54 protein-coding genes and 1 tRNA gene (2 of these 55 running past the window's edge) are annotated in these 56837 nt (G+C 71.7%); 33 read left to right on the top strand and 22 right to left on the bottom strand.

The window, feature by feature from the left end:
• From OG259_RS08455 to OG259_RS08370, 18 genes are all read left to right on the top strand, one after another.
• Nucleotides 1–748, top strand: the 3' portion of a protein-coding gene (locus OG259_RS08455) for an ROK family transcriptional regulator (protein ID WP_266898723.1). It extends 434 nt beyond the left edge of the window; 748 of the gene's 1182 nt are visible here — the last part of the coding sequence; its start codon lies off the left edge, out of view; it ends in the stop codon at nucleotides 746–748.
• A 171-nt stretch (nucleotides 749–919) separates the two neighbouring features.
• Nucleotides 920–2437, top strand: a complete 1518-nt coding sequence (locus OG259_RS08450; protein WP_328941686.1) for a sugar ABC transporter ATP-binding protein — start codon at nucleotides 920–922, stop codon at nucleotides 2435–2437.
• Nucleotides 2434–3435, top strand: coding sequence for an ABC transporter permease (locus tag OG259_RS08445; RefSeq protein ID WP_328941685.1), 1002 nt, complete (start codon nucleotides 2434–2436; stop codon nucleotides 3433–3435). The genes OG259_RS08450 and OG259_RS08445 overlap by 4 nt, the downstream gene beginning before the upstream one ends.
• Before the next feature lie 73 nt (nucleotides 3436–3508).
• Nucleotides 3509–4546: a substrate-binding domain-containing protein gene (locus OG259_RS08440; protein WP_328941684.1), complete on the top strand. Its 1038-nt coding sequence runs from the start codon at nucleotides 3509–3511 to the stop codon at nucleotides 4544–4546.
• Nucleotides 4547–4643: 97 nt separating this feature from the next.
• On the top strand, nucleotides 4644–5912 hold the full coding sequence (locus OG259_RS08435; RefSeq protein ID WP_328941683.1) for a Gfo/Idh/MocA family protein: 1269 nt from the start codon (nucleotides 4644–4646) through the stop codon (nucleotides 5910–5912).
• A 13-nt stretch (nucleotides 5913–5925) separates the two neighbouring features.
• On the top strand, nucleotides 5926–6930 hold the full coding sequence (locus OG259_RS08430) for a sugar phosphate isomerase/epimerase family protein (RefSeq protein ID WP_328941682.1): 1005 nt from the start codon (nucleotides 5926–5928) through the stop codon (nucleotides 6928–6930).
• Nucleotides 6931–7202: 272 nt separating this feature from the next.
• On the top strand, nucleotides 7203–10898 hold the full coding sequence (locus OG259_RS08425) for a ThuA domain-containing protein (protein WP_328941681.1): 3696 nt from the start codon (nucleotides 7203–7205) through the stop codon (nucleotides 10896–10898).
• A gap of 99 nt (nucleotides 10899–10997) precedes the next feature.
• A complete protein-coding gene (locus OG259_RS08420) occupies nucleotides 10998–12164 on the top strand; it encodes an inositol-3-phosphate synthase (protein ID WP_443051933.1) in 1167 nt (388 codons plus the stop codon).
• A complete protein-coding gene (locus OG259_RS08415) occupies nucleotides 12161–13195 on the top strand; it encodes an SCO3242 family prenyltransferase (protein ID WP_328941679.1) in 1035 nt (344 codons plus the stop codon). Before OG259_RS08420 ends, OG259_RS08415 begins: the two co-directional genes overlap by 4 nt.
• A complete protein-coding gene (locus OG259_RS08410) occupies nucleotides 13192–14205 on the top strand; it encodes a sugar phosphate isomerase/epimerase family protein (protein WP_328941678.1) in 1014 nt (337 codons plus the stop codon). The genes OG259_RS08415 and OG259_RS08410 overlap by 4 nt, the downstream gene beginning before the upstream one ends.
• Nucleotides 14199–14765 carry an EboA domain-containing protein gene (locus OG259_RS08405; protein ID WP_328941677.1) on the top strand — a complete coding sequence of 189 codons (567 nt, stop codon included), beginning with the start codon at nucleotides 14199–14201 and terminating at the stop codon, nucleotides 14763–14765. The genes OG259_RS08410 and OG259_RS08405 overlap by 7 nt, the downstream gene beginning before the upstream one ends.
• Complete coding sequence (locus OG259_RS08400) at nucleotides 14765–15613, top strand: TatD family hydrolase (protein ID WP_328941676.1); 849 nt, start codon at nucleotides 14765–14767, stop codon at nucleotides 15611–15613. Before OG259_RS08405 ends, OG259_RS08400 begins: the two co-directional genes overlap by 1 nt.
• Nucleotides 15614–15622: 9 nt before the next feature.
• Nucleotides 15623–16876, top strand: coding sequence for a metabolite traffic protein EboE (eboE, locus tag OG259_RS08395; RefSeq protein WP_328941675.1), 1254 nt, complete (start codon nucleotides 15623–15625; stop codon nucleotides 16874–16876).
• On the top strand, nucleotides 16873–18348 hold the full coding sequence (locus OG259_RS08390) for a nucleotide pyrophosphatase/phosphodiesterase family protein (RefSeq protein ID WP_328941674.1): 1476 nt from the start codon (nucleotides 16873–16875) through the stop codon (nucleotides 18346–18348). The genes eboE and OG259_RS08390 overlap by 4 nt, the downstream gene beginning before the upstream one ends.
• Nucleotides 18345–19406 (top strand): sugar phosphate isomerase/epimerase family protein, encoded by a 1062-nt coding sequence (locus OG259_RS08385; protein ID WP_328941673.1) that lies wholly within the window; start codon nucleotides 18345–18347, stop codon nucleotides 19404–19406. Before OG259_RS08390 ends, OG259_RS08385 begins: the two co-directional genes overlap by 4 nt.
• A 244-nt stretch (nucleotides 19407–19650) precedes the next feature.
• Nucleotides 19651–19738 (top strand) — tRNA-Leu (locus OG259_RS08380).
• Nucleotides 19739–19885: 147 nt separating this feature from the next.
• Complete coding sequence (locus OG259_RS08375) at nucleotides 19886–20254, top strand: zinc ribbon domain-containing protein YjdM (protein ID WP_328941672.1); 369 nt, start codon at nucleotides 19886–19888, stop codon at nucleotides 20252–20254.
• Nucleotides 20255–20437: 183 nt separating this feature from the next.
• Nucleotides 20438–21046, top strand: a complete 609-nt coding sequence (locus tag OG259_RS08370) for a DUF4352 domain-containing protein (protein WP_328941671.1) — start codon at nucleotides 20438–20440, stop codon at nucleotides 21044–21046.
• 6 nt (nucleotides 21047–21052) lie between these two features.
• Here OG259_RS08370 and OG259_RS08365 read toward each other — a convergent pair whose 3' ends face one another.
• The 3 genes from OG259_RS08365 to OG259_RS08355 are packed head-to-tail and all read right to left on the bottom strand — an operon-like array spanning nucleotide 21053 to nucleotide 22758.
• Complete coding sequence (locus OG259_RS08365) at nucleotides 21053–21763, bottom strand: class I SAM-dependent methyltransferase (protein WP_328941670.1); 711 nt, start codon at nucleotides 21761–21763, stop codon at nucleotides 21053–21055.
• A gap of 54 nt (nucleotides 21764–21817) precedes the next feature.
• Nucleotides 21818–22315, bottom strand: coding sequence for a hypothetical protein (locus OG259_RS08360; protein WP_328941669.1), 498 nt, complete (start codon nucleotides 22313–22315; stop codon nucleotides 21818–21820).
• Nucleotides 22316–22320: 5 nt separating this feature from the next.
• Nucleotides 22321–22758: an ATP-binding protein gene (locus OG259_RS08355; RefSeq protein WP_328941668.1), complete on the bottom strand. Its 438-nt coding sequence runs from the start codon at nucleotides 22756–22758 to the stop codon at nucleotides 22321–22323.
• A gap of 265 nt (nucleotides 22759–23023) precedes the next feature.
• Between OG259_RS08355 and OG259_RS08350 the strand changes: the two genes are divergently transcribed.
• From OG259_RS08350 to OG259_RS08340, 3 genes are all read left to right on the top strand, one after another.
• Nucleotides 23024–23899: a helix-turn-helix domain-containing protein gene (locus tag OG259_RS08350; protein WP_328941667.1), complete on the top strand. Its 876-nt coding sequence runs from the start codon at nucleotides 23024–23026 to the stop codon at nucleotides 23897–23899.
• Nucleotides 23900–24136: a DUF397 domain-containing protein gene (locus OG259_RS08345; protein WP_015037566.1), complete on the top strand. Its 237-nt coding sequence runs from the start codon at nucleotides 23900–23902 to the stop codon at nucleotides 24134–24136. It begins immediately after the preceding gene.
• Between the two features lie 74 nt (nucleotides 24137–24210).
• Nucleotides 24211–25029, top strand: coding sequence for an SAM-dependent methyltransferase (locus tag OG259_RS08340; protein WP_266898769.1), 819 nt, complete (start codon nucleotides 24211–24213; stop codon nucleotides 25027–25029).
• A gap of 82 nt (nucleotides 25030–25111) precedes the next feature.
• Here the strand turns inward: OG259_RS08340 and OG259_RS08335 are convergent, their stop codons facing one another.
• Together OG259_RS08335 and OG259_RS08330 are read right to left on the bottom strand one after the other, a co-directional pair.
• Entirely contained in the window at nucleotides 25112–26998 is a 1887-nt protein-coding gene (locus OG259_RS08335) for a M64 family metallopeptidase (RefSeq protein ID WP_328941666.1), read from the bottom strand.
• Nucleotides 26999–27067: 69 nt separating this feature from the next.
• Entirely contained in the window at nucleotides 27068–28411 is a 1344-nt protein-coding gene (locus tag OG259_RS08330; RefSeq protein WP_328941665.1) for a 6-phospho-beta-glucosidase, read from the bottom strand.
• A gap of 114 nt (nucleotides 28412–28525) precedes the next feature.
• Between OG259_RS08330 and OG259_RS08325 the strand changes: the two genes are divergently transcribed.
• Nucleotides 28526–28975 (top strand): YchJ family protein, encoded by a 450-nt coding sequence (locus tag OG259_RS08325; RefSeq protein ID WP_328941664.1) that lies wholly within the window; start codon nucleotides 28526–28528, stop codon nucleotides 28973–28975.
• 151 nt (nucleotides 28976–29126) lie between these two features.
• Here the strand turns inward: OG259_RS08325 and OG259_RS08320 are convergent, their stop codons facing one another.
• The 5 genes from OG259_RS08320 to OG259_RS08300 all read right to left on the bottom strand — a co-directional run bounded on the left by OG259_RS08320 (nucleotide 29127) and on the right by OG259_RS08300 (nucleotide 34458).
• Entirely contained in the window at nucleotides 29127–29810 is a 684-nt protein-coding gene (locus OG259_RS08320; protein WP_328941663.1) for a TetR/AcrR family transcriptional regulator, read from the bottom strand.
• Nucleotides 29811–29812: 2 nt separating this feature from the next.
• On the bottom strand, nucleotides 29813–30448 hold the full coding sequence (locus OG259_RS08315) for a hypothetical protein (protein WP_328941662.1): 636 nt from the start codon (nucleotides 30446–30448) through the stop codon (nucleotides 29813–29815).
• Nucleotides 30449–30585: 137 nt separating this feature from the next.
• Nucleotides 30586–32706 carry an MDR family MFS transporter gene (locus OG259_RS08310; RefSeq protein ID WP_328941661.1) on the bottom strand — a complete coding sequence of 707 codons (2121 nt, stop codon included), beginning with the start codon at nucleotides 32704–32706 and terminating at the stop codon, nucleotides 30586–30588.
• 86 nt (nucleotides 32707–32792) lie between these two features.
• A complete protein-coding gene (locus tag OG259_RS08305) occupies nucleotides 32793–33044 on the bottom strand; it encodes a hypothetical protein (RefSeq protein WP_371635200.1) in 252 nt (83 codons plus the stop codon).
• A gap of 355 nt (nucleotides 33045–33399) precedes the next feature.
• Nucleotides 33400–34458 carry an ATP-dependent DNA ligase gene (locus tag OG259_RS08300; RefSeq protein ID WP_328941660.1) on the bottom strand — a complete coding sequence of 353 codons (1059 nt, stop codon included), beginning with the start codon at nucleotides 34456–34458 and terminating at the stop codon, nucleotides 33400–33402.
• A gap of 52 nt (nucleotides 34459–34510) precedes the next feature.
• Here OG259_RS08300 and ligD point away from each other — a divergent pair, with 52 nt between their 5' ends.
• Nucleotides 34511–35545, top strand: a complete 1035-nt coding sequence (gene ligD / locus OG259_RS08295; protein WP_328941659.1) for a non-homologous end-joining DNA ligase — start codon at nucleotides 34511–34513, stop codon at nucleotides 35543–35545.
• 211 nt (nucleotides 35546–35756) lie between these two features.
• A complete protein-coding gene (locus OG259_RS08290) occupies nucleotides 35757–36641 on the top strand; it encodes an alpha/beta hydrolase (RefSeq protein ID WP_328941658.1) in 885 nt (294 codons plus the stop codon).
• A gap of 20 nt (nucleotides 36642–36661) precedes the next feature.
• Here the strand turns inward: OG259_RS08290 and OG259_RS08285 are convergent, their stop codons facing one another.
• On the bottom strand, nucleotides 36662–37315 hold the full coding sequence (locus tag OG259_RS08285) for a TetR/AcrR family transcriptional regulator (RefSeq protein ID WP_328941657.1): 654 nt from the start codon (nucleotides 37313–37315) through the stop codon (nucleotides 36662–36664).
• A gap of 135 nt (nucleotides 37316–37450) precedes the next feature.
• Entirely contained in the window at nucleotides 37451–38242 is a 792-nt protein-coding gene (locus tag OG259_RS08280; RefSeq protein ID WP_328941656.1) for an IclR family transcriptional regulator, read from the bottom strand.
• A gap of 356 nt (nucleotides 38243–38598) precedes the next feature.
• Between OG259_RS08280 and OG259_RS08275 the strand changes: the two genes are divergently transcribed.
• The gene (locus OG259_RS08275; RefSeq protein WP_328941655.1) at nucleotides 38599–38856 is read left to right on the top strand and encodes a WhiB family transcriptional regulator; all 258 of its coding nucleotides are present in this window, start codon (nucleotides 38599–38601) and stop codon (nucleotides 38854–38856) included.
• A 128-nt stretch (nucleotides 38857–38984) separates the two neighbouring features.
• Here the strand turns inward: OG259_RS08275 and OG259_RS08270 are convergent, their stop codons facing one another.
• The 3 genes from OG259_RS08270 to OG259_RS08260 all read right to left on the bottom strand — a co-directional run bounded on the left by OG259_RS08270 (nucleotide 38985) and on the right by OG259_RS08260 (nucleotide 41391).
• The gene (locus OG259_RS08270) at nucleotides 38985–39959 is read right to left on the bottom strand and encodes an acyl-ACP desaturase (RefSeq protein WP_328941654.1); all 975 of its coding nucleotides are present in this window, start codon (nucleotides 39957–39959) and stop codon (nucleotides 38985–38987) included.
• Nucleotides 39960–40251: 292 nt separating this feature from the next.
• Complete coding sequence (locus OG259_RS08265; RefSeq protein WP_328941653.1) at nucleotides 40252–40524, bottom strand: hypothetical protein; 273 nt, start codon at nucleotides 40522–40524, stop codon at nucleotides 40252–40254.
• Between the two features lie 15 nt (nucleotides 40525–40539).
• Nucleotides 40540–41391, bottom strand: a complete 852-nt coding sequence (locus tag OG259_RS08260; RefSeq protein ID WP_328941652.1) for a helix-turn-helix domain-containing protein — start codon at nucleotides 41389–41391, stop codon at nucleotides 40540–40542.
• A 168-nt stretch (nucleotides 41392–41559) separates the two neighbouring features.
• Between OG259_RS08260 and OG259_RS08255 the strand changes: the two genes are divergently transcribed.
• The gene (locus OG259_RS08255; protein ID WP_328941651.1) at nucleotides 41560–42033 is read left to right on the top strand and encodes an ATP-binding protein; all 474 of its coding nucleotides are present in this window, start codon (nucleotides 41560–41562) and stop codon (nucleotides 42031–42033) included.
• Between the two features lie 87 nt (nucleotides 42034–42120).
• Here OG259_RS08255 and OG259_RS08250 read toward each other — a convergent pair whose 3' ends face one another.
• From OG259_RS08250 to OG259_RS08240, 3 genes are all read right to left on the bottom strand, one after another.
• Complete coding sequence (locus OG259_RS08250) at nucleotides 42121–43764, bottom strand: ABC-F family ATP-binding cassette domain-containing protein (RefSeq protein WP_328941650.1); 1644 nt, start codon at nucleotides 43762–43764, stop codon at nucleotides 42121–42123.
• A gap of 276 nt (nucleotides 43765–44040) precedes the next feature.
• Nucleotides 44041–44457: an SsgA family sporulation/cell division regulator gene (locus OG259_RS08245; protein WP_266898795.1), complete on the bottom strand. Its 417-nt coding sequence runs from the start codon at nucleotides 44455–44457 to the stop codon at nucleotides 44041–44043.
• A gap of 183 nt (nucleotides 44458–44640) precedes the next feature.
• Nucleotides 44641–45105, bottom strand: a complete 465-nt coding sequence (locus OG259_RS08240) for a (4Fe-4S)-binding protein (protein ID WP_328941649.1) — start codon at nucleotides 45103–45105, stop codon at nucleotides 44641–44643.
• Between the two features lie 75 nt (nucleotides 45106–45180).
• Here OG259_RS08240 and OG259_RS08235 point away from each other — a divergent pair, with 75 nt between their 5' ends.
• Nucleotides 45181–46275: a WD40/YVTN/BNR-like repeat-containing protein gene (locus OG259_RS08235; RefSeq protein WP_328941648.1), complete on the top strand. Its 1095-nt coding sequence runs from the start codon at nucleotides 45181–45183 to the stop codon at nucleotides 46273–46275.
• 76 nt (nucleotides 46276–46351) lie between these two features.
• On the opposite strand, the gene OG259_RS08230 is transcribed toward OG259_RS08235, so the two are convergent.
• Entirely contained in the window at nucleotides 46352–46651 is a 300-nt protein-coding gene (locus OG259_RS08230) for a YciI family protein (protein WP_328941647.1), read from the bottom strand.
• Nucleotides 46652–46810: 159 nt separating this feature from the next.
• On the opposite strand from OG259_RS08230, the gene OG259_RS08225 reads away from it, so the two are divergent.
• Nucleotides 46811–47506, top strand: coding sequence for an endonuclease V (locus tag OG259_RS08225; protein WP_328941646.1), 696 nt, complete (start codon nucleotides 46811–46813; stop codon nucleotides 47504–47506).
• 110 nt (nucleotides 47507–47616) lie between these two features.
• On the opposite strand, the gene OG259_RS08220 is transcribed toward OG259_RS08225, so the two are convergent.
• Both OG259_RS08220 and OG259_RS08215 read right to left on the bottom strand, forming a co-directional pair.
• Nucleotides 47617–47943 carry a hypothetical protein gene (locus OG259_RS08220; RefSeq protein ID WP_328941645.1) on the bottom strand — a complete coding sequence of 109 codons (327 nt, stop codon included), beginning with the start codon at nucleotides 47941–47943 and terminating at the stop codon, nucleotides 47617–47619.
• A gap of 311 nt (nucleotides 47944–48254) precedes the next feature.
• Nucleotides 48255–49214, bottom strand: coding sequence for a helix-turn-helix transcriptional regulator (locus OG259_RS08215; protein WP_328941644.1), 960 nt, complete (start codon nucleotides 49212–49214; stop codon nucleotides 48255–48257).
• 396 nt (nucleotides 49215–49610) lie between these two features.
• Here OG259_RS08215 and OG259_RS08210 point away from each other — a divergent pair, with 396 nt between their 5' ends.
• A complete protein-coding gene (locus tag OG259_RS08210) occupies nucleotides 49611–49982 on the top strand; it encodes a VOC family protein (RefSeq protein ID WP_328941643.1) in 372 nt (123 codons plus the stop codon).
• Nucleotides 49983–50072: 90 nt separating this feature from the next.
• On the opposite strand, the gene OG259_RS08205 is transcribed toward OG259_RS08210, so the two are convergent.
• Complete coding sequence (locus OG259_RS08205) at nucleotides 50073–51359, bottom strand: saccharopine dehydrogenase family protein (RefSeq protein WP_328941642.1); 1287 nt, start codon at nucleotides 51357–51359, stop codon at nucleotides 50073–50075.
• 248 nt (nucleotides 51360–51607) lie between these two features.
• Between OG259_RS08205 and OG259_RS08200 the strand changes: the two genes are divergently transcribed.
• The 4 genes from OG259_RS08200 to OG259_RS08185 form a co-directional block, all read left to right on the top strand.
• Entirely contained in the window at nucleotides 51608–52765 is a 1158-nt protein-coding gene (locus OG259_RS08200) for a CaiB/BaiF CoA transferase family protein (RefSeq protein WP_328941641.1), read from the top strand.
• Nucleotides 52766–52796: 31 nt separating this feature from the next.
• A complete protein-coding gene (locus OG259_RS08195) occupies nucleotides 52797–53948 on the top strand; it encodes an acyl-CoA dehydrogenase family protein (protein ID WP_328941640.1) in 1152 nt (383 codons plus the stop codon).
• Between the two features lie 68 nt (nucleotides 53949–54016).
• Entirely contained in the window at nucleotides 54017–55231 is a 1215-nt protein-coding gene (locus tag OG259_RS08190; protein WP_328941639.1) for an acetyl-CoA C-acetyltransferase, read from the top strand.
• Nucleotides 55232–55276: 45 nt separating this feature from the next.
• A protein-coding gene (locus tag OG259_RS08185; RefSeq protein WP_328941638.1) for a 3-hydroxyacyl-CoA dehydrogenase NAD-binding domain-containing protein crosses the window boundary here: on the top strand, nucleotides 55277–56837 show its 5' portion. It continues 614 nt past the right edge of the window; 1561 of the gene's 2175 nt are visible here — the first part of the coding sequence; it begins with the start codon at nucleotides 55277–55279; the stop codon falls past the right edge of the window.

The following is a 56837-nucleotide window of genomic DNA, read 5'->3' as shown; positions in this document are numbered from 1 at the left end:
CGTCCGCTTCCCCGAGGGCGTCCCCGTCGCGCCGCCGATCATGCCCGGCTGGGACGGCTTCCCCGTACGGGAGGCCCTCAGCCAGGAACTCGGCTGCCCCGTCATGGTCGACAACGACGTGAACCTCATGGCCATGGGGGAGCAGCACGCCGGCGTCGCCCGCTCCGTCGGCGACTTCCTCTGCGTCAAGATCGGCACCGGCATCGGCTGCGGCATCGTCGTCGGCGGAGAGGTCTACCGCGGTACGACGGGCAGCGCCGGCGACATCGGACACATCCAGGTCGAACCCGACGGCCGCCCCTGCGCCTGCGGCAACAACGGCTGTCTGGAAGCCCACTTCAGCGGCGCCGCCCTGGCCCGCGACGCCGAGGACGCGGCGCGCGGCGGCAGATCGGAGGAGCTCGCCGCCCGGCTCGCCGCGGCCGGCCACCTCACCGCCGTCGACGTCGCCGCGGCCGCCGCCGCCGGTGACGCCACCTCGCTCGCCCTCATCCGAGAGGGCGGCAACCGGGTCGGGCAGGTCATCGCCGGGCTCGTCAGCTTCTTCAACCCCGGTCTGGTGGTGATCGGAGGCGGTGTCACCGGCCTCGGTCACAACCTCCTCGCCAGTGTCCGCACCCAGGTCTACCGGCAGTCACTGCCCCTGGCCACCGGCAACCTTCCCATCGTCCTCGGGGAACTGGGCCAGACCGCCGGCGTCACCGGCGCGGCCCGCCTCATCAGCGACCACCTCTTCTCCCCGGCGTAACAGGGGTTGGTGGGCACCCGTCCCGCAAGGGCGGAACAGGTGGGTGCAAAACCCACCACCGGCCCGCACCCGCCGCACCACCCCCGCACGCCCCCACGCCCACCCCGCCACAGCGCACGCGCACCCGTACCCGCCGGACGGCCACCCGTACACGCCGAGGGGATCTCCGCCATGCCCGAAGAACACCCGCCCCTGCTCACCATGTCCGGAATCACCAAGTCCTTCCCCGGCGTCCGAGCCCTCGACGGCGTCGACCTGGAGGTCGCGCCCGGCGAGGTCCACTGCCTCCTCGGCCAGAACGGCGCCGGAAAGTCCACCCTCATCAAGGTCCTCGCCGGCGCCCACCAGCCCGACGAGGGCCGGATCACCTGGAACGGCGCACCCGTTCGGCTCCGCTCCCCGAGCGCCGCCGTCCGCCTCGGCATCGCCACCATCTACCAGGAACTCGACCTCGTCGAAGGCCTCTCCGTCGCCGAGAACGTCCACCTCGGCCACGAGCCCACCACCGCCGGATTCGTCCGCAGACGGGCCGCCCGCACGACCACCGCCGCACTCCTGAAGCGACTCGGCCACCCCGAGATCGACCCCGCCCGCCGCGTCGGCGAACTCTCCGCCGCCCAACGGCAGATCGTCTCCATGGCCCGCGCCCTCTCCCACGACGTCCGCCTCATCGTCATGGACGAACCGTCCGCCGCTCTCGACCCAGACGAGGTCGCCAACCTCTTCCGGATCGTCGCCGACCTCACCGCCGACGGCGTCGCCGTCGTCTACATCTCCCACCGCCTCGAAGAGATCCGCCGCATCGGCGACCGCGTCACCGTTCTCAAGGACGGCCGGGCCGTCGCCCGCGGACTGCCCGCCGCGACCACCCCGACCCGCGAGGTCGTCGCCCTCATGACCGGCCGGGACGTCCCGTACGTCTTCCCCGAACGCCCCGCCCGGCCACCGACGGGCCAACCCGTCCTCCAGGTTCAAGGCCTCGCCCGGAAAGGGGAGTTCGAGGAACTCGACCTCGAACTGCGCCCCGGCGAGATCGTCGGGCTCGCCGGGCTCGTCGGCTCCGGCCGCTCCGAGATCCTGGAGACCGTCTACGGGGCGCGGAAACCGACCACCGGCCGGGTGATCGTCGACGGACGGCCCCTGCGCCCCGGCAGCGTCCCCGCCGCCGTCGCCGCCGGCCTCGGCCTCGCCCCCGAGGAACGCAAGGCGCAGGGACTGCTCCTCCTCGAATCCGTCACCCGCAACGTCTCCGTCTCCTCCCTCGCCCGCTTCTCCCGGGCCGGCTGGATCGACCGCGCCACCGAACGCGAGACCGCAGGGACTGCCACCCGCGCCCTCTCCCTGCGCCCCGATCTCCCCGACGCCCCCGTCCGCACCCTCTCCGGCGGCAACCAGCAGAAGGCAGTCCTCGCCCGCTGGCTGCTGCGCGGCTGCCGCGTCCTCCTCCTCGACGAACCCACCCGCGGCGTCGACGTCGGTGCCCGCGCCGAGCTGTACGCCGTCATCCGCGGCCTCGCCGACGACGGCCTCGCCGTCCTCCTCGTCTCCAGCGAGGTGCCCGAGGTCCTCGGCCTCGCCGACCGCGTCCTGGTGCTCCGCGAAGGCCGGGTCGTCCACCAGGCACCCGCCCGCGACCTCGACGAACACCGCGTACTCGACCTCGTGATGGAAGGGAGCCCTGCGGCATGACGCTCACCACCCCGGCCAAGGCGCCGCCCCAGGAGGGACGTTGGCGCACCCTCGGCCTCCGGGCCGACGTACGCAACCTGTCGCTTCTCGGCGTGCTCGCCGTACTCATCGCCGTCGGCGGCCTCACCCGGCCCGCCGAGTTCCTCGCCACCTCCAACCTCCAACTCGTCCTGACGCAGGCGTCCGTGATCGGTGTCGTCACCGTCGGCATGACCTTCGTCATCACCAGCGGAGGCATCGACCTGTCCGTCGGCGCGATCGTCGCCCTCGCCTCCGTCTGGGCCACCACCCTCGCCACCCAGGAGTTCGGCTTCGCCGGCATCCTCTTCACCGCGGTCGCCGTCGGCCTCGGCTGCGGCATCGTGAACGGCGTCCTCGTCGCGTACGGCGGCATGGTCCCGTTCATCGCGACCCTGGCCATGCTGGCCTCGGCCCGCGGTCTCGCCCTGCAGATCACCGACGGGAAGACGCAGATCGTCACCGTCCCCTCCGTCCTCGACCTCGGCGTCCCCGACGCCTACGTCCTGGGCATCCCGCCGCTCGTCCTCGTCTTCGCGGCCGTCACCGTCGCCGGATGGCTGCTGCTCAACCGGACCACCTTCGGGCGACGCACGATCGCCGTCGGCGGCAACCCGGAGGCCGCACGCCTCGCCGGCATCGACGTACGCCGCCAGCGGCTCTTCCTCTATCTGCTCTCCGGACTGTGCTGCGGCATCGCCGCGTTCCTGCTCGTCGTCCTCGCCGGCTCCGGCCAGAACACCAACGGCAATCTGTACGAGCTCGACGCCATCGCCGCCGCCATCATCGGCGGCACCCTCCTCAGCGGCGGCCGGGGCACCATCGTCGGCTCCGTCCTCGGCGTCCTCGTCTTCACGACCATCACCAACATCTTCGCGCTCAACAACCTGCAGAGCGACGTCCAGCAGATCGCCAAGGGCGCGATCATCGTCGCCGCCGTCCTGGTCCAGCGCCGCACCGTCCGCGACGGCGACGGCTGACCGGACACCCCCGTCCGGAACCCGCCTCACCACCACCCCTTCACCACCACCCCCTCGGAAGGGATCCACCGCCATGCCCGAAACCAGCCGCAGACACCTCCTCTTCGGCGGCGCGGCCGTCTCCGCCGGCGCCCTGCTGACCGCCTGCACCAGCAACGAGCCCAAGAACCAGGCACCCGTCGCGAGCGCGGGGCCCGCCGTCGACGACAAGCCCGGCACCCCTGTCACCATCGGCTTCGCCGGCCCGCAGGCCGACCACGGCTGGCTCAACGCCATCAACGACAACGCCGAACGACGCGCCAAGAAGTACTCCGACGTCACCCTGGAGATCACCGAGGGCTCCAACGACACCGCCACCCAGATCGGCCAGGTCCAGACCCTCATCAACAAGAAGGTCGACGTCCTCGTCATCCTCCCCGCCGACGGCAAGGCCCTCACCCAGATCGGCCTCCAGGCCATGAAGGCAGGCATTCCCGTCATCAACCTCGACCGGATCTTCGCCTCCCCGCAGGCCTACCGCTGCTGGATCGGCGGCGACAACTACGGCATGGGCCTCAACGCCGGCAACTACATCGGCGAACAGCTCAAGGACAAGCCCGACGCCACCGTCGTCGAACTCGCCGGCATGGACAGCCTCGAACTCACCAAGCAGCGCACCCAGGGCTTCGACGACGCCCTGAAGAACTACCCCAACATCCGCAAGGTCGCCCGCCAGGCCGCCGACTTCACCGTCGAGTCCGGCCAGGCCAAGATGGCCCAACTCCTACAGGCCCAGCCCAAGTTCGACGCCCTCTGGAACCACGACGACGACCAGGGCGTCGGTGCGCTGCGGGCCGTCGCCCAGGCCGGCCGCAAGGACTTCCTGATGGTCGGCGGCGCGGGCGCCAAGGCCGCCATGGACGCCATCAAGGCCGACACCGGCGTCCTCAAGGCCACCGTCCTCTACCCGCCGACCATGGCCGCCTCCGCGATCGACCTCGCCCGCGCCCTCGGCCAGAAGAAGGGGATCGGCGGCATGTCCGAGCTGGAGATCCCCGCCTCGATCACCCTCTACTCGGCCGTCGTCACCAAGGAGAACGTCGACGAGTACCTGCCCACCGGCTTCAGCTGACCGGCCCGAACCCGGGCGGTCCGACCGGACCGGCCCCCGGCGGCCCGACCGCCCCCGGGGAGCAGCACCTCGCCGCACCATGAAACGGAGGAACCGTATGGAACAGACGGAGAGCGGGGCCGCACCGCCGACGCTCGGCATCGGCATGGTCGGCTACGCGTTCATGGGAGCCGCCCACTCCCAGGGCTGGCGCACCGCCGGCCGCGTCTTCGACCTGCCGCTGCGACCCGTCCTCGCCGCCGTCGCGGGCCGTGACGCAGCCGCCGTCCGGGCCGCCGCCCGACGGCACGGCTGGGCCGCCGCCGAAACCGACTGGCGCGCCCTGATCGCCCGCGACGACGTCCAGCTCGTCGATGTCTGCACCCCCGGCGACAGCCATGCGGAGATCGCCGTCGCCGCCCTGGAGGCCGGCAAACACGTGCTGTGCGAGAAGCCGCTCGCCAACTCGGTCGCCGAGGCCGAGACGATGGCCGCGGCCGCCGAGGCGGCCGCGGCCCGCGGACAGATCGCCATGGTCGGCTTCAACTACCGCCGGGTGCCCGCCCTTTCCTACGCACGGCAGCTCGTCGCGGACGGGCGGCTCGGCACCCTGCGGCACGTCCGCGTCACCTACCTCCAGGACTGGCTCGTCGACCCCGCGTTCCCGCTGACCTGGCGCCTGGAACGCGAACACGCCGGCTCCGGCGCCCTCGGAGACCTGGGCGCGCACGCCGTCGACCTCGCCCAGTACCTCGCGGGGGAGCCGCTCGTCGGAGTGTCGGCGCTCACCGAGACCTTCGTACGGAAGCGTCCCCTGCTCACCGGCACCGGCACCGGCGCCGGCGGACTCGGCGGGGGAGCGGGATCGGAGGCGTACGGACAGGTCACGGTCGACGACGCGGCCGTGTTCACCGGGCGGCTCGCCTCCGGCGCACTCGCCTCCTTCGAGGCCACCCGGATGGCCGCGGGCCGCAAGAACGCGCTCCGACTGGAGATCAACGGGGAGCGCGGCTCGCTCGCCTTCGACCTTGAGCGGCTCAACGAACTGTCCTTCCACGACCACACCGAACCGGCCGTCTCGGCGGGCTTCCGCCGCATCCTCGTGACCGAGCCCGACCACCCGTACCTGGAGGGCTGGTGGCCGCCCGGTCACGCGCTCGGCTACGAGCACACCTTCGCCCACCAGGCCCGCGACCTGGTCCAGGCCGTCGCGAGCGGCATCGCTCCGGCACCCTCCTTCGCCGACGGCCTCCAGGTCCAGCGGGTCCTGGCCGCCGTGGAGGAGAGCGCCCGCGGCAACGCCGTCTACACCCCGGTGGCGACCCCGGTCCCCACCGCCGTCACCGCTCCCGTCCCTTCTCCCTCTCCTTCCCGCGTACCGAGCTAGGAGGCGCCCGACCGTGCCACGACCCTTCACGCTCTTCACCGGCCAGTGGGCCGACCTGCCCCTGGAGGAGGTCTGTCGGCTCGCCCGCGACTTCGGCTACGACGGCCTCGAACTCGCCTGCTGGGGCGACCACTTCGAGGTGGACAAGGCCCTCGCCGACCCGGCGTACGTCAAGGGCAGACGCGAACTGCTCGACGCGTACGGCCTGAAGTGCTGGGCGATCTCCAACCACCTGGTGGGGCAGGCCGTCTGCGACCATCCCATCGACGAGCGCCACCAGGCGATCGTGCCCGCCCGGATCTGGGGCGACGGCGACGCCGAAGGGGTGCGTCAGCGTGCCGCCCGCGAACTCGCGGACACCGCACGGGCCGCGGCGGCACTCGGCGTCGACACCGTCGTCGGCTTCACCGGCTCGTCGATCTGGCATTTGGTGGCGATGTTCCCGCCGGTCCCCGAGCGCATGGTCGAGCGCGGCTTCGAGGACTTCGCCGAACGCTGGAACCCGATCCTCGACGTCTTCGACGCCGAAGGCGTGCGCTTCGCCCACGAGGTGCACCCCAGCGAGATCGCCTACGACTACTGGACCACCCAGCGGGCCCTGGACGCCGTCGACCGTCGTCCCGCCTTCGGGCTCAACTTCGACCCCAGCCACTTCGTGTGGCAGGACCTCGACCCCGTCGGCTTCCTGTGGGACTTCCGCGACCGGATCTACCACGTGGACTGCAAGGAGGCCCGCAAACGGCTCGACGGCCGCAACGGGCGGCTCGGCTCCCATCTGCCCTGGGGCGACCCGCGGCGCGGCTGGGACTTCGTCTCCGCCGGACACGGCGACGTGCCCTGGGAGGACGTCTTCCGGATGCTCCGGTCCATCGGCTACGCCGGGCCCGTCTCGGTGGAGTGGGAGGACGCCGGCATGGACCGGCTGACCGGCGCCCCCGAGGCGCTGTCCTTCCTCAAGCGGTACGACTTCGACCCCCCGGCAGCCTCCTTCGACGCCGCCTTCGGGAGCGCCGACTGAGGTGAACGCGCAGGTCCGCGCCCGGCCGCGGTGACGCCGCCGGGCCGGTCCGCGCTGCCCGCGAGAGCCTTTGTCCTCTCGATGGGAAAAGTTCGACCGCACTGGTGCGCAAGGGCTTTCCGCGGTGGACGAACCCGACTACGGTCCCTGATGTGTACATGACGTAACTGCGTGACGTGACCGCATGACGTAACCGCATGACGCGACCAGCGTGACGGCGCACGCCGGTCCCCGGACAACCCGCACACCCGGCCCGACTCCGGAGGACACCCGTGCACAGACAACGACTCCGAGCCAGGAAGTCGCTCGCCCTGCTCACCATCGGACTGCTCGCCCTCGGCGCACCCCAGAGCCTCGCCGCCGAACCGGAAACCCCCGCCGCAACCGCCGCCGCAACCGCCGCCGCCGAAGAGTTCCAGCAGATCACCCTCGCCAAGGGCGGCGAAGAAGTCGGCGAACCCATGTCCCTCGCCGTACTCCCGGACCGCAGCGTCCTCCACACCTCCCGCAACGGCGAACTCCGCCGCACCGACGCCGCCGGCAACACCACCGTCATCGGCACCGTCCCCGTCTACTCCCACGACGAGGAAGGCCTCCAAGGCGTCGGCCTCGACCCGAACTTCGCCCAGAACAAGGCCATCTACCTCTACTACGCCCCACCCCTCGACACCCCCGCAGGCGACGCCCCCGAGAGCGGCACCGCCGCCGACTTCGCGAAGTACGACGGCGTCAACCGCCTCTCCCGCTTCACCCTGAAAGCCGACGGCACCCTCGACAACGCCAGCGAGAAGAAGGTCATCGACATCCCCGCCACCCGCGGCATCTGCTGCCACGTCGGCGGAGACATCGACTTCGACGCCCAGGGCAACCTCTACCTGTCGACCGGCGACGACTCCAACCCCTTCGCCTCCGACGGCTACACCCCCATCGACGAACGCCCCGACCGCAACCCCGCCTTCGACGCCCGCCGCACCTCCGGCAACACCAACGACCTCCGCGGCAAGATCCTCCGCATCAAGGTCGCCGACGACGGCACCTACACCGTCCCCGAAGGCAACCTCTTCGCCCCCGGCACCGCCAAGACCCGGCCCGAGATCTACGCCATGGGCTTCCGCAACCCCTTCCGCTTCAGCGTCGACAAGACCACCGGCATCCTCTACGTCGGCGACTACGGCCCCGACGCCGGCGCCGCCGACCCGAAGCGCGGCCCCGCCGGACAGGTCGAATTCGCCCGCGTCACCAAGCCCGGAAACTTCGGCTGGCCCTTCTGCACCGGCGACAACGACCCCTACGTCGACTACGACTTCGCCACCAAGACCTCCGGCGCCACCTACGACTGCGGAGCCCTCAAGAACGACTCCCCGCACAACACCGGACTCGTCGACCTCCCGCCCGCCGAACCCGCCTGGATCCCCTACAACGGAGGCTCCGTACCCGAGTTCGGCACCGGCTCCGAATCACCCATGGGCGGCCCCGTCTACCGCTACGACCCCGCCAACACCTCCCCGGTGAAGTTCCCCGAGGCGTACGACGGCGACTTCTTCGCCGGCGAATTCGGCCGCCGCTGGATCAAGCGCATCGACCAGGACACCAACGGCACCGTCGCCTCCATCAGCGACGTCCCCTGGACCGGCACCCAGATCATGGACATGGCCTTCGGCCCCGACGGAGCCCTCTACGTCCTCGACTACGGCACCGCCTGGTTCGGCGGCGACCACAACTCCGGCCTCTACCGCATCGAGAACGCCACCGGCGGACGCTCCCCGGTCGCCGAGGCCAGCGTGAACAAGACCTCCGGCACCGCCCCGCTGAAGGTCGCCCTCTCCTCCGCCGGCACCACCGACGGCGACGGTGACGCCCTCACCTACACCTGGGACTTCGGCGACGGCGGAACGTCCACGGCCGCCAACCCCACCTACACGTACCGCAAGAACGGCACCTACACGGCGACCGTGACCGCGAAGGACGCGAGCGGCCGCACCGGCTCCGCCTCCGTCCACATCGTCGTCGGCAACACCGCACCCAAGGTCACCCTCGAACTCCCCGCAGAAGGAGCCCTCTTCTCCTTCGGCGACGACATCCCCTTCAAGGTCCAGGTCACCGACCCCGAAGACGGCACCATCGACTGCGCCAAGGTCAAGGTCACCTACGTCCTCGGCCACGACAGCCACGGCCACCCCGTCACCACCGCCAACGGCTGCACCGGAACCATCAAGACCTCCGCCGACGGCGGACACGACGACGACGCCAACATCTTCGCCGTCTTCAACGCCGAATACACCGACGGCGGAGCCGGCGGCCAGGCCGCCCTCACCGGCAACGACCAGGCCAAACTCCAGCCCCGCCACCGCCAGGCCGAACACTTCGACGCCCAGAACGGCGTCAACCTCTTCGACAAGACCCAGGCCAACGGCGGACGCACCGTCGGCGACATCGACAACGGCGACTGGATCTCCTTCAAGCCCTACAACGTCACCGGAGCCACCAAACTCACCGCCCGCATCTCCTCCGGCGGCAACGGCGGCTTCCTCGAAGTCCGCACCGGCTCACCCACCGGCCCCCTCCACGGCTCCGCACCCGTCCCCGTCACCGGCGGCTGGGAGACCTTCCAGGACATCGACGTACCCCTGCGGAACCTGCCCCGCAAGACCACCGAACTCTTCCTCGTCTTCAAGGGCGGCACCGGCGCCCTCTACGACCTCGACGACTTCACGTTCTCCAGCGCCCCGGTGAACCGCAACGCCAAGCGCGTCCTGGTCTTCTCCAAGACCGCCGGCTTCCGCCACGACTCCATCGGCACCGGCATCACCGCCCTCAAGGAACTCGGCGCCACCAGCGACATCGTCATCGACAGCACCGAAGAACCCCGCCAGTTCACCACCAACAACCTCGCCCGCTACGACGCCGTCGTCTTCCTCTCCACCACCGGCGACGTCCTCGACACCGACCAACAGAAGGCCTTCGAGAACTACGTCTCCACCGGCGGCGGCTACATGGGCATCCACGCCGCGGCCGACACCGAATACGACTGGAGCTTCTACGGCGGACTCGTCGGCGCCTACTTCCAGTCCCACCCCCAGATCCAGCCCGCCACCGTCCGCGCCGAAGACCACAACCACCCCGCCACCGCCCACCTCGACGGGCCCTGGCAGCGCACCGACGAGTGGTACAACTACCGCACCAACCCCCGCGACCAGGCCCGCGTCCTCGCCACCCTCGACGAGACCACCTACCAGGGCGGCACCATGAAGGGCGACCACCCCATCGCCTGGTGCCAGACCTACGGCGGCGGCCGCTCCTTCTACACCGGAGGCGGCCACACCAAGGAGTCGTACACCGAACCCGCCTTCCGCCAACACCTGCTGGGCGGCCTCCGCTACGCCACCGGCCAGGTCAAGGCCGACTGCCGACCCCAGACCGGCTACCGCGACCTCTTCAACGGCGAGACCCACGAAGGCTGGAAGCAGGCCGGACCCGGCGGCTTCGACATCACCGACCGCGAACTCCACTCCACCGGCGGCATGGGCATGCTCTGGTACCAGGCCAAGGAACTCCGCTCCTACTCCCTCACCCTCGACTGGAAACTCACCGGAGACTCCAACTCCGGCATCTTCGTCGGCTTCCCCGCCTCCGACGACCCCTGGTCCGCCGTGAACAACGGCTACGAGATCCAGATCGACGCCACCGACGCCGCCGACCGCACCACCGGCGCCGTCTACGGCTTCAAGTCCGCCAACCTCAAGGCCCGCGACCAGGCCCTCCGCCCGCCCGGCCAGTGGAACACCTACGAAATCCGCGTCCAGGGCGAACGCCTCCAGGTCTTCCTCAACGGCCTCAAGATCAACGACTTCACCAACACCGACCCCGCCCGCAGCCTCACCAGCGGCCACATCGGCATCCAGAACCACGGAGCCGCCGACCAGGCCGCCTTCCGCGACATCCGCCTCAAGGAACTCCCCACCTCCTGACGGAAGTCCCCCAGCCGACGGTGGGCGGGGCGGCGCCGTACCCCCCGCCCACCGTCACCACCCCCCGAAGCCCCAACCCCTCGATCCCCCATTCCCCGGATGAGCAGGGAGGCCGACGCCATGACCCCCGCACCCCGCACCGGAATCTGGCTCATCGGAGCGAGAGGCTCCGTCGCCACCACCACCGTGGCCGGCTGCGCCGCCCTCGTCGCCGGACTCCACCCACCCACCGGCATGGCCACCGAAACCCCCGAACTCGCCGACGCCGGCCTGCCCCCACTCGCCGACCTCGTCTTCGGCGGCCACGACACCACCGACTGCCCGCTCCCCAAACGAGCCGAACAACTCACCACCGCCGGAGTCCTCCCGTACGGCCTCAACCACGCCGTCACCCGCGAACTCGAAGCCGCCGACCACGAGATCCGCCCCGGCGGACCCACCCCCGGCGACACCCGCACCGACGAACAACTCGTCACCGCCTTCACCCACGACCTGACGGACTTCCGGGCACGCATTGGCCTGGACCGCGTCGTGGTCGTCAATGTGGCCTCCACGGAGCCGGCGTCGGGGGGCGTCGGGCTCCCACCCAGCACCCTGTACGCCGCCGCCGCACTCCGCGCAGGCTGCCCGTACGTCAACTTCACCCCGTCCACGGGCCTGCGCCACCCCGCCCTCGCCGCCCCGCTCGCCGCGAGCGGACTGCCGCACGCCGGCCGCGACGGCAAGACCGGCCAGACCCTCCTCCGCGCCGTCCTCGCCCCGATGTTCCGCCAGCGCGCCCTGACCGTACGCGCCTGGTCCGGCAGCAACCTCCTCGGCGGCGGCGACGGAGCCGCCCTCGCCGACCCGGCAGCCGCCGCCGCCAAGAACGCCGGCAAGGAACGCGTCCTCACCGACACCCTCGGCACCGGCGTCGAAGGCCAGGTCCACATCGACGACGTCCCCGCGATGGGGGAGTGGAAGACCGCCTGGGACCACATCGCCTTCGACGGCTTCCTCGGCACCCGCATGATCCTCCAGACCCTCTGGCAGGGCTGCGACTCGGCCCTCGCCGCCCCCCTCGTCCTCGACCTGGCGCGCCTCACCGCCGCCGCCCACGAGAGGGGACTCACGGGCCCCCTGGAAGACCTCGCCTTCTACTTCAAGGACCCGGAAGGCACCCCACCGGCCTCCCTCGCGGACCAGTACGAGCGCCTGCTGGCCTTCGGCCGCACGCTGGGGGAGCGTCCGGGCACGAGGGACACGGGTACGGAGACCCCCCGATGACCCGGCGGCGTACCGGCCGGGCACAGGCCTGGGCGGAACTCCTCCGCGTATCGGCGCTGCTCTCGGTACCCGGCGACGCCCTCGCCGGCGCCGCGGCGACCGGCACCCGCCCCGGCCGGGGCACCCTCTGCGCGATCGGCGCCTCACTCTGCCTGTACGAGGCGGGCATGGCCCTCAACGACTGGGCCGACCGGACCGAGGACGCCGCCGAACGCCCCCACCGCCCGCTGCCCTCCGGCCGCATCACGCCGACAGCCGCCCTCACGGCCTCGGTGGCCCTGACAACGACGGGCCTGGCACTGGCCTCCCGCGCGGGGCGCCCGTCCCTCGCGGTCGCCACCGCACTCGCCACCACGGTCTGGGCCTACGACCTCGGCCTCAAACACACACCGGCCGGCCCCGCCACCATGGCCACGACCCGAGCCCTGGACCTCCTCCTGGGAGCCACGGCCTCGACGAGCGGAAGCGGCACACCCCACCCCCGCGCCGTCCACGCCCTCCCCTCCGCCGCCCTGCTCGGGGCTCACACCTACGCCGTCACCGCCGTCTCCCGCCACGAGACCCAGGGCGGCTCCACCCGCACCCCGCTCGCCGCCCTCGCCGTGACCCTGGCAGTGGCCGGGGCAGTGGCAGGGGCAGTGACCGGGGCGGCAGGGGCAGTGACCGGGGCGGCCTCGGGCGGCGAGACCGGCCGCCGGCCGGCCGCCACCGCCGCTTCCTCCGTCTCCCTCTCGGGGGCCCCCGCCCCCCGCCCCCACCCCACCCTCCCCACCCGCCTGCCCCTCCCCTCCCGTGGTCTGGGCACCCTCCTCGCCCTGGCCTACGCCCGTACCCCCGCCACCCTCCTCCTCCACGCCGCGCTCAACCCGTCCGCGGCGCTCACCGAGCGGGCCGTCGGTGGCGGGATCCGGGCCACGATCCCGCTCCAGGCCGCGCTCGCCGCCCGCGCCGGGGCACCGGGAACGGCGCTCGCGCTGCTCGGTCTCGTCCCGGCCGCGCGCGCCCTCGCCCGGAAGGTGAGCCCCACATGAGCACCCCGCGCCCCGCCGCCCGCCGTCCAGCCGCTTCCGGCCCCAGGCCCTCCGCGCGGCGCACCGACCACCCCACACCTCACCCCACATCCGACCTCGCGGCCCACCCCACACCCGACCTCGCGGCCCACCCCTCGGCCGGTCCCTCTGCCCGCCCCCGGCTGGGCTACGGCACCAACGGCCTCACCGATCTACGGCTCGACGAGGCACTCGGGCTCCTCGCCGATCTCGGCTATGACGGCGTCGGGCTGACGCTCGACCACATGCACCTCGACCCCCTCGCCCCCGGCCTGGCCGCCCGCACCGCCCAGGTCGCCCGGCGCCTCGGCGATCTGGGGCTCGGCGTGACCGTCGAGACCGGTGCCCGCTACGTCCTCGATCCGCGCCGCAAGCACGGCCCGTCCCTGCTCGACCCGGACCCCGAGGACCGCGCCGCCCGCGTCCGGCTGCTGCTGAGGGCCGTGCGGGTAGCGGCCGACCTCGGCGCCCACGCCGTGCACTGCTTCAGCGGTGTCCTCCCCGCCGACACCCCGCCCGACGAGGCCTGGAAGCGCCTCACCTCCTCGCTCGCTCCTGTCCTGGAGGCCGCGGAAGCCGCCCGCGTCCCCCTCGCCGTCGAACCCGAACCAGGCCACCTCCTCGCCACCCTCGCCGACTTCCACCAGCTGCGCGGACTCCTCGGCGACCCCGCACCCGCCGTACTCGGCCTCACCCTCGACATCGGCCACTGCCAGTGCCTCGAACCCCTCCCTCCCGCCGACTGCCTACGCGCCGCCGCGCCCTGGGTGCACCACATCCAGATCGAGGACATGCGGCGCGGCGTCCACGAACACCTGCCGTTCGGCGACGGTGAGATCGACTTCCCGCCGGTACTCGCCGCCCTCGGCGAACTCACCGCCGCCGGCTACCCCGGGCTGACCGTCGTCGAACTGCCCCGGCACTCCCACGCCGGCCCCGAACTAGCCCGCACCTCCCTCTCCTTCCTGCGCCGGGAGACCCCGCCATGCTGACCGGCACCGCCACCGCCACCATCCGCGCCTGGCTGGACTCCGCCCTCGCCGAGGCCTCCGCCCGGACCTCCGGGTGGGAGGAGCGGTTCGTCACCGCCGGCCGGCACTGCGGGCACGAGCACGCGGACGAGGCCCGCACCCTTCTCCTCCGGGCGGCAGAGGCCGACCCCGACACCCTCACCCGCCTCTACCACCACGGCGCCACCGCCGAGCGCCGCGCCGTCCTCCTGGCCCTCCCCGCCCTCGTCACCGGTCCCGAGGCCCTTCCCCTCGTCGAGGACGCCCTCCGCACCCACGACACCACCCTCCTCGCCGCCGCCCTCGGCCCCTACGCCGCCACCCACCTCACCCCCCACACCTGGCGTCACGCCCTCCTCAAATGTCTCTTCACCGGCGTCCCCGTCACCGTCGTCGCCGGACTCGCCGAGCGCGCCGCCGGCGACACCGAACTCGCCCGGATGCTGACCGACCACGCCGCCGAGCGCACCGCCGCCGGCCGCGACGTCCCCGCCGACCTGCCCCGCGTCCTCGCCCTCACCGCCCCCGCCGAGGAGTCCTGATGCGCATCTTCGACCCGCACATCCACATGACCTCGCGCACCACGGACGACTACCGGGCGATGTACGACGCCGGTGTCCGCGCCCTCGTCGAACCGTCGTTCTGGCTCGGCCAGCCCCGCACCTCGCCCGCCTCCTTCCTCGACTACTTCGACTCCCTCCTCGGCTGGGAGCCCTTCCGCGCCGCCCAGCACGGCATCGCCCACCACTGCGCCCTCGCCCTGAACCCGAAGGAGGCCAACGACCCCCGCTGCGTCCCCGTCCTCGACGCCCTGCCCCGGTATCTCGCCAAGGACGGAGTCGTCGCCGTCGGCGAGATCGGCTACGACTCCCTGACGCCCGCCGAGGACACGGCGCTCGCCGCCCAGCTCCAGCTCGCCGCCGACCACGGCCTGCCGGCGCTCGTCCACACCCCGCACCGCGACAAGCTCACCGGCCTGCGCCGCACCGTGGACGTCGTGCGCGAGTCCGCGCTCGCCCCGGACCACGTGCTCCTCGACCACCTCAACGAGACGACCGTCAAGGAGGCCGCCGACAGTGGCGCCTGGCTCGGCTTCTCCGTCTATCCGGACACCAAGATGGACGAGGACCGGACGGTCGCGATCCTCAAGGAGTACGGAACCGAACGCGTCCTCGTGAACTCGGCCGCGGACTGGGGCCGCAGCGACCCCCTCAAGACCCGCTCGGTCGCCGAGGCCATGCTCACCGCCGGCTTCACGGACGACGACGTCGACCAGGTCCTCTGGCGCAACCCCGTCGCCTTCTACGGGCTCAGCGGACGACTCCACCTCGACCTCCCCACCCCGCCGGACCTGCACGAGGGCAACTCCGTCCTTCGCGGCGGGGAATGAGGCACCCCCATGCGCTTCCGGCACCCCGACGGCTCCACCGTCCACCTCGCCTACTGCACCAACGTGCACCCGGCCGAGACCCTCGACGGCGTCCTCGCCCAGCTCCGCGACCATTGCGAGCCGGTCCGCCGCCGCCTCGGCCGCGACCGCCTCGGCATCGGACTCTGGCTCGCCCGGGACGCCGCCCGTTCCCTGACCACCGACCCGGCCTCGCTCCGAGCCCTGCGCGCCGAACTGGACCGCCGCGGCCTCGAAGTGGTCACCCTCAACGGCTTCCCGTACGAAGGCTTCGGCGCCGACGAGGTCAAGTACCGCGTCTACCAGCCCGACTGGACCCGCCCCGAGCGCCTCGCGCACACCACCGACCTCGCCCGTCTCCTTGCCGCGCTGCTTCCCGAGGACGTCACCGAAGGGTCCGTCTCCACCCTGCCCCTCGCCTGGCGCACCGCCTTCGACGCCGAGGGCGCCGCCACCGCCCGTACCGCTCTCACGACGCTCTCCGCCCGGCTCGACGCGCTGGAGGAACTCACCGGGAGAAGCATCCGGATCGGCCTCGAACCGGAGCCCGGCTGCGTCGTCGAGACCGTCGCCGTCGCCGTCACCGCACTCACCGCACTCGCCGCCGTGCCGAGCCCTCGTCCTGGCCGCAGCCCGAGCCCGAGCCCGAGCCCGGAACCGAGCCCCGGTCCGATCCCCCGCATCGGCGTCTGCCTCGACACCTGCCATCTCGCGACCTCCTTCGAGGACCCGCGCACCGCCCTGGACTCCCTCGCCGCCGCGGGCATCCCGGTACCCAAGGCCCAGCTCTCGGCCGCGCTCCACGCCGAGCACCCGCACCTCCCCGAGGTCAGGGCGGCGCTCACCGCGTTCGCCGAGCCCCGCTTCCTCCATCAGACCCGCACCCGAACCGCCGCCGGCCTCCGCGGCACCGACGACCTCCCGGAGGCCCTCGGCACCGCCGCCCGCACGGCCCCCGGCCTTCCCGACGCCACACCCTGGCGCGCCCATTTCCACGTCCCCCTGCACGCTCCGCCCGCCCCTCCGCTCAGCTCCACGCTCCCCGTACTCCGGGACGCCCTCGCCCTCCTCGTCGGCGGCCCGCACCCGCGCACCCACCACCTGGAGGTCGAGACGTACACCTGGCAGGCCCTTCCGCCCGAGAGCCGACCCCGCACCCGGGCCCGGCTCGCCGACGGCATCGCCGCCGAACTGACCCTGGCCCGCGAGCTGCTGACCGACCTCGGCCTCAAGGAACTGCCATGAACGACACCGCACCCGCTTCCCCACCCGCACCCACCCCCCTCCTGGTCCTCGACGTCGTCGGTCTCACCCCACGGCTGCTGCCCCACATGCCCCACCTGGCCGCCCTCGCCCGCAGCGGCTCCCAGGCCCCGCTCTCCACCGTCCTGCCCGCCGTCACCTGCACCGCCCAGACCACCTTCCTCACCGGCACCCTCCCGACCGAGCACGGCATCGTCGGCAACGGCTGGTACTTCCGGGACCTCGGCGACGTCCTGCTGTGGCGCCAGCACAACGGCCTCGTCTCCGGCGACCGTCTCTGGGACGCCGCCCGCCGCAGCCATCCCGGCTACACCGTCGCCAACATCTGCTGGTGGTACGCCATGGGCGCCGACACCGACATCACCGTCACCCCACGCCCCGTCTACTACGCCGACGGACGCAAGGAACCCGACTGCTACACCCGGCCACCCGCCCTGCACGACGAACTCACCGAGAAGTTCGGCACGTTCCCCCTCTTCCACTTCTGGGGACCCGGCGCCGACCTCGTCTCCAGCCGCTGGATCGTCGACGCCACCCGTCACATCCTCCGCACCCGCCGTCCCGACCTCGCCCTCTGCTACGTCCCGCACCTCGACTACGACCTGCAGCGCTACGGCCCCGACGACCCGCGCTCCTTCCGCGCCGCCGCAGCGCTCGACACCGTCCTCGCCCCGCTCCTGGCCGAAGCCCGGGCCGAGGGCCGTACGGTCGTCGTCCTCTCCGAGTACGGGATCACCCGGGTCGAGCGTCCCGTCGACATCAACCGCGCCCTGCGCCGCGCCGGCCTCCTCGAGGTCCACACCCAGGACGGCATGGAGTACCTCGACCCCATGACCTCCAGGGCGTTCGCCGTCGCCGACCACCAGATCGCCCATGTCTACGTCCGGCGGCCCACGGACCTGCCGGCCGTCCGGGCAGCCCTCGCGGACCTTCCCGGTCTGGAGCGGCTCCTCGACGACGAGGGAAAGAAGGAACACGGCCTGGACCATCCGCGCTCGGGGGAGCTGGTCGCCCTCGCCGAGCCCGACGCCTGGTTCACGTACTACTACTGGCTCGACGACGCCCGCGCCCCCGACTTCGCGCGGCTCGTCGAGATCCATCGCAAGCCCGGCTACGACCCCGCCGAACTCCTCATGGACCCCCTCGATCCCTACGTGCGGATCAAGGCAGCCAGGGAGATCGCCCGCAAGAAGCTCGGTATGCGGTACCGGCTGGCGGTCGTCCCCCTCGACCCCTCACCTCTTCGCGGCAGCCATGGCCGCCTTCCCACGAGCGATGACGAAGGTCCGCTCATCCTGTGCTCCACCCCCCGCGCCCTGGACGGCCGCGTCGCGGCCACCGATGTGAAGAACCTGCTGCTCAGGCTGGCCGGAGTCGCCCGAGACGCCTCTCCGAATCCAGCTGAATCCAGTGAAGCAGGCCCCTCCGACAGCCAAGGAGTTATCCACAGATGAGTCGCACCCGCCGTTCCGAAGCCGCCAACGACCCCGAGCTCGTCCACAGGCTCAGCAGGCGGAACATGCTGGGCGTCGCCGCCGGCGCGACCGCCGCCGCCCTCCTCGGTGCCGCGGCCGCCGCGGCCGCCGCGGCCGAGAACGACAGTGAGCGCCACGGCCAGGGCCATGGCCGCCCCGTCCTGCCGCCCGGCCGCCTCGGAATCCAGCTCTACTCGCTCCGCGACAAGGTCGCGACCCTCGGCTTCGCCGCCGTCTTCGCCGAACTGCAGAAGTACGGCTACGACGAGGTCGAGTACGCCGGCTACAGCCAGGGCTCCGCCGGTCCCATCAGCCTCGCCCAGCTCAAGCGCCTCACCCGCGACCACGGTCTGCGTCCCATAGGCAGCCACGTCGGCTACTACGCCGACGACCCCACCGCCTACACCTTCGCCCAGAACCTCGACCGTGTCCTCGACGACGCGGCCGCCCTGGGCCTGCCCCACATCGGCACCGCCTCCGGGCCCTGGCGCTACGGCTCCACGGTCGACGGCTGGAAGCGCTGTGCCGAGGAGTTCAACAGGTTCGGCGCCGCGGCGAGGAAGCGCGGCATGAAGTTCTACCAGCACAACCACTCGGAGGAGTTCTCCTTCGCCAGTGACCGCCCCGACGTACGCCTCTACGACGTCCTTCTCGCCGAGACCGACCCCGACCTGGTGCACCTGGAGATGGACATCTTCTGGGCGTACGTCGGCCAGTACCGCTACTCCACCCGCCCGGACGGCACCCCCGCCCCCTTCGACCCGCTCGACTACGTCCTCGCCCAGCCCCACCGCTATCCGCTGTTCCACGTCAAGGACGGCGACCGCGACGACACCGCCGTCCCCTACGGCTACCGGATGACCGACGTCGGGGACGGCGACATCGACTACCGGCGCTTCATCTCGGCGGTGAACCGCACCCACCACGGCAGGAACGCCCACCACTGGCAGACCGAGCGCGACAACCCCGTCGACTCGCTGAGCTTCGCCCGCAGGTCCAGCGCCCACCTCCACTCCCTGCGCGAGAAGGGCCGCTGACCCACCGGACGGCCTCGGACCCCCTCGACCAGGGGGTTCGAGGCCGCCGCGCAGCCCACTGCCGCACTCTGCGTGCGCGAGCGGACGCGATCCGTACGCGCACCCGGGGGAATCCCGACTTGATCAAGGACTGCAAGGCGGCTTCACCCCACTGACCACGGAAAACGCTGGTGAAAGGCACCTGGAACCCCTGGTAGAGTTACATCTGTCGCCGCGAGGGAAACCCCGAAGCGACAGACACCTTGTCCGGGTGGCGGAATGGCAGACGCGCTAGCTTGAGGTGCTAGTGCCCTTTATCGGGCGTGGGGGTTCAAGTCCCCCCTCGGACACCAGCGGAAATGCCGGTCGATCTCGTATCGACCGGCATTTCGCGTTGTGCGGCGGTGACCTCCAGCGGGCTTCCGATCAGGCCTCCAGCGGGCCCCGGCGGGCCCCGGTGGCCTGGGGCGGCGGGCCGGGAGCCCGCCTATCCTGGGGGAGTGATCGAGAACATTCCCCCCTGTCCCCAGTGCTCCAGCGAGTACACCTACGAGATGAACAATCTGGTGGTGTGCCCCGAGTGCGGCCACGAGTGGGTGCCGGCCGCCGACGGCGCGAGCGGTGCCGCGCCTGCGGAGGCGGGCGGGGAGCGCGTGATCAAGGACGCCGTCGGCAACGTGCTGAGCGACGGCGACACGGTGACCGTCGTCAAGGCGCTCAAGGTCAAGGGCAACCCCTCCGGGATCAAGGCGGGCACCAAGGTGCGCAACATCCGCCTGGTCGACGGGGTCGACGGGCACGACATCGACTGCAGGATCGACGGCTTCGGCGCCATGCAGCTCAAGTCCAGCGTGGTCAAGAAGGCCTGAGCCGCGCGGCGGCCGATGCCGTCGTGCGAGTGGCGGAGGCACGCCATGGCCGAAGGAAAGACTCCCGGACCGACGCCGTCGGACGGCGGCCGACCACCAGCCGGTCCGCCCTCCGGCCCGCTGAGCGCCCCCTCGTCCCCGGATCACCCGCCGCCTCGCCGGCGGGTCCTTCTCATCGCCCTGGTGGGCGGGCTCGTCCTCGTCGTCGGACTGGTGGGCGTCCTGATCGGCGCGGGGGCCTTCGGCGGCGGCCGCGGTGAGGGGACGGCGGGCGATTCGACCCCGCCACCGCCCGTGTCGACGTCACCGGAGGCCAGGGCCACGTCAGTGCCGCCGAGCTCCGAGACGCCCACCCCCCGGAGTTCCTCCGGTGAAGGTGAAGGTGAGGGTGACGGTGACGTTCGTGCCTTCGGCCGGACGCAGGGGTACGAGGACGGGGTCGAGGTCACCGTGTCGGCGCCGGTCGCTTTCACTCCGTCGACCGGAGCGGCCGGGCACACGGCGGGCAACGCGACGGTGGCCGTGGACGTCACCGTGCGCAACGGCGGCGACGTGCGGCTTGAGCTGGCGACCGTGCAGGTACAGGTCAGGGACAGCGCGGGCCGTGCGGCCGGGCGGGTGTTCGACGCGGAACCCCACCTCGGGGCCGGGCTCTCGGGGACCCTGCTGCCCGACAGGAAGGCGTTGGCGGCCTACAACTTCGACGTACCACCGACCAAGGGCTCGGTCCTCGACGTCGAGGTGAAGGTCGGCGAGCGGCCTTCCCTCTTCTGGAGCGGCGAGGTCGGGTAGGGGCGCCTACTTCTTCCGCGCCACCACCAGGCGGCACCTGGGGCTGCCGTCGTCCCGGCGGCCCAGGGGCTCGACCGGGGTGAAGCAGACGTCGAAGCCCGCGTGCTCCAGGCGGGAGCGGACGTCCGGGAGGCGGAAGGTGCGGTAGTACATGACGAACGGTGGGCGCCAGAGCGCGTTGCGGACCCGCATCGTCGCGTCGAAGCCCCACAGGATCCAGTAGAGGCGGGAGCCGACCGGGGGCGGGGCGGGGACGGGGAAGGCGAACGTGCCGCCGGGGCGGAGCGAGCCGTGGACCTGGGCGAACAGGGTGCGCTGCTCGTCCGGGAGGAAATGGCCGAAGGCGCCGAAGCTGACCGCCAGGTCGAAGACCGGGGCGAAGGGCAGGGCCAGGGCGTCGGCGCGGACCAGGGTGGCGGTGGGGTGGGCGTCGCGGGCCCGGGCCAGCATGCCCGCACTGAAGTCGACGCCGGTGACCGGGCCCGCGCAGACCGAGCGGAGGACGTCGAGTCCGGCGCCGGTGCCGCAGCAGACGTCGAGCCCCGAGTCGAAGGGGCCGAGGGTCTCCAGGGTGTGGGTGACCGCGGTCAGGAGGCGGTCGGAGGTGCGGAACGGGGTCGCGTCGAACTTGTCCGCGAGCAGGTCGTAGCCGTGCTCGACGGAGGAGAGGGCCTGGACGGTCAGCTCGCGGAGGCTGGGACCCTGCGGGGTGAACATGTCCCCGACCCTATGCCGTCGCCACCGTCCGTGGCAGTGCGCTCGGGTCGAGTGTCAGAGCGCGCTGCGCACCGGAGGCGCGGCCCAGGACGGCGCGATCCCCGTCAGCTGGCAGACCAGCAGGTAGAGGGGGATGGGCGGCGTGTAGGGGGAGGTGCCGTCGGGGTGGTGGATGAGGCGGGGCAGGCGGTCCGGGATCTCGGCGCCACGCGCGTAGCAGGCGGGCAGCGGCCAGGTCACGTCGTGGTCGGAGCCCGCCGGGACCAGCCACCACCACCAGTCGGAGTCGGCGTAGACGCAGCCCTTGGCGGGGAGGCGGGAGAGGATCTTGAAGCCGAAGCGGGCGGGGACGCCGACGGCGTCGCAGCCGAGGCCGGCGTGGAGTCCGACGGGCACGGCGAGGCGGGTGGCGCCCAGCTCACGGGGGTGGGCGATGCCGGAGGCGCCTCGGGCGTCGGTGCGAGGCTCGGGCGAGCGGCGGGGTTCCGGCACGCGGCCGGTGAGGTGGGACCTGCGGGCCCCGGGGAGCAGCGGGATCATGCGGGTGGCCATGGACCTCAGCATGTTTCCCCCGTGCCGTGGGCCAGCTCGGCCCAGACGACCTGGGCGGTGCCGTGTCCGGTGCGGTCGGCGCCCCAGGCGGTGCACAGCGCGTCGACGATGAGGAGTCCGCGGCCGCGTTCGTCCACGCCGCAGTCGCGTATCCGGGGTCCTGCCGGGCCGCCCTCGTCCCGCACGGCTATCCGCAGGGTGTCCTCGCCCTCGCGGAGCTCGCATATGAACCGGTCGCTGGCGGTGTGCACGACGGCGTTGGTGACGAGCTCGGAGACGACCAGGGCCACCGTGTCGCGTATGTCGGGGCCGCAGCCCCAGAGAATGAGCCGTTCCTCCGCGAGCCGACGGGCCCGCGCGACCGACTGGGTGAGGGCGGGCAGCTCGAAGGCGAAGCGGCGGACGGTGTCGGTATCGGTCTGCGGCAGTGGGCGCGGGGCCATGACTCGGGGACTCATGAGACCTGAAGGCTGCGCGTTACCAGAAGCCACGACCGGTTCCTCACAACAGTGGGCAGGACTGCCGTACGGCGCTGTCGCCGTGGCCTGGTGGGCGCACGGCGGCAGCGTGTACTGGTTCACACCGGAACACTGTCCTCCTGAGTCGGACACTTGGCAAGTGGCACTCTGAAAATTCCAGAGTGCTGTGTTCTCTCTGGCCCGGCTTCGTGTCACACTCGTCGAAACAGTGCGTCGGGGAGGTCTGAGAGTGAGCGAGCCGCGGTCCGCCCCCACGGTGGGACAGGTCGTTCTCGGCAGGCGCCTGCAGGATCTGCGGGAGCGAGCCGGCCTGAAGAGGGAAGAGGCCGCGAAGATCCTCCGGGTGGCCCCTGCCACCGTCCGGCGGATGGAGACCGCCGAGGTCGCACTGAAGATTCCGTACGTGCAGCTCCTGTTGAGGGAGTACGGGATCACGGACTCGGAGGCCGAGGGGTTCATCGCCCTCGCGGAGGAGGCCAACCTCCCCGGCTGGTGGCAGCGGTTCCACGACGTGCTGCCCGGCTGGTTCTCCATGTACGTCAGCCTGGAGGGGGCGGCCGGTCTCATCCGGGCCTACGAGCCCCAGTTCGTCCCCGGTCTGCTCCAGACCGAGGACTACGCCCGCGCCATTCTGCGCAGCGGGGCGGTCGGCGGCGGCAGCGATGCCGCCAAGGACGAGGACGCCGAGCGGCATGTAGCCCTACGGATGGAGCGCCAGTCCCTGCTGACCAGGGAGGACGCCCCGAAGTTCTGGGTGATCATGGACGAGACGGTGTTCCGCCGACCGGTCGGCGCCGGGCCCGAAGTGATGCGCGACCAGCTCGACCGGCTGCTCGAAGCGTCGGAGCTGCCGAACGTCACCCTGCAGATCGCGGAGTTCGCGTCCGGCCACCATCCCGGCACCTACGGACCGTTCGTCCTCTTCCGCTTCGCCATGCCCGAACTGCCGGACATGGTCTACAGCGAGTACCTGACCGGCGCCGTCTATCTCGACGCGCGCCCCGAGGTGGCATCCCACCTGGAGGTCATGGACCGCATGGCGGCTCAGGCCGCGACTGCACAACGCACGAAGGAGATCCTTCGGGATCTCCGCAAGGAGCTGTGAATGGATCGCATATACAACGGCATGCCCGCCGCTGAGCTCGGTGCCGAGGGTTGGCACAAGCCCTGGAGCGGCGGGAACGGGGGCAACTGCGTGGAGGCCATGAAGCTGGCCGACGGCAGAGTCGCCGTGCGACAGTCCGCAGACCCTGAAGGACCCGCGCTCATCTACACCCACGGGGAGATCGCAGCTTTCATCCAAGGGGCCAAATCCGGTCAGGCTGACTTTCTGCTCACCTGACCCCTTCCGTCACGCCCCTACCGTCGCGTAACTCTTGCTGTAGCGCCACTCGTTCATCCCGACCAGGAGAGCCGATGACCCAGGACCCCGCATCCCCGCGGAGTGAGATACGCATCGACACCAGCACGCCGCATCCGGCACGCATGTACGACTGGTTCCTGGGCGGCAAGGACAACTACCCGGTCGACGAGGCGATGGCGCGCCAGCTGCTCACCGTCGACGCCCGGGGCCGGGACATGGCCCGCGTCAACCGGGCCTTCATGCACCGCGCCATCCGCTGGCTCAGCGCCCACGGCGTCCGCCAGTACCTCGACGTCGGTACGGGCATCCCGACCGAGCCCAACCTGCACCAGATCGCGCAGGGGGCCGCGCGGGACTCCCGGATCGTCTACTGCGACAACGACCCGATCGTGCTCGCGCACGCGGCCGCCCTGCTGCGCTCGACCCCGGAAGGGGCCACCGAGTACATCCAGGCGGACGCCCGCGAACCCGAGATCATCCTTGAAAGGGCCGGAAAGGTCCTTGATTTCGATCAGCCCATCGCGCTGTCGATGCTCGCCCTGCTGCACTTCGTGGGGGACGAGGACGGCGCGTACGAGCTGGTCCGCAAGCTCGTGGACCAGTTGGCGCCGGGCAGTTACCTGGTCCTCTCCCATGTCACCGGGGACTTCAACCCCGAGGGCGCGGCGGAGGCGGTCGCGATGTACAAGGCGCGCGGGCTGACCCTGCGGCCCCGCTCGCGGGACGAGCTGGCCGCGTTCTTCGACGGCATGGAGTTCGTCGAGCCCGGCGTCTCGCTCACCGCCGAGTGGCACCCGGAGCTGGGTGAGCCGGTCCCGGTGCCGGGCGACGAGCCCATCCCGGGATGGGCCGCGGTGGCCCGCAAGCTCTGACGGGAACAGCGCGAAGCTCTGACCGGACAGGAACAGTGCGAAGGAGGCCCGCCGACAAGTCGTCGGCGGGCCTCCGTTCGTTCTACGGCTCCACCAGCGTCACCCGGAAGCTCCGTGCCGGGCCGACGTTTCCGGCCGCGTCGATCGTGCGGTACTCGATCGTGTGCGTGCCGTAGTCGGGGGTCGCGTCGTCCCACGGCACCGCGCGGCTCCGGCCCAGCTTCCCGTACACGAGGTCGTCGATCACCGTGCCGCCCGGCGTGAAGCGGAACGGCGCGTCCGCGTCCGTCGGCCAGCCGTAGTACGTGTACCAGCCGTCGCCGTCGACCCGGAACTGGCTCACCACCGCGCCCTCCTGATCGTCCCGCGCGGTCAGCCGCATCGTGAACGGGCCGTCGTAGACGTACTCCACGGGGCTCCCGGGACGTCGTACCGTACGCAGCGGATCCGACAGCTCGTACGACGCGGAGGCCGCGCGGGCGTCCACGGTCCAGCTCAACGTCTCTTCCGTGCCCGTGAGATGGGCCGTCAGGGTGTGGGTGCCGGGGGTGAGACGGAACGAACGCAGGTCCAGGTCGCGGTCGTTGGGGCCGGTCGTGACGGGCCGGCCGTCAAGGCGCCAGCGCACGGCAGGGGTTCGGTCCACCGCGTGGGTGGTGTCCGCGTGGACGACCGACCGGGCGCCGACGGGTGAGCCGGTGGGCGTGTGGCCGGTGAACGCGGCCCCGGTTCCGTCGCGCGCGGTGGTGAGGGACGGGTCGATCGTCCAGCCGACGGTCCGGGTGAGCGCCTCCGAGGCGCGGACCGCCGGGTCGCGGACGAAGGGTGTCGGGTCGGTGACCGTCGCCGTGAGCGTGTGCGCGCCGGGGGTGAGACGCAGTTTCCGCAGGTCGACCGTGCGGGCTCCGCGCGTGGGCAGGGTCCGCCCGTCAAGCCGCCAGGTCACGGCGAGCGCGCCGCCGACCGGGTGCAGGGTGTCCACCCACACCGTCCGGTCCGCCCCGATCGGCGCGGTGGCCGGAGTGTGGTCCTGGATCAGGTTCACCTTGGCGGAGATCGCCTGGACCATCACCTCGCGCTCCACCTGGTCGAAGGCGTAACCGAGGGTCTTCATCAGGGAGTGGCGGCTCGGTCGCCAGACGCCCTTCGTGCTGTACATGCCGCCCTCGAAGTGGCCGATGACGCCGCCCGACTCGCTCTCCTCGCCGAGCCAGCGCCACCACTTGGCCCGCTGCTCCAGCATCTGGCGTTCCGTCAGGAGCGTGTGGTGGGTGGAGGAGGGCTCGGGGCCGGAGTACACCCCGCCCGGCACCCCTCGCCCGTAGTAGTCGTACTCGTCCTGGAGGCCGCCGAGCGAGTGGCCTATCTCGTGCGGGGTGATGAGCGACGAGAGCGCGTTGCCGCCGGACGCGGTGGCGTAACTGCCGCCCGCGCCACCGTAGGTGGAGCTGTGAGCGAGGGCGACGATCTGCCGGTTGGCGCGGCTCGTGCCGGGGACGAGATCGGCGAGCGCGCCGGCCTTGCGGCTGTCGACGGTCAGCAGCCGCTGGACACTGCCCGGGTTGCAACCGCCCCAGAACCCCATGTCGAGCGCGGTGTCGCGGACGGGGGCGTCAAGGCCGGGGTCGCAGTCCACGCCCGACTCGGCCGAAGGGGCCTCCACCGCCCAGACGTTGATGTACGAGCGGTACGAGGCGAAGGGCTCGATGCTCCACAGGGTGTTCAGATGTCGTTCCAGGTCCGCGCGGAACGCGGGCATCTCCGCCGCGGTGTAGCCGTCGCCCATGAACACCAGGTTGAACCGCCGGTCCGCCGGCCCTGTGGTCTGGACGGGGACGACGGCCGGACCGTCACCGTTCGCGGGTGTCTCCGCCGCCGCCGGTACGGTTCCCACCAGGCCGACGGCCAGCAGGCAGACCGCGACGAGACGGGCCACCTCTCGCCGAACTCCCTTGTTCTGTGAGGTCATGGGGCGCGAGCCTAGGCCGCGCCCCCGGCCTCGTAAAGATGTTCGTCAGCCGTACAAGCGGGTGTCGATTCAGTGCCGCAGGTACGCCAGGCCCGCGTGCTCCGCCGTGTAGCCCTCCACCAGCCGGCGGGCCACCGTCACCGAGTCGACCAGCGGATGGAGGGCGAAGGCCTTGACGGCCGTCGCCCGCGAGCCGCTCTCCGCCGCCGCGAGGACCTCCCGCTCCACCGCCTTCACCGCGGTCACCAGGCCGACCGCGTGGTATGGCAGCGGGGACACCGACACGGGATGGGCGCCGTTCGCGTCCACGAAGCAGGGCACCTCGATCACCGCGTCCGCGTCGAGCGAGGCGAGCGTCGTGCCGTTGCGGACGTTGAGGATCAGGGTGGCCCGCTCATTGCGAGCGACCGCCCGCATGAGGGCGAGCGCCACCTTCTCGTAGCCGCCCGACTCCAGGTCCTCCTCGTCGCGCTCCCCGATCCCGGCGGCCTTCCGGTTGGCCGCCATGTAGGTGGCCTCCCGGTCGGCGAGCGTACGGTGCCAGGCGTCGAGGGCGCCGGTGTCGGGCTTCCCCATCTCCTCGTAGAAACCGGCCTGTTGGTCACGGAGATAGGCGCCGCGCGTCCGCTCCGCGGTCCGGTAGGCGTGCACGGCCTCCCGGTTGAAGTAGTAGTAGTGCAGATACTCGTTGGGGATCGAGCCCAGCGAGCGCAGCCACTCCGGGCCGAACAGCCTGCCCTCCTCGAAGGAGCCGAGCGCCTCCTCGTCGGCGAGCAGCCGCGGCAGCTCGTCCCGGCCGGCGATCCTCAACCCCCTCAGCCAGCCCAGGTGGTTGAGGCCCACGTAGTCGATCCAGGCCTCGTCCGGGTCGGCGCCCAGGATGCGGGCGACACGGCGGCCCAGGCCCACGGGGGAGTCGCAGATGCCGACGACCCGGTCGCCGAGGATCCGGGACATCGCCTCGGTGACCAGGCCCGCCGGGTTGGTGAAGTTGATGACCCAGGCGTCCGGGGCGAGTTCGGCGATCCTGCGCGCGATGTGCACGGCGACCGGAACGGTCCGCAGACCGTACGCGATACCGCCCGCGCCCACCGTCTCCTGGCCGAGCACGCCCTCGGCGAGCGCGATCCGCTCGTCGGCGGCCCTGCCCTCCAGACCTCCGACCCGGATCGCGGAGAACACGAAGTCGGCCCCGCGCAGCGCCTCGTCCAGATCCGTCGTCGCCGTGACGCCGGGTGCGTCCGGTACGCCCTCGCCCTGCTCCGCGAGGACCCTGGCGATGGCCGAGAGCCGCCCCTCGTCGAGGTCGTACAGGGTGACATGGGTGACCCGCCCCTCGGCGTGATCGCCGAGGAGAGCGCCGTACACCAGCGGCACCCGGAACCCGCCGCCTCCGAGAATCGTCAGTTTCATGCTCGTACGCTACTCGGACGCACCCTCTGAGCAGCGGGATTCCGCCCCGGCGTCCACGCGGCCGTCCACATGCCGGGCGCGGGCGCCGTGCACCCGGTGGGGGACAATGGCGGCATGTCCCGACGCAAGACCCGCCCGCGCCCGTCCGCCCCCCGCCCGTCCGCGCCCGCCGTGACGGCGGAATCTCCCTGCCCGTGCGGCCTCGACGCCCGGTACGGCGCGTGCTGCGGCCGGTTCCACACGGGTACGGGTGGCACGGCGCCCACCGCCGCACTCCTCATGCGCTCCCGCTACAGCGCCTTCGTCGTCCGCGACGAGGCGTATCTGCTGCGCACCTGGGCGCCGGAGACGAGGCCGGGCGAGGTCGACTTCGACCCCGGCCTGCGCTGGACCGGCCTGGAGATCGAGGAGACCACCGAGGGCACTGCCTTCCACCAGCGTGGCACCGTCACCTTCACGGCGCGCCACGTCCACGACGGCGAACCGGGTGCGATGCGCGAACGGAGCCGCTTCGCCCGCCACGAGGGCGCGTGGGTGTACGTGGACGGCGACGTCACCGGCTAGGCCCTGTCCGGCCGATCATGTTCGGAGCCGGACCGCGAGGGCTGCCGCTGACGTGGTCCCACCCGACGGGCACAGCCGTGCTTGTCGTGACGGGTGGCCACTGCCCTGGCGTGCTTGAGCTTGTTGATCGCCCGTTCGACGGTAGGGCGTTTCACGAAGTCCGGGTCTTGAGGCCGTCGAGGACGAGACTCAGGCCGAATTCGAGGGCGGGTCTGACGTCGCCGTCGTCCTCCACGACGCCTGATGTCATGAGGGACGCGAGAGTGGGGAACTGGCCGGGCTGGATGACCTGGGCGAGCAGGTTCCCGTATTCGGAGCCGGACGGGACGATCTCGGCGGCGATCCGGGCCAGGTCGCGGACGGCGCTGGAGATGAACATGGCGGTGGCGACCAGGTTCTCGGCCGCGAGGCCGGACTGGGCCAGAGGCCGCAGAAGGGCCTCGAACCAGGCCAGTTCGTGGGGACCTGTCGGGGCGCCGGTGGTCGCCACGCGCAGCATCCAGGGGTGGGCGAGGTAGAAGTCCCAGGCCGCGTCGGCCCAGTTCAGGATCTCGGTGCGCCACTCCCTGCCCGAATCCGCCGGGGGCAGGCCTTGAGCGCGGTCGACCATGAGGGCGACGAGCTGGTCCTTCCCCGGGACGTGCCGGTACAGGGCCATCGCGGTGTAGCCGAGTTCGCCGGCGACCCGCTGCATCGACACCGCGCCCAGGCCCTCGGCGTCGGCCAGCGCGATGGCGGCCTCGACGATGCTGTCGACGCCGAGGGCGGACCGAGCGTTCTGCCGCGTCTTCCAGAGGAGTCGGAAGGTAGCCGCCGCGCTCTTGTCCGCTGACACTTCTACCGCCGATTCTCCGAGGCCGATCCCGGTTGGCCAGCATAGTGGCGGGCGTAACGGTGACGGAGCAGCGCGATGCCGACCGCGAGGACCCAGTAGGCATAGAGGCTGGCGATGGTCGCCGTCGTGCCCCAGCCATTGGCGCTGAAGAACTGTCCGGTGTCGTTTCCGAAATACAGCGACGGGACGAATGCGAGATTGATCAGGGCGATGGCGTAGGCGGATCGGGCGGCCCACCGCGACAGCAGTCCGGACCGGACGGCGGCGTACCCGGCGGCCGCCAGGAACACCGCGGTGAGAATGCGCCCGATCGAGCCGTACAGCAGATAGGAGCCCTCGGCGGTGATCGTCGGATCGACCGGCTCCTCGGCGGCGATCACCTCCCCGGCCTGCAGGGAGTGCGCGACGAAGGTGACCGCGATGTAGGCCAGTGCCGCGCCGTGGGCGAGGTCCGCGACCCAGCCGCAGGCCGGGTCCGCCCGGCGGACGAGCTCGCGGAGCCCGGTGGTGAAGCCCAGGAGCAGGGTGAGCACGACGAGGCTGAGCATGATGCGGGTCAGCACGTCGGAGTCGGGCGGTGCCCCGTCGTGGACGAAGTAGAGCGGCACCTCGATGACCTGCAGGACCGTGAACGCCACGCCGGCTGTTCCGGTGGACTTCCGCAGGGATAAGCCGTCCGTGCGCGATGTTGTATATGGCATACGCAAAAGTATAGGGCGTATACCTGCGGCTGGTGCAAGCAGAATCCGCACGGTCGGCTTCTGGGCGTCGGCGGTCAGACGCCGGCGGTCCGGCTCAGTGCGCGGCCGCCGTCGCTGTCGGGCGAGCGGTCGGGGAGGCCGTTCGCGAGGTCCTCGGCGACGACCTTCTTGGCGATGGCGTCCGTCGCCACCCGCAGTTCGGGGCCGCTGGGCCGACCGCTCTCCTGCTCGACGCGGTCCGAGAGCCAGTCGCCCCACGCGTGCGTGATCACGTCCGCCTCGCGCTTGCCCGCCGGGGTGTGGGAGAGCAGATGGCCGTCACGGGTCAGGAAGCCCTCGTCGACCATCCGGTCGAAGACCGGCAGCAGCACTTCGGGCGGGACCCGGCGCCCCGCCGAGATCAGTCCCAGGCTCGCGTGGCCGACCGTCCGCGTGTAGAGCTCGACCTGCATCACCGCCCACGCCCCGGCCGTGTCGAGCCGTGTGTCCGAGTCGTCGAGGATCCGCCGTGCGGTGGCGAGGTCGATCCGGCGCATGATCCTGCCCACGACCAGTTCCAGGTGCTGTGCGGAGTCACCCGACGAGGTGGGCGCGGAGAAGCCCTCACCCATGTCGGGTGCGGCGGCGCGCGCCGAGTCGCGGAGCGTCACCTGCTTGAGGAAGAGCGCGACGACGAAGCCGACGGCGGCGACCGGCACCGTCCAGAGGAAGACGGTGTGGAGGGTGTCGGCGTAGGCGTTGACGATGGGTTCCGCCACCTGCTCCGGCAGGCCGTGCACGCCGTCCGGGCTCTGCGCCGCCTGTGCGACCTCCGACGGGTCCAGGCCCAGGCTGGCGGCGATGGCGGAGGCCTCCGCGACCCCGGCCCGGAGGTTGGGGGTGAGGGAGTTGACGTAGATCGTGCCGAAGACGGCGGTGCCGAAGGAGCTGCCGAGGGTGCGGAAGAAGGTGACGCCGGAGGTGGCGGTGCCGAGGTCGGCGTAGTCGACGGTGTTCTGCACGGCGATGGTGAGGACCTGCATGCACAGGCCGATGCCTACGCCGAGCACGAACATGTACAGCGACGCGAGCCAGGTGTCGGTCCCCGGTTCCATCAGCGACAGGAGATAGAGGCCGATGCCCATCACCAGGCAGCCGACGATCGGGAAGATCCGGTAGTGGCCCGTCTTGCTGACCACGTTGCCGCTGAAGACGGAGGCGATGAGCAGACCGATGACCATGGGGAGGGTGCGGATGCCGGAGACCGTCGCCGAGTCCCCGTCGACGTACTGGAGGTATGTCGGCAGGAACGTCATCGCGCCGAGCATGGCGAAGCCGACGACGAAGCTCAGCACGGAGCAGACGGTGAAGACCGGATTGCCGAACAGCCGCATGGGCAGCATGGGTTCGGCCGCGCGGGTCTCCACCCAGCAGAACAGGGCGAGCGCGAGGACACCGCCGGCGAAGAGGCCGATGATGACCCCGGACGTCCAGGCGTACTCGTTGCCGCCCCAACTGGTCGCCAGGATCAGGGCGCTGGCTCCGGCGGCGACCAGCGCGATGCCCGCGTAGTCGATGATCGGCTTGCTCGCCGAGCGTACGGAGGGGATCGTGCGGGCGGCGGCGATGACGACCAGGATCGCGATGGGCACGTTGACGTAGAAGGCCCAGCGCCAGGTGAGGTGGTCGGTGAACAGACCGCCGAGCAGCGGGCCGATGACGGTGGCGACCCCGAACACGGCCCCGATCGCACCCTGGTACTTGCCGCGTTCGCGCAGCGGGATCACATCGGCGATGAGCGCCATCGAGGTGACCATCAGGCCGCCCGCGCCGATGCCCTGGAGGCCGCGCCAGACGATCAGCAGCGTCATGTTGGTGGCGAGTCCGCAGAGGAACGAGCCGGTGATGAAGACGATCGCCGAGATCTGGAAGATCACCTTGCGGCCGAAGAGATCGCCGAACTTGCCGACGAGGGCGGTCGCGACCGTCTCGGCGAGCAGGTATGCGGTGACCACCCACGACATGTGGGCGGCGCCGCCGAGATCCGAGACGATCGTGGGCAGGGCGGTGCCGACGATCGTCTGGTCGAGCGCGGCGAGGAGGACACCCAGCATGATCGTGCCGAAGACGATGTTGCGGCGGCGGCGGTCGAGCACGGGTGGCTCGGTGGCGGCCGGGGCCGGGGGCGCGGGCGCTGCGTCGCTGGTCGTGGTCACTCTCGCAGCGTCACATCGGCCCCGACCGGGTGCATGCGGGGGACGGCCGAACGGGCGGACCGGTGAGGCGTGGTCCGGCCGGACCGTCAGGGTGTGACCGGCAGCTTCGGGTGGTGCTTGGCGAGGATCTTGTTGGCACGTGCGAGCGCGGCGAGGGCGTGCTCACGGTCCGCCCGGTCCTCCGCGCACAGGGGTCCCCGGAAGCGGTACACCTCGCGCGCCGCGCAGTCCGCGTCGACCTCGGCCTGGAGGACGTGCAGCGGCAGGCAGGAGCCGATCAGCGCGGCGACACGGTCGGGGATCGGGACGGGTACGAGGCGCGAGGGTGAGGTGATCACGGGTCAGTCCTAGTGGGTCCGGGAAGCGTACGGAAGGGTCTGCTCTCCATACGTACCGGATCGCCGTACGGGTTCCGGCACGGCGATGTCGCGGTGGGGCAACGACGCGACGGCGCTCCGGAGGCGCTCGGGGGTACCCGGGCGGGCGAGCGGGTACGGCCGCCGGGTGCGGCCGGGGGCGTTCTCGCAGGTACGGGCCCGGGCGGTCGCCAAGGGATTGTTCACCGTCCCTGCGTATCGCCCGTACGTACGACGAACGCGTGCTCGACAGAGGGGTGTTGGGGCCGACGGGGCGCTCGTCGAATGTGAAGCATCTCACTCGGCGGATCGGCGTCCTCCGGACACGGTCCGGACGCTACGTCAGGATCTCGGACAGGTCGTACGAGACGGGCTCGTCCAGCTGCTCGTACCCGCAGGACTCCGGAGCCCGGTCCGGGCGCCACCGTTTGAACTGCGCCGTGTGCCGGAAGCGGTCGCCCTCCATGTGGTCGTACCCCACCTCGCAGACCCGCTCGGGCCGTAGCGCCACCCACGAAAGGTCCTTCTTCCCCGACCAGCGGCTCGGCGCACCGGGCAGCCGCGCCCCCGCGTGCGCGGCCTCCTCCGCCCAGGCCGCCCACGGGTGCCCGTCCGGAGGGTCCATCCGCAGCGGCTCCAGCTCCTCGATCAGCTCGGCCCGCCGCTGCGCGGTGAAGGCCGCGCACACCCCGACGTGCTGGAGGGCGCCCTTGTCGTCGTACAGGCCGAGGAGCAGCGAGCCGACCACCGGGCCGCTCTTGTGGAAGCGGTAGCCGGCCACCACGACGTCGGCCGTCCGCTCGTGCTTGATCTTGTACATCAGACGGGCGTCCGGCCGGTACGGCAGGTCGAGCGGCTTGGCGATCACCCCGTCGAGGCCCGCCCCCTCGTACTGCTCGAACCAGCGGGCGGCCTGCTCGGCGTCCCGGGTCGCCGGGGCCAGATGGAGCGGCGTGTCGACCCCGTCGAGCATCCGCTCCAGGGCCTCCCGGCGCTCGCTCAGCGGGGTGTCGAGCAGCGAGGTGTCGCCGAGCGCGAGCAGGTCGAAGGCCACGAACAGCGCCGGGGTCGTCTCCGCCAGCATGCGGACCCGGGAGTCGGCCGGATGGATCCGCTCGCTGAGCCGGTCGAAGTCGAGGTGGCCGCCGTGCTCGATGACGATCTCGCCGTCGACCACACAGCGCTCCGGCAGCCGGGCGGCGAGCCCCTCGACCAGCTCGGGGAAGTAGCGGGTGAGGGGCTTGCCGGTGCGGCTGCCGATGACGAGCTCCGGCCCGTCGCGGTGCACGATCGCGCGGAAGCCGTCCCACTTCGCCTCGTACTGCATCCCGGGCGGGATCCGCTTGACCGACTTGGCGAGCATCGGTTTCACGGGCGGCATCACCGGAAGATCCATGGGGCGATTGTCCGGTATGCGGGACTTGTCGGCGAGCCCTAGGCTGACCGGCATGGCAGGCAAGGCGGCAGCGGTGGAACTGGAAGTCGGCGACCGGACCGTACGCGTGTCCAATCCGGACAAGGTGTACTTCCCCGAACCCGGCTACACCAAGCTCGACATGGTCAGCTACTACCTGGCCGTGGGTGACGGCATCACGCGCGCCCTGCGCGACCGCCCCACCACTCTGGAGCGCTACCCCGACGGGGTGACCGGCGAGTCGTTCTTCCAGAAGCGCGCCCCGAAGTACCTGCCCGACTGGATCCCGACGGCCCACATCACCTTCCCCAGCGGCCGGTCGGCCGACGAGATGTGCCCCACCGAACCCGCGGCCGTGCTCTGGGCAGCCAACCTCGGCGCCGTCACGTTCCATCCCTGGCCGGTACGGCGGGAGGACACCGACCACCCCGACGAGCTCCGCATCGACCTCGATCCGCAGCCCGGCACCGACTACTCGGACGCCGTCCGCGCCGCCCATGAGCTGCATGCGGTCCTCGACGAGCACGGGCTGCGCGGCTGGCCGAAGACCTCCGGCGGACGAGGGCTCCACGTCTTCGTGCCGATCCTGCCCGACTGGACGTTTACGCAGGTCAGGCGTGCGGCTATCGCCTGCGGCCGGGAGCTGGAGCGGCGGATGCCGGATCAGGTCACCATCAAGTGGTGGAAGGAGGAGCGCGGCGAGCGGATCTTCGTCGACTACAACCAGACCGCCCGGGACCGCACGATCGCCTCCGCCTACTCCGTACGCCCGCGACCGCACGCCCCCGTGTCGGCGCCCCTGCGGTGGGACGAGATCGACGACGCCGTGCCGCTGGACTTCGACATCAGGACGATGCCGGTCCGGTACGCCGAAGTGGGCGACGTCCACGCCGGCATGGACGAGGAGCGGTTCAGCCTGGAGTCCCTGCTCGAACTGGCCAGGCGGGACGAGGCGGACCACGGCCTCGGGGACCTGCCCTATCCGCCGGAGTATCCGAAGATGCCGGGCGAGCCGAAGAGGGTGCAGCCGAGCCGGGCGAAGAAGGAGCCGGCGGACGAGGCGGAGTGACCGGGCGGATCGGATGGATCGGCCGGTCGGCCGGTCGGGCTTGAGGGTCGGCCTGGATGGTCGGGCCGGCGGGGCGGAGGTGGCCCGGTGCTTCCGGGTGGGCACCGGGCCACCCCTTTTCGAGACTAAAACAACACGAACGGTCGTGCTAGCATTTTTGTAGGTCCAAGGACGTAAACCCAGGACCCAGGACGACCGAGGAGAACCCGGCATGTACCCGATGGCTCCGCTCATCCGCACCGCCCTGAACGCCACCGCCCGGGTCGCCCCCGGAGCGGCCGGCCGCTGGGCCTTCCGTCTCTTCGTCCGCCCGCTCGGCCGAGCACGGGTGAAGCCCGAGGAGCAGGCGCTCTTCGCCGCCGCCCGGACCGGGCACCTCCAGGTCCGGGGCAAGGACGTCGTCACGTACTCCTGGGGTGACGGCCGCCGACCCGTCCTGCTCGTCCACGGCTGGTCCTCGCGCGCCTCGCGGCTCACCGCCTTCGCGGAACCGTTGCTCGCCCGCGGCTACAGCCCCGTCGCCTTCGACGCGCCCGGCCATGGCGATTCCCCGGGGCGGGCCGGCAACATCGTCGAATACCGGGAGATCATCCGGGAGTTGCATGCCCGGCACGGCGACTTCGACGCCGTCGTCGCCCACTCGTTCGGCGTCCTCGCCTCTCTCTTCGCCCTCCGGGACGGCGTCCGTACGGCCCGCTTCGTCGGACTCGGCGGCGTCGGCTCCTTCGGCATGCTGGTCAAGGGCTTCCAGGCGGGGCTCGGCGTGGACGAACGGATCGTCCGGTGCATGCGCGGCCACGTGGAGCGGCGGCTCGCGCCCGATGAGCCCGGCATCTGGGACCGCTTCGACGCGGACCGTGCCGCCGGTGAACTCGGCGCGCCCGTCCTGCTGTTCCACGACGAGAGCGACGACATGGTGCCGCCAGTCCAGTCGCGGCGGCTCGCGCGAGCCCATGGCGACCGGGCCCGGCTCGTCGAAACCCGGGGGCTCGGCCACCGCCGCATCCTGCGCGACCCGGCCGTCGTGGCGGAGGCGGTGGCATTCCTGACGGCGCCTGCGGGCGAACCGTCGGAGCGGCGGGTGGCCGCGGGCTGAGGGAGGCGGGGAGGGGGGTGCTACTCGGCGTCGAGGCCCTCCCGGCCCCGGTCCGTGGCCGAGGCGCGCAGCCGGGAGGCGATACCCCGCTCGGCACGGTCGTACGCCCTGGTGCCGCCCAGCAGGACGGACTGCGCGTTGGCCGCTTCCATGAGGGCGATCACCTCGAAGGCCAACTGCTCCACATCCAGGTCCCCGGCGAAGTCCCCGACGGCCTGAGCCTCCGTCAGGGACCGTTCCATGTAAGCGGTCCAGTCGATGCGGGTCTGTGCGACGGCGTCGTGGACCGGACCCGTACGGGCGTCGAACTCGGCCGTGACCGCGTAGAAGAAGCAGCCGCCCGCGAACACCCGGCCCGAGGAGTACGCGAGCCACTTCCGGCACAGCTCGCGCACGCGCCGGGCGCCCGGCGGCACGTCCTTCAGGGGGGTGACGACGTGGTCGGCGAAGACGGCGACGGCGGCCCTGATCGTGGCGAGCTGGAGCTCCTCCTTGGAGCCGAAGAGGGCGAAGACGCCGCTCTTGCTGAGCTGCAGCTCGGTGGCGATCCGCCCCAGGGAGAGACCGTCGAGCCCCTCGATCGAGGCGATGTCCATGGTCCGGCCGAGCACGAGCCGCCGGGTCTGGTTCCCGCGCTCGACGCGCCCGTCCGTCTTGGTCCCGCTGCCGCTCATGGCCCCCATCCTACTGAACGCACGACCGTGCGGGAACTTTCGGGCCCGCCGCCCCTGCCGCCCCGGCGCCCCACCACCCCGCCGCCGCCCTGCCGCCGCCCCGCCCCGCGTAGGTCGTCCGCCGCCGCCCGCGAGCTACCCGGTCCGCTCGCCGGGGTCGCGTCGTTCCGCCGGAGCGAGCAACAGGACCTCCAGGGCGCGGGCGCAGGACCGGGCCTGCGCCAGGTACCAGTCGAGCCGCGCGTCCGTGATCAGGTCCGGGGTCGCACGGACCGCGAGAGCGAAGCGCGCGTGCCCCGCCCGCTCCAGGACCGGCACGGCCACGGTCCGCACCCCGTGGGCGGACTCCCCGTCGTCGACGGCATACCCCGCGTCCCGTATGCGTGCCAACTCGGCGGCGAGAGCGGGAGGTTCGCCGACGGTCCGCTCGGTGAAGGTGTACGGCGGAAGCGAGAGGGGGTCGGCCTCGCCCGCCCGGGGCCAGGCGAGCAGCACCTTTCCGAGCGCCGTCGAGTGCCGGGGCCGGCGCAGCCCCACCTTGGGAGTCACCGAGCCGCCCGCCACGATCACCACGTGCGGACCGCTGCGCAGGGCCAAGTCTGCTGTTGTGCCCGTCCGTTCGGCCAGATCGGCCAGCTCGGGCGCGGCCAGGTGGAGCCCCCTCTGGTGGTACGAGAGCCGTCCCAGCTCCGTCATCGCCGGGCCGAGCCGGTAGCGGGCGGTCCGGGCGTCCTGCTCCAGGAAACCCGCGCCGAGCAGGGTCCGGGCGAGCCGGTGCGCGGTGGACGTGGAGAGCCCGAGCCGCCGCGCGAGGTCGGAGGCGCTCAGGTCGGGCCCGTTGTCGTGGAAACAGTGCAGGACATCCAGTGCACGGCGGACCGCCTGGGCGCCCGCCGGGGGTCGGACGATGCCGGCCTCGGTCGTCATAGGGTTCGCTCCCCGTGGGTGATCGGGCTTCCACGCTGCCACATGGCGGGAGCCGAATCATGGGTCGGGCGAGGGAGGAAACACGCCGTTCATACCCCACGCACGACGTACCGAGCGGCGCACGCCCGCCGCCTCTCCTGGACGGCGGCCGACCGGCTCCTGGACGTCACCGGCGAGGGTTTCCCCTCACACGGGGGTCAGCCGTCGAGCTCCCGTACGGCCCCCTCGGTGAACCGTTCGACCTGGACGTAGCGGCGCGGCAAAGGTCTTCGGCGAGCCGCTTTGCAAACAGCGGCGAACGTCGCATTGATCGAACGTTGATGGCGCGTTTACGCCCCTCCGGCAGCGTGTACCGCATGCAGACCGACACGATCGCACTGACCGCACCGGAGCCCGACATGACCTGGCAGGAGAACGCGCTGTGCGCCCAGGCCGGCCCGGAGTTCTTCTTTCCGGCGCCCGGCTCCTCGACCCGCGAGGCGAAGCAGCTCTGCGGGGCCTGTGAGGGGCGGGTGGCCTGCCTGGAGTACGCGCTGAGGCACGACGAGCGCTTCGGGGTGTGGGGCGGGCTCTCGGAGAAGGAGCGGTTCCGGCTCAAGCGCCGACAGGGCTGAGCGGCGGCGGACGCCTCGGCGCGGGGGTACGAGGGGTCCGGGTGCGGAGCGGCACGGGCGCGGCAGGCTGATCAGCCTGCCGCGCCCGTGCCGTCGGTCGCGTTCGGAGCGTGTGTCGAACCGGTCGCTCAGCCGGCGGCGCGCGCGGCCATCCGGGCCTTGCGGGCGGCGAGCTTCTCGTCGAACTTGCTCGCCTCGGAGTCCAGGCCGTTCATGTACAGGCCCAGCTCCTCCTGGGCCTGCAGCCCTTCCGGCCCGAGGCCCTCGATCTGGAGGACCTTCAGGAAGCGGAGGACCGGCTGGAGGACGTCGTCGTGGTGGATGCGCATGTTGTAGATCTCGCCGATCGCCATCTGCGCCGCCGCCCGCTCGAAGCCGGGCATGCCGTGTCCGGGCATCCGGAAGTTGACCACGACGTCCCGGACGGCCTGCATGGTCAGGTCGGGGGCGATCTCGAAGGCCGCACCCAGCAGGTTGCGGTAGAAGACCATGTGCAGGTTCTCGTCGGTGGCGATACGGGACAGCATCCGGTCGCAGACCGGGTCACCGGACTGGTGACCGGTGTTGCGGTGCGAGATGCGGGTGGCGAGCTCCTGGAAGGCGACGTACGCCACGGAGTGCAGCATCGAGTGGCGGTTGTCGGACTCGAAGCCCTCGCTCATGTGCGCCATCCGGAACTGCTCCAGCTTGTCCGGGTCGACGGCGCGCGAGGCGAGCAGGTAGTCGCGCATCACGATGCCGTGCCGGCCCTCCTCGGCGGTCCAGCGGTGCACCCAGGTGCCCCAGGCGCCGTCGCGGCCGAAGAGGCTGGCGATCTCGTGGTGGTAGCTCGGGAGGTTGTCCTCGGTGAGCAGGTTGACCACGAGGGCGATCTTGCCGATGTCGGTCACCTTGGACTGCGCCGGGTCCCAGGCCTCGCCGTCCTCGAAGAAGCCGGGGAAGTTGCGGGCGTCGGACCAGGGCACGTACTCGTGCGGCATCCAGTCCTTGGTGACCTTGAGGTGCCGGTTGAGCTCCTTCTCCACGACCTCTTCCAGCGCGTAGAGCAGCCGCGCATCGGTCCACCCTGTCGAGCTGCCGAGGTGGGGAGAGGTGAGCGTCACGGGGACTCCTGGGGACGGAGAAGGGCATACGGGCATACCTACGGATTCGTAGGTTACGAGACCGTAGGTTAAGGCTCCGTAAGGCGTCGGCCAAGCCCGTCCCGGCGATGTCCGGTTACGTTCCGTTATGTGCGCTGCTCGGATGGGGCGCCGGAGATGCAGGTCACGTCCCGGGAGCCCTGTATCGGCCATCGGAACAACTACGGAGAGCAGACGTCCGGCCGCGCGGTGCTGTCGGCCGCGGCCCGAAGCGGATGGCTGTCCGGTGCCGGATCGGCGGGCGGCCGTCCGGTCAGAGCAGGTGGTCGGCGGCGCCGGCCTTCACCGCGCGGATCAGCGCCCGCAGCGCCTCCACCGAGTCGCTGACGTGCGCGCCCGGGGTCAGGGTCGAGCCGATGTACGCCCGGCCCGTGTCGTCGAGGCCGAACCGGAAGCAGTTGGCGCCCTCGCTGCAGAAGGCCTCGTCCCAGTCGATCTCGACGGCGGCGTCGACGGCGGACCGGGTGGCGACGAGGCCGGTGGTGGTGGAGGTGGTGATCGCGGTGGCGGCGGTCGTGAGGTTCATCGTGTGGGGGGTCCTTCACAGTTCCTGGGCGACGGTGCGGACGAACGTACGTGACTCGTCCGTGGACAGGGCGAGCCCGCGCAGTCGTTCCAACAGGCCCCGGTATCGGCGCAGTTGCATATCCGCGTCGAGGAGGAGTGATCCGTGGGAGGAGTCGAGCTGCACGGTGTCTAGCTGTGCCACGGGCGCGGCCACATAAGTGAACGACTGGCCCGCCCCCGGGAAACCCCCCGCGGCGAAGGGGATGACCCGCACGGAGACCGTGTCCCGCTCGGAGTGCGCCAGTATGCGCTCCAGTTGCTCCCGCGCGACCTTGGGTCCGCCGAACTGCATGCGCAGCGCCGCCTCGTGGATCACGGCCTCGTACTGGACGGGTCGGTCCCGGTCGAGGACTTCCTGGCGGCGGAGCCGCAGGGCGAGCCGGGCTTCCAGGTCGGGCCCCGGCAGGGGAGGGACGGCGGTGTCGAAGACCGCTCGCGCGTGCTCCTCGGTCTGCAGCAGACCCGGGATGTGGGTGGTGACGGCGGTGTGCAACTCCCAAGAGTGGTACTCCAGTTCCGCGATGTCGATGAGTGCGGGCGGCAGCAGCCCGCGGTGCTCCTCCCACCAGCCGCGGTCCCGCTCGTGCGCCATGGCGGCGAGGAGGTCGACGAGTCCGGTGTCCGGGCAGCCGTAGTTGAAGGCCAGGGTGCGGACGCGCTCGGCGCTGATGCCGAAGCGGCCCGACTCGATGTGGGGGATACGGGTGCGGTCGACGCCCAGGAGGGCGGCGGCCTGCTGGGCCGGCATCCCCGATTGTTCGCGAAGTCTGCGCAGTTCGCTGCCGAGTCGCTGCTGTCGCGCGGTCGGGCTGCTCCTGGGTGGCACGCTCGCTCTCCCCTTCGTCATGTGACGGCGATATGGCCGGAATGGCACGAGTGCCCGCAAGTAGTAGCACCGTGCTCCGATCGTGCGCTACGGTCGGTAGCGTCAGTCTCACACGGGGCTACCGACCGTGTGGAGGGACCCCCATGCACCCCCCCATGCACAGGAAATGTGAGCAACCCGATGAAGGGCGCCCTGCGTTGCCTCCCGTCCGCCGTCGCGGCCGGGCCGATACCCCCCGCCACGGAGAACCTCAGCTACTCGATGCTCCTCCCCGGAGGGGCCTACTGTGCCGGACTCGCGCGCCGGTCGATCGAGTCGCTCCTCGATCGGCACGGTCTCGACGACCTCTGTGAGACCGCCGCCCTCGCCGCCTCCGAGCTCGTCGCCGCGGCCTACCGGTTCACCCCCGACCGGGAGATGATCCTGCGCGTCCGATGGCAGTTCGAGGCGCTGAGGATCGTGCTCTACGACCAGCATCCGGCCCACAACTCGCCCACCGCGGCCGAGGAATGCCGCGGCCGCCGCAGCCGCAGCATGTGGCTGCTGGCCGCGGCGGTCGACGCGCACGGAGGGGACTGGGGACTCGCCCCCGTCCTCACTCCGGGCGGCGGCACGAAATCCTGGGCGTTACTCCACCGCTAGAGGCGGCGCTCGTTCCGTCCTGCCGAGGCCGCGCCCCTGCCGAGGCCGCGCCCCTACCGAGGCCGCGCCCCTGCCGAGGCCGTGCCCCTACCGAGGACTCGACGCCGTCCCCCGCACCTCCTCCACCGTCGTCGGCCGCAGCTCACCGTCGAGCAGCAGCCAGCGGGTGATCCCCAGTGACTCCAGGAACGTCACGTCGTGGCTCGCCACGATCAGCGCCCCTTCGTACGCGTCGAGGGCCGCCGTCAGCTTCCGTACCGACGCCATGTCCAGGTTGTTCGTCGGCTCGTCCAGCATCAGCAGCTGTGGAGCCGGCTCCGCGAGGAGCAGCGCCGCGAGCGTCGCCCGGAACCGCTCTCCGCCCGACAGGGTGCCGACGGGCTGATCCGCCCTCGCGCCCCGGAACAGAAACCGTGCAAGCCGCGCCCTGATCGCGTTCCCCGTCGCCGTGGGCGCGAACCGGGCCACGTTCTCCACCACGCTCAACCCGTCGTCGAGGACATCGAGTCGCTGCGGCAGGAAGCGGAGCGGCACCCGCGCGTCCGCCTCGCCCGACTGCGGTTCGAGGTCCCCGGCGATCGTCCGCAGCAGCGTCGTCTTCCCGGCGCCGTTCCTGCCGACCAGCGCGATCCGCTCCGGACCCCGCAGCTCGAACTCGCCGGCCACCCGGGCCCCGTACCGCAGCTCCAGGTCCCGCAGGAACAGCACCTCGCGTCCCGGCGGCACCGAGGTGCGCGGCAGCTCGACCCGGATCTCGTCGTCGTCCCGCACCGCCTCCACCGCCGCGTCGAGCCGCTCCCGTGCCTCCGAAAGCCGCTCCGTGTGCAGCGCCCGGTGTTTGCCGGCCGAGACCTGGGCCTCGCTCTTGCGGTTGTTCGCCACGATCTTCGGGACGACCTTGTTGTCGAAGCTCTTCTGCGCATAGCGCTTACGGCGGGCCAACTTCATCTGGGATTCGGCGAGTTCCCGCTTCTGTCGCTGGACGTCGGCCTCGGCGACCCGCACCATCCGCTCCGCCGCGTCCTGTTCGGCGGCGAGTGCGGCCTCGTAGTCGGACCAGGCGCCGCCGTACCAGGTGACGGAGCCGTCCCGCAGATCGGCGATCTGGTCGACCCGCTCCAGGAGTTCACGGTCGTGGCTGACCACGACCAGGACCCCGGACCAGTTCTCCACCGCCTCGTACAGTCGCGCGCGGGCGTGCCGGTCCAGATTGTTGGTCGGCTCGTCCAGCAGCAGGACATCGGGGCGGGCGAGCAGCAGCGCGGCGAGCCTCAGCAGGACGGACTCGCCGCCCGAGACCTCACCGACGGTCCGGTCGAGGCCGACGGCGCCGAGCCCGAGCTGGTCGAGGGTGGCGCGGGCCCGCTCCTCCACGTCCCAGTCGTCGGCGAGGGCGGTGAAGTGCTCCACCGCCGGGTCGCCCGCCTCGATGGCGTGCAGGGCGGCCCGCTTCGCCGCGATGCCGAGGATCTCGTCCACCCGCCGGGACGTGTCCAGAACCAGGTTCTGGGGCAGGTGGCCGAGCTCGCCGGTGACCCGGACCGTGCCGGAGGCCGGGGTCAGTTCGCCCGCGATGAGCTTCAGGAGCGTGGACTTGCCGGAGCCGTTGAGTCCGACGAGCCCGGTGCGGCCGGGGCCGACCGCGAGCCGGAAGTCGTCGAGGACCTCGGTGCCGTCGGGCCAGGAGAAGGAGAGAGAGGTGCAGGTGATGAAAGTGGGGTGATGCGCCATAGGGGCCTCCCGGATGCGTGAGCGCAGGCGTGACGTGATGCGACGCGTGGAGACACCGGGGCGCGGGCTGTCTGTCGTAAGAACGGCTCGTACGCCGAGGTCGAGAACGGCACACGCGGCACAGGGGGCACGCGCGGCACGGTGTCTCGCAACCTCAGACGAGCAACGTCCTTCTCCGATCAGACGACGACCAATACGAGAGGAACGGTACGCCGGAGCGCGAAAGGGCGGCAAACGATTTACGGGGTGACCCGTGGGGCGACCCGGGACCGGAAGCTACGGGCGCTCGCGCAGCAGCTCCGCCAGATTCTGGTCCCAGTCCAGGTACTGGTGCTCGCGCCCCGCCGGCACCAGGTGCTGCGAACGCTCCAGGAAGAGGCGCAGCTCCGAGGTCCGGACATGGACCATGGCCACCCCCTCCGGGGCGTGGAACTCGACCACCGTGCGGTCGTACCCGTACGGACGCAGGCGTACGTCCCCCACCCCGGCCGGGCGCTCGACGCCCTGGACGAGCAGCTCACGGGCGAAGGCCCAGGAGACCTCGACGCCCTCCAGGGTCGCCGGGGGCGGGAAGGCCATGCTCACGGCGTACGGGTCCTCGCGGTCGTACCGCAGGGTGGCGGGGACGGTCTCCATCCGCGGAGCGGATGCGACCAGACGGGCCTGGACGGCCTGCTCGATGACGGCGGACAAGGACCGGCTCCTTTCACGCGGGCTTCGGATCCTGTGCGTCTCCCCGACACCAGGGCACCTGACACCTGACAAGACGAGCGGAGCAGGCGGAACGTGCACTCCGGATGTACGTGACCTGCGTCACCGCCGGTCCTCAGCGGCGCGCTGAGCGAATCGGCGCAGGTCAGCGCAGGTCAGCGCCGGTCAGCGCTGGTCGGGGATGTCGTCGTCCGGTTCGGTGCAGGGGCCCGAATGGTCGCAGTACGGCTGGTTTCCCGAGGCTCCGCAGCCGCAGAGCATCACGCGGGTCTCGTGCCGGTCGCCGTGTACGCCGGTCACCAGCAGGTCCCCGCGCATCACCAGCTGGCCGGAAGACGTACGACGCACGGACGTGGGGGAGTCCGGGTGCTCGACGGAGCCGTCCGCCGGGTGGTACTGGAGCGCACCCGAGGGGCAACGGCGGACGACCTCCGCCACCAGACCGGCCTCGGCGGCGTCGGGCTGCACCCACGGACGCCGGGAGAGGTCGAAGGCCTCGGGCAGCCCGTGCACGCACTCGGCCGCGTGCAGACACCGGCGCGGCTCGAAAGTGACGGTGATGCCCTCGCCCTCGTACTCCTTGAGCTTCGGCTTCTCGTCGGGCCCGCGCTCACTCGTGCGGTCGGTCATGACACCAGCCTAGGAACGCCCGGCGGGGGACGCACCCTGGACGGGGAGCGGTCGGGGGTACTAGCTTCCGGCGCCATGACGTCCATGGGGAAGACGAGACGAATGATGTCGGTGGGGCTGATCGGGGCGGCGCTCGCGCTGACCCTGGCCGCCCCTGCGCGAGCCGGGGAGACCCCCGCGGCAGCGACCGAGACGAACACGGCGGGCTGGCAGCTGACACCGACCGGTACCGACGCCCGCTTCCGGGGGCTCGCCCCCGTCGACCGCCGGACCGCCTGGGCCGCCGGCTCCAAGGGCACGGTGCTGCGGACCACCGACGGCGGCCGGAGCTGGCGAAACGTCTCACCGCCCGGCGCGGCCGAGCTGGAGTTCCGCGACGTGGAGGCCTTCGACGCCCGCCGGGCCGTCGTCCTCGCCATCGGCGAGGGCGAGGCCTCGCGGGTGCTGCGCACCGAGGACGGCGGCGCCACCTGGACCGAGTCCTTCCGCAACACCGATCCGCGTGCCTTCTACGACTGCATGACGTTCTTCGACCGCCGGCACGGGCTCGCGATGAGCGACCCCGTCGACGGGAAGTACCGCATCCTCTCCACCCGCGACGGCGGCCGCTCCTGGCAGGTCCTGCCGAACGCCGGGATGCCGGACGCACTCCCCGGCGAGGCGGGCTTCGCGGCGAGCGGTCAGTGCCTGGTGTCGGCCGGTCCGCGCGACGTGTGGCTGGCGACGGGCGGCGGGGCCACCGCGCGCGTGCTCCACTCCGCCGACCGGGGGCTGACCTGGACCGCCACCGTCTCCCCGATCCCGGCCGGGGACCCGGCCAGGGGCGTCTTCGGCCTCGCCTTCCGCGACCGCGCGCACGGCATCGCCGTCGGCGGCGACTACCGGAAGGACCAGCCGTCCCCGCAGGCCGGCGCGGTCACCGGCGACGGGGGCCGCAGCTGGCGCGCCTCGGCCACACCGCCGCCCGCCTACCGCTCCGGCGTCGCCTGGCTCCCGCACAGCAGGCACGCGGCGCTCGCCGTCGGCCCGACCGGCACGGACCTCACCACGGACGGCGGCCGCACCTGGCACACCATCGACAACGGCTCGTACGACACGGTGGACTGCACGTCCGACGGCTCCTGCTGGGCCTCGGGCGAGAAGGGCAGGATCGCCCGTCTCGGCCGGTAGCCAGACCCTGGGAAACCCCTGCCGGGCCGTAGACAGACCCCTAGGATCCCCGTCTCGGCCGGTAGGCAGACAGACCCTAGGAGGGGAGCTGCTCCCGGAACGCGGCGAGCCCCTCCGCCGTCTTGGTCGCGTAGAACTCCGTGATCCGGTACGCGCACACGCCCTCGACGCTGAACGGGTCGGCCGCCGCGATCTTCTCGATCTCCGCGCGGTCGACCCCGGCGGCGAGGATCACCCCGCCGTCACGCGGGTTCTTCCGCCCCGAGGCGACGAACACCCCGGCGGCGTACTGCGCGTCGAGCCACTCGATGTGCGCGTCGAGCAGCGCGTCCACCCGCTCGACGGGCGCGGTGTAGGTCAATTCCAGTACGAACATGATCGCCAGGCTACCGGGCGTGGCCCGGACCTCGGCGGTCCGTCCCAGCCCCCGGACGCCGTTCGGAAGGCGCTGCCCCGCGCTGCCCCGCGCTCTTCGTGCCGTCCGTGACACGGGGCTGGGTGCCGCCCGGCGGTCGAACATAGGGTGGCCCGCATCATGACGATCATCGAGATTCCGGCGGGCTGGCCCGCCGACGAGACCGCCGCCCGGGCCGTCCAGCAGGAGCTGCGCGGACGCCTCGTACGTGACGAGGAAGGACCGGCGGTCGGCGAAGGGCACGTCACGGGTCTCGACGTGGCCTATGACGACGAGCGCGATCTCGTCGCGGCGGCGGCCGTCGTCCTCGACGCCCGGACCCTGGAGGTGGTGGAGGAGACCACGGCGGTCGGCCGGGTCTCCTTCCCGTACGTCCCCGGGCTGCTCGCCTTCCGGGAGATCCCGACGGTCCTCGCCGCGCTCGACCGCCTGACAGTGGACCCCGGACTGCTCGTCTGCGACGGCTACGGCGTCGCGCACCCCCGCCGCTTCGGGCTCGCCAGCCACCTAGGAGTGCTCACGGGCCGGCCGTCGATCGGCGTCGCGAAGAACCCGTTCACCTTCACGTACGAACAACCCGGCCCGGCGCGCGGCGACTTCGCCCCGCTCATGGCGGGCGGCGAGGAGGTGGGACGGGCGCTGCGCACGCAGGCCGGGGTGAAGCCGGTGTTCGTCTCCGTCGGTCACCGGGTCTCCCTCGCCCAGGCATGCGCCCACAGCCTCCACCTGAGCCCGCGCTACCGCATCCCCGAAACGACCCGTCACGCGGACTCCCTGTGCCGCCGCGCGCTGAAGGCCGCCCTCGACGAGGTCTGACCGACGAGCCGGCCGAGACGCCCCGGGTGCCGTACGGCCTCGACCCAGACGTCACCGAGGGGGCGCGGTCGCCCGCGCCCCCTCGGGTGGTGCCGGCTCGATGAGCGGGTTCAGAGGAACCACATGAGCTGGACCCTGATGTACAGCGGCTCGGGCCAGCGCGATTCCACGCGGACGTGCACGCGTTGCCCGTCCAGGCCCACCACGCTGTGCAGGGTGACGACCGCCTCTCCCATGATGGGCCGGTCGCTGACGGGGTCGTACTCCGTGACGCTGCCGAGCACCATTCCGTACGCTCCCCGGAAGCCGGGCACCGGCAGGACCTTGTCGAAGACACCTTGGCCATGGAGGTCGAAGGCTTGGGCGGCCATCTCCGGATTGAACTGTGCCTTGCCCCCGTTTCCGCCCGCGGGTTCGAGGAAATTGGTGTGGGTCATGTCCGTTCCCTTCCATGAGGAGGGGATCCCGACCTGGCACGGACGTGTCGGTGTCCGCACGCCATGCCTCTTGCGGGGATCCCCGGAAGACCGGACCGTGTGCGCCGGCGGCTCGATGAGGAAGGATGTCTCGGCCTCACTGGTGCGAGCCGACCCGCCTGTGTTCCGGTCTCTCTTCTCATGGTGGGCTGGATCCGTATCGCTGCGACCCCCTGAATTCGGGGATGTACAAACCGCGGATCAGAGCGCAGCGGATCAGCGGGTCAGGGGATCAGCGGGGGAGCGAGGGAGCGAGGGAGCGGGGGAGCGGGTCAGCGGGTCAACGCGGCGCTGAGCTCGTCGCGCCCGTCCGCTCCGGTCTTGCGGAAGACCGCCTTGAGATGGTCGTTGACCGTGTACGCGGACAGGTCGAGGCGGCGGGCGATCTGCTTCACGGACGCCCCTGTGCGGAGCTGCGCGACGACGTCGCGTTCGCGGGGGGTGATGCGGTACCACTCGCACAGAGACGGCAGGACCGAGTCCCACGTGGCCCCCTGGATGACGAGGGCGACATCGCCCGTGGCGTCCGCGTCGAGCACTTGGCCCTGACAGGTGGTCCAGCGGCCGGAGGCGGCCGGGGGCGCGCACACCAGGGGAATCGACCCGTCCCGGCGGGCTTCCGTCCGGGCGACGAGGGAGAGCGAGACGAAGAAGGCTTCCGGGACCCACGAGGGGATGGCGTGCGCCGACCACTGGTCCAGCCACAGCCGCGCCTGGGGGCTGACCGCCTTGATCCGGTGGTCGGGACCGACGGTGATCACCCCCGCCGACATCGGGGGAACCTCGGGGCAGAGAGGACCGGCCGTCGCGTACCGGCGCAGGGCGGCCACCAGTGCCGGTACGAGCCGGGCCGCCCGCTGGGCGTCGTCCCCGCTGAACGGCGCGGCACCTTCGCAGCGGAGGAGGCCGAGAGCCCCCCACACGCCGCGCTTGTCCTGGAGAAGCAGACGCAGCTCCGAACTCGCCCCGTAGGCCGTGAGAATGTCCCGCATGCGCGGGTCCGGCACGGGCGACCCGTCGGTGCCCGCCCCCACGACGACCGCCGGGGTCCGCAGGAGCGTCGGAACCGCCGGCCGCTGCGGGGCAGCCCCCAGATGCCGGTGCATGACGAGCTCCCTGACCAGCGCGGGGTCGTACTGGTGCCAGAAACTGAAACTGCCCAGCCCAGGACCGGTTGCCGGGTCGGTTCCCACCAGGCTCAGCGCGTCGTGGGCCACGATGGGGGCGAGCACGCGCGAAATCCCCGCTCCGACTTCTTCGGGGCCGGTGTTCCGGCTCGCCGCGGCATGGAGGTCAGCCGCCAGACGCCTGTCGTCGAAGAACGTAAGGCCCATACCACCCGATTATCCCTGAGTATGCGAGGTCCGGCTTGGCTGCGAAGCGCGCCCGGGCGATCCGGCCCGACCGAGGTCTCGTCCCGCCTTCCCGGACGGCTCACGGCGAGCTGAGTACCTGTACGGATACCGGGTCGTGCGGGAGCCCGGCAGAGTGGTCGGCATGACAACACCCCTTTCCGTTTCGTCGCGTTCCACCGGGCGCGGCCCGAACTTGACCCTCGGCAGGGCCGTTTCGGCCGTCCCGGCCCGGGTCCGCTCCATGCCGTACGTACTCGCCGACGGGGCCTCGGTGTGATCGGGCGTCTGCGGTGCCTCGTTCTGGACTGCCCGGATGCCTGGGAACTCGCCGAGTTCTACCGACAGTTGATCGGCGGCGAGGTGGAGAGCCCCGAACCCCGGTGGGCCGTCGGCGAAGGGTCCGCCGTGTTGCGCGGCGACGGCGGTCCCGTCCTCGCCTTCCAGGGCGTGGCCGATCACCGGCCGCCCGTCTGGGGCGCGCCCGAGCAGCAGTTCCACCTCGACGTACGGGTCGACGACCTGGACCGCGCCCATGAGGCCGTCCTCGCGCTCGGGGCCGAACCCCTCGACGACGGCGGTGGCGACGCGGCCTGGCGTGTCTATGCCGACCCGGCCGGTCACCCCTTCCGTCTCGTACGGCCCTGAGCCCTCCCGCGAGGGGTCCAGGGCCCTGCCGAACGGACCTCGTTCCTCCCGAGCGGCCCGGATTCCTCCCGTACCGCCGGCCCGCGCCGTTCAGCCCCGGTGCGCCACCCGGAAGCGGATGCCCGCCGCCCGCAGCCGGTCGATGAGCGCGTCGCCCATCGCCACCGCCGTCGTCACCTGGCCCGAGGTCTTGGGGAGCGGGTCGAAGGCGAGGCAGAGGGCCGACTCGGCGAGCATCTTGGCCGTCTCGTCGTACCCCGGATCGCCGCCCGAGACCTCGGTGAACACCCGGCGCCCGCCACCCTCCCCGACGAAACGCACCGAGAACCAGCTGCGCGCCCGCCGCTCGGCGGACGGGCCCTGGCCCGCCTGGTACCGCTCCATCAACCAGGAGCGCACGGGCGGCAGTTGGGCCGCGACCACGCCCACGCCGACGGCTGTGGCGCCCCCGAGGGCCATCGGGAGCGTCTTCACGGAGGCGTAGTGGCGGTAGCGGAAGTCGGGTCCGTACCGGTCGAGGGCCGCCGCCGAGCGGGCCACGACCTGCGGGTCGAGCGTCGGCAGCGGCAGCGCCCAGGTCCCGGTCTCCCGACTGAACCGCGGTCCGCCCAGCGGCGCTCGGGCCCGACGGGACACCAACCGCGGTTCGTGCAGGCGTCGTTCATGCGCGGCCCGCAGAATCTCCCGACCCCGGCCGAACGCCGTGAGGGCGGAGGCGAAGGTGCCACCGGAGAACTGCGCCCCGGCCCGCACGAAGCCGTCCACCCGGAGCGGTACGCCCTCCGGGAGCTGCTGGACGGTGAAGTACGCGCCCAGGTCGTGCGGGACGGAGTCGAAGCCGCAGGCGTGCACGATCCGGGCACCGGTCTCCCGGGCGCGCGCGTCGTGCCGTACGTACGTCAGGTCCACGAACTCGGACTCGCCGGTGAGGTCCAGATAGTCCGTGCCGGCCTCCGCGCAGGCGCCGACGAGTCCGTCGCCGTACCAGACATAGGGGCCGACGGTCGTGGCCACCACCCGGGTGGACTCGGCGAGTTCGCGCAGCGAGCCGGGGTCGGCTGCGTCGGCGACGACGAGCGGCACCTCGGCGCAGTGCGGCCACCGGGCGGCGAGCCGCTCGCGCAGGGCCGTGAGTCCGGCCCGGTTGCGGCCCGCGAGTGCCCAGCGGCACTCCGCCGGGGCGTGCTCGGCCAGATACTCGGCGGTGAGCTCGCCGACGAATCCGGTCGCCCCGAAGAGGACCACGTCGTACGGCCGTGCCCCGGGTTCCCGCCCGGTACGGGCGTCCGCTTCGACGTCCCGCCCCGCCCCGGTGGCCTCCGCTCCGGCTTCCCGGCCCGCTCCGGCCTCGCGCCCCACGCCCGCCCCTGTGTCCATCCAGACCCTCATCTCGGCCGTACCGCGCCGCCGTGCGCGGTTGTCGCGGTTGTCGTCGTCGGCGGAGGATAGCGGGTTCCGCGCCGTCTCCCGATGGCGCCCTACTCCCGGTTACCCCAGCCACCCCGAGAGCGACCCCTTCAGGCAATTTCCAAGCGCTTGCTCGGCCGGGGGGCTTGTGCCGAGTGGAACACGTTCCTAGCATCTCCGGTGTTACATCATTGGTGTCACACATGCCTGGGGGCTCGATGAGCACGACGCACACCGCCGGGAACGGCCCGCTCACCGGGGTACGCGTGGTCGAACTCGCCGGCATCGGCCCCGGCCCCTTCGCCGCGATGCTCCTCGCCGACCTCGGTGCCGACGTCGTCCGCGTCGACCGACCCGGCGGTTCCGGCCTCGGCATCGACCCGGCCCGCGACCTCACCAACCGCAACAAGCGCTCCGTCCTCGTCGACCTCAAGGCGGCGGACGGCCCCGCCACCGTCCTCGACCTGGTCGACCGCGCCGACATCCTCATCGAGGGCTACCGCCCCGGCGTCGCCGAACGCCTCGGCGTCGGCCCCGACGTCTGCCTCGCCCGCAACCCGCGCCTCGTCTACGGCCGCATGACCGGCTGGGGCCAGGACGGGCCGCTCTCCGCGACCGCCGGACACGACATCGGCTACATCGCGATCACCGGCGCGCTCGGCATGATCGGCCCCGATCCGGACGGCCCGCCCACCATCCCCGCCAACCTCGTCGGCGACTACGCGGGCGGCTCCCTCTACCTCGTCATCGGCGTCCTCGCCGCCCTCCAGCACGCCCGCGCGCACGGCGAGGGCCAGGTCGTCGACGCGGCGATCGTCGACGGCACCGCCCACCTCACCACCATGATCCACGGCATGCTCGCCGCCGGCGGCTGGCAGGACCGCAGGGGCGTCAACCTCCTCGACGGCGGCTGCCCCTTCTACGGCGTCTACGAGACCTCCGACGGCGGACACATGGCGGTCGGCGCGCTCGAGGAGCAGTTCTACGCGGAGTTCGTCCGCCTCCTCGGCGTCGAGGAGGTCGCTCCCGCCCGCCGCGACCTCGGCCGCTGGCCCGAACTGCGCAAGGCCGTCGCCGACCGTTTCCGGAGCCGTACCCGCGAGGAGTGGACCGCGGTCTTCGAGGGCGGCGACGCCTGCGTCGCCCCCGTCCTCTCCCTGCGCGAGGCCCCGTCCCACCCGCATCTCGCCGCCCGCGGCACCTTCGCCGAGCACGGCGGAATCGCCCAGCCCGCCCCGGCCCCCCGCTTCTCCGCCACCCCCGGCACCCTCCGCACGGGCCCCGCCCTGCCCGGTGCCGACACCGCCGAGGTCGCCCGCGACTGGGCCGTACCCGGCCTTGAGAGCCCGACCCAGACCGAGGAGTCCGACGCGTGAACCGCCGGACCCGGACCCAGGAGGCCGACGCATGAAGCGCCAGCTCTACACCGCCGACCACGAGGCCTTCCGGGCCACCGTCCGCACCTTCCTCGACAAGGAGGTGCTTCCCCACTACCCGCAGTGGGAGAAGGACGGCATCGTCGCCCGCGAGGCCTGGCTCGCCGCCGGACGCCAGGGGCTGCTCGGCCTCGCCGTCGACGAGGAGTACGGCGGCGGCGGCAACCAGGACTTCCGCTACGGCGCCGTCCTCGCCGAGGAGTTCACCCGCGCCGGCGCCCCCGGACTCGCCATCGGCCTGCACAACGACATCATCGGCCCGTACCTCACCTCGCTCGGCACCGAGGAGCAGAAGCGGCGCTGGCTGCCCGGCTTCTGCTCCGGCGAGATCGTCACGGCCATCGCGATGACGGAACCCGGCGCCGGTTCGGACCTCCAGGGCATCCGTACGACCGCCGAGGACCACGGCGACCACTGGGTCCTCAACGGCTCCAAGACCTTCATCTCCAACGGCATCCTCGCCGACCTGGTGATCGTCGTCGCCCGCACCACCCCCGAGGGCGGCGCGCACGGCCTCTCCCTCCTCGTCGTCGAGCGCGGCGCCGAGGGCTTCGAGCGGGGACGCAATCTCGACAAGATCGGCCAGAAGGCCCAGGACACCGCCGAGCTCTTCTTCAAGGACGTCCGCGTCCCCAAGGAGAACCTGCTCGGCGAGCTCAACGGCGCCTTCCTGCACCTCATGACCAACCTCGCCCAGGAGCGGCTCGCCATCGCCGTCGCCGGCATCGCGGGCGCCGAGCACCTCCTGGAGATCACCACCCGGTACGTCAAGGAGCGCGAGGCCTTCGGCCGCCCGCTCGCCCGGCTCCAGCACATCCGCTTCGAGATCGCGGAGATGGCCACCGAGTGCGCCGTCACCCGGACCTTCGTCGACCGCTGCATCGAGGAGCACACCGACCCGGAAGGGGCCGGCCTCGACGCCGTCCACGCCTCCATGGCCAAGTGGTGGGCGACCGAACTCCAGAAGCGGGTCGCCGACCGCTGTCTGCAACTGCACGGCGGGTACGGCTACATGAGCGAATTCCCGGTCGCCCGCGCCTATACCGACGGCCGGATCCAGACCATCTACGGCGGCACCACCGAGATCATGAAGGAGATCATCGGCCGTTCCCTCCTCGGCTGACGTCCTCCCTCTCCCGCTCGACCACCCTCACCCCTCTGCTCGACCACCCTCATCGCGAAAGGCTTTCCGTGAGCACCGAAGCGTACGTGTACGACGCGATCCGCACCCCGCGCGGACGCGGCAAGGCCAACGGCTCCCTGCACGGCACCAAGCCCATCGACCTGGTCGTCGGACTCATCCGGGAGATCCAGACCCGGAACCCCGACCTCGACCCGGCCGCCATCGACGACATCGTCCTCGGCGTCGTCGGTCCCGTCGGCGACCAGGGCTCCGACATCGCCCGGATCGCCGCCATCGCCGCCGGACTCCCCGACACCGTCGCCGGCGTCCAGGAGAACCGCTTCTGTGCCTCCGGCCTCGAAGCGGTCAACATGGCCGCGATGAAGATCCGCTCCGGCTGGGAGGACCTCGTCCTCGCCGGCGGCGTCGAGTCCATGTCCCGGGTGCCGATGGCCTCCGACGGCGGCGCCTGGTTCGCCGACCCGATGACCAACCTGGACACCAACTTCGTCCCGCAGGGCATCGGCGCCGACCTCATCGCCACCATCGAGGGCTTCACCCGCCGCGACGTCGACGAATACGCCGCCCTCTCCCAGGAGCGCGCCGCGGCCGCCGTCAAGGACGGCCGCTTCGCCCGGTCGATCGTCCCCGTCAAGGACCGCGCGGGACTGACCGTCCTCGATCACGACGAGTTCCTGCGCCCCGGCACCACCGCCGACTCCCTCGCCCGGCTCAAGCCCTCCTTCGCCGACATCGGCGAGCTGGGCGGCTTCGACGCCGTCGCCCTGCAGAAGTACCACTGGATCGAGGAGATCGACCACGTCCACCACGCCGGCAACTCCTCCGGCATCGTCGACGGCGCCTCCCTCGTCGCCATCGGCTCCAAGGAGGTCGGCGAGCGGTACGGACTGACCCCGCGCGCCCGGATCGTCTCGGCCGCCGTCTCCGGCTCCGAGCCGACCATCATGCTGACCGGCCCCGCCCCGGCCGCCCGCAAGGCCCTCGCCAAGGCCGGCCTCACCATCGACGACATCGACCTGATCGAGATCAACGAGGCCTTCGCGGCCGTCGTCCTGCGCTTCGTCAAGGACATGGGCATCACCCTGGACAAGGTCAACGTCAACGGCGGTGCCATCGCGCTCGGCCACCCGCTCGGCGCCACCGGCGCGATGATCCTCGGCACCCTCGTGGACGAGCTGGAGCGGCAGGACAAGCGCTACGGCCTCGCCACCCTCTGCGTGGGCGGCGGCATGGGCATCGCCACCATCGTCGAGCGCGTCTGACCGTCCCGTCCGAACCCCTCTTCACGTCCACGGAGAAGCAGAGACATGAGCGAGAGCACCACCATCCGCTGGGAGCAGGACGAGACCGGGATCGTCACCCTCGTCCTCGACGACCCGAACCAGTCCGCCAACACCATGAACCAGGCCTTCCGGGCCTCGATCATCGCGATCGCCGACCGCGTGGAGGCCGAGAAGGACTCCATCCGCGGCATCATCTACACCTCCGCGAAGAAGACCTTCTTCGCGGGCGGCGACCTCAAGGACATGATCCAGGCGGGCCCCGAGCACGCCCGGGACATCTTCGAGGGCGCACTGGAGATGAAGCGGGCGCTGCGCCGCATCGAGACCCTCGGCAAGCCCGTCGTCGCCGCGATCAACGGCGCCGCGCTCGGCGGGGGCTACGAGATCGCCCTCGCCTCCCACCACCGCGTCGCCCTCGACGCCCCCGGCTCCAAGATCGGCCTGCCCGAGGTCACCCTCGGCCTGCTGCCGGGCGGTGGCGGCGTCGCCCGTACCGTCCGCCTCATGGGCATCACCGACGCGCTGCTCAAGGTGCTGCTCCAGGGCACCCAGTACGCCCCCAGGCGCGCCCTCGACAACGGCCTCGTCCACGAGGTGGCCGCCACCCGCGAGGAGATGATGGCCAAGGCCATCGCCTTCATCGACGCCCACCCCGAGTCCCGCCAGCCCTGGGACGTCCCCGGCTACCGGATCCCCGGCGGCACCCCGTCGAACCCCAAGTTCGCGGCCAACCTGCCCGCCTTCCCCGCCAACCTGCGCAAGCAGCTCAACGGCGCGCCCTACCCGGCGCCCCGGAACATCATGGCCGCGGCCGTCGAGGGCTCCCAGGTCGACTTCGAGACCGCGCTCGTCATCGAGAGCCGCTACTTCACCGAGCTGGTCGTCGGCCCGACGGCGAAGAACATGATCCAGGCGTTCTTCTTCGACCTCCAGGCCGTCAACTCCGGCGCGAGCCGCCCGAAGGGCATCGAGCCCCGCCCGGTCCGCAAGGTCGCCGTCCTCGGCGCGGGCATGATGGGCGCCGGCATCGCGTACTCCTGCGCCCGCGCCGGCATCGAGGTCGTCCTCAAGGACGTCTCCGCCGAGTCCGCCGCGAAGGGCAAGGCCTACTCCGAGGCCCTCTGCGCCAAGGCCGTCTCCCGCGGCCGTACGACCCAGGAGAAGGCCGACGCGCTCCTCGCCCGCATCACGCCGACCTCCGAGGCCGGGGACCTGGCGGGCTGCGACGCGGTCATCGAGGCAGTCTTCGAGGACACGGCGCTCAAGCACAAGGTCTTCCAGGAGATCCAGGACGTCGTCGAGCCCGACGCGCTGCTCTGCTCCAACACCTCGACCCTGCCGATCTCCGTCCTCGCCGAGGGCGTGGAGCGCCAGGGCGACTTCATCGGTCTGCACTTCTTCTCGCCCGTCGACAAGATGCCGCTCGTCGAGATCATCAAGGGCGAGCGGACCGGCGACGAGGCGCTCGCCCGCGCCTTCGACCTGGTCCGGCAGATCAACAAGACGCCGATCGTCGTCAACGACTCGCGCGGCTTCTTCACCTCCCGGGTGATCGGCCACTTCATCAACGAGGGCGTCGCCATGG

The organism is Streptomyces sp. NBC_00250, from assembly GCF_036192275.1.
Lineage (GTDB): Bacteria > Actinomycetota > Actinomycetes > Streptomycetales > Streptomycetaceae > Streptomyces.
The sequence above is the reverse complement of the archived record's forward strand: the minus strand, read 5'-3'. Positions and strand labels throughout refer to the sequence as shown.

Coding starts and splice junctions, on each gene's coding strand:
- OG259_RS08240 (WP_328941649.1), bottom strand. CDS start 45,105: ATGACCGACCGCACGAGTGAGCGCGGGCCCGACGAGAAGCCGAAGCTC.
- ligD (WP_328941659.1), top strand. CDS start 34,511: ATGGCAGGCAAGGCGGCAGCGGTGGAACTGGAAGTCGGCGACCGGACC.
- OG259_RS08345 (WP_015037566.1), top strand. CDS start 23,900: ATGGATCGCATATACAACGGCATGCCCGCCGCTGAGCTCGGTGCCGAG.
- eboE (WP_328941675.1), top strand. CDS start 15,623: ATGCGCTTCCGGCACCCCGACGGCTCCACCGTCCACCTCGCCTACTGC.
- OG259_RS08330 (WP_328941665.1), bottom strand. CDS start 28,411: ATGAAACTGACGATTCTCGGAGGCGGCGGGTTCCGGGTGCCGCTGGTG.
- OG259_RS08335 (WP_328941666.1), bottom strand. CDS start 26,998: ATGACCTCACAGAACAAGGGAGTTCGGCGAGAGGTGGCCCGTCTCGTC.
- OG259_RS08450 (WP_328941686.1), top strand. CDS start 920: ATGCCCGAAGAACACCCGCCCCTGCTCACCATGTCCGGAATCACCAAG.
- OG259_RS08340 (WP_266898769.1), top strand. CDS start 24,211: ATGACCCAGGACCCCGCATCCCCGCGGAGTGAGATACGCATCGACACC.
- OG259_RS08195 (WP_328941640.1), top strand. CDS start 52,797: ATGAAGCGCCAGCTCTACACCGCCGACCACGAGGCCTTCCGGGCCACC.
- OG259_RS08265 (WP_328941653.1), bottom strand. CDS start 40,524: ATGAACCTCACGACCGCCGCCACCGCGATCACCACCTCCACCACCACC.
- OG259_RS08415 (WP_328941679.1), top strand. CDS start 12,161: ATGACCCGGCGGCGTACCGGCCGGGCACAGGCCTGGGCGGAACTCCTC.
- OG259_RS08205 (WP_328941642.1), bottom strand. CDS start 51,359: ATGGACACAGGGGCGGGCGTGGGGCGCGAGGCCGGAGCGGGCCGGGAA.
- OG259_RS08365 (WP_328941670.1), bottom strand. CDS start 21,763: ATGTTCACCCCGCAGGGTCCCAGCCTCCGCGAGCTGACCGTCCAGGCC.
- OG259_RS08410 (WP_328941678.1), top strand. CDS start 13,192: ATGAGCACCCCGCGCCCCGCCGCCCGCCGTCCAGCCGCTTCCGGCCCC.
- OG259_RS08440 (WP_328941684.1), top strand. CDS start 3,509: ATGCCCGAAACCAGCCGCAGACACCTCCTCTTCGGCGGCGCGGCCGTC.
- OG259_RS08385 (WP_328941673.1), top strand. CDS start 18,345: ATGAGTCGCACCCGCCGTTCCGAAGCCGCCAACGACCCCGAGCTCGTC.
- OG259_RS08325 (WP_328941664.1), top strand. CDS start 28,526: ATGTCCCGACGCAAGACCCGCCCGCGCCCGTCCGCCCCCCGCCCGTCC.
- OG259_RS08290 (WP_328941658.1), top strand. CDS start 35,757: ATGTACCCGATGGCTCCGCTCATCCGCACCGCCCTGAACGCCACCGCC.
- OG259_RS08235 (WP_328941648.1), top strand. CDS start 45,181: ATGACGTCCATGGGGAAGACGAGACGAATGATGTCGGTGGGGCTGATC.
- OG259_RS08225 (WP_328941646.1), top strand. CDS start 46,811: ATGACGATCATCGAGATTCCGGCGGGCTGGCCCGCCGACGAGACCGCC.
- OG259_RS08400 (WP_328941676.1), top strand. CDS start 14,765: ATGCGCATCTTCGACCCGCACATCCACATGACCTCGCGCACCACGGAC.
- OG259_RS08445 (WP_328941685.1), top strand. CDS start 2,434: ATGACGCTCACCACCCCGGCCAAGGCGCCGCCCCAGGAGGGACGTTGG.
- OG259_RS08220 (WP_328941645.1), bottom strand. CDS start 47,943: ATGACCCACACCAATTTCCTCGAACCCGCGGGCGGAAACGGGGGCAAG.
- OG259_RS08250 (WP_328941650.1), bottom strand. CDS start 43,764: ATGGCGCATCACCCCACTTTCATCACCTGCACCTCTCTCTCCTTCTCC.
- OG259_RS08280 (WP_328941656.1), bottom strand. CDS start 38,242: ATGACGACCGAGGCCGGCATCGTCCGACCCCCGGCGGGCGCCCAGGCG.
- OG259_RS08355 (WP_328941668.1), bottom strand. CDS start 22,758: ATGGCCCCGCGCCCACTGCCGCAGACCGATACCGACACCGTCCGCCGC.
- OG259_RS08405 (WP_328941677.1), top strand. CDS start 14,199: ATGCTGACCGGCACCGCCACCGCCACCATCCGCGCCTGGCTGGACTCC.
- OG259_RS08230 (WP_328941647.1), bottom strand. CDS start 46,651: ATGTTCGTACTGGAATTGACCTACACCGCGCCCGTCGAGCGGGTGGAC.
- OG259_RS08300 (WP_328941660.1), bottom strand. CDS start 34,458: ATGGATCTTCCGGTGATGCCGCCCGTGAAACCGATGCTCGCCAAGTCG.
- OG259_RS08200 (WP_328941641.1), top strand. CDS start 51,608: ATGAGCACGACGCACACCGCCGGGAACGGCCCGCTCACCGGGGTACGC.
- OG259_RS08420 (WP_443051933.1), top strand. CDS start 10,998: ATGAGCAGGGAGGCCGACGCCATGACCCCCGCACCCCGCACCGGAATC.
- OG259_RS08360 (WP_328941669.1), bottom strand. CDS start 22,315: ATGGCCACCCGCATGATCCCGCTGCTCCCCGGGGCCCGCAGGTCCCAC.
- OG259_RS08275 (WP_328941655.1), top strand. CDS start 38,599: ATGCAGACCGACACGATCGCACTGACCGCACCGGAGCCCGACATGACC.
- OG259_RS08435 (WP_328941683.1), top strand. CDS start 4,644: ATGGAACAGACGGAGAGCGGGGCCGCACCGCCGACGCTCGGCATCGGC.
- OG259_RS08390 (WP_328941674.1), top strand. CDS start 16,873: ATGAACGACACCGCACCCGCTTCCCCACCCGCACCCACCCCCCTCCTG.
- OG259_RS08285 (WP_328941657.1), bottom strand. CDS start 37,315: ATGAGCGGCAGCGGGACCAAGACGGACGGGCGCGTCGAGCGCGGGAAC.